General features: G+C 63.8%; 52 protein-coding genes and 1 pseudogene (1 of these 53 running past the window's edge). 42 read left to right on the forward strand and 11 right to left on the reverse strand.

Annotation, left to right across the window (positions count from 1 at the left end; genetic code table 11):
• From ACEU5R_RS13510 to ACEU5R_RS13530, 5 genes and pseudogenes are all read right to left on the reverse strand, one after another.
• A protein-coding gene (locus ACEU5R_RS13510) for an IS3 family transposase (protein ID WP_392410507.1) occupies positions 1–1,155 on the reverse strand; the annotation gives its coding sequence in 2 pieces (ribosomal slippage) (positions 1–900 and positions 900–1,155; 1,156 coding nt annotated over the 2 pieces). This gene is flagged as partial in the annotation.
• A gap of 72 nt (positions 1,156–1,227) precedes the next feature.
• A pseudogene (locus tag ACEU5R_RS13515) lies at positions 1,228–1,680 on the reverse strand (flavodoxin family protein); the annotation flags it as partial.
• Between the two features lie 418 nt (positions 1,681–2,098).
• Complete coding sequence (locus tag ACEU5R_RS13520; protein WP_392410508.1) at positions 2,099–2,623, reverse strand: Rrf2 family transcriptional regulator; 525 nt, start codon at positions 2,621–2,623, stop codon at positions 2,099–2,101.
• 119 nt (positions 2,624–2,742) lie between these two features.
• A complete protein-coding gene (locus ACEU5R_RS13525; protein WP_392410509.1) occupies positions 2,743–3,753 on the reverse strand; it encodes an NAD(P)-dependent alcohol dehydrogenase in 1,011 nt (336 codons plus the stop codon).
• A 110-nt stretch (positions 3,754–3,863) separates the two neighbouring features.
• Positions 3,864–4,763, reverse strand: a complete 900-nt coding sequence (locus ACEU5R_RS13530) for a LysR substrate-binding domain-containing protein (RefSeq protein ID WP_392410510.1) — start codon at positions 4,761–4,763, stop codon at positions 3,864–3,866.
• Between the two features lie 144 nt (positions 4,764–4,907).
• Between ACEU5R_RS13530 and ACEU5R_RS13535 the strand changes: the two genes are divergently transcribed.
• The 9 genes from ACEU5R_RS13535 (at position 4,908) to ACEU5R_RS13575 (ending at position 13,921) form a co-directional block, all read left to right on the forward strand.
• The gene (locus ACEU5R_RS13535; RefSeq protein ID WP_392410511.1) at positions 4,908–5,426 is read left to right on the forward strand and encodes a phenolic acid decarboxylase; all 519 of its coding nucleotides are present in this window, start codon (positions 4,908–4,910) and stop codon (positions 5,424–5,426) included.
• 58 nt (positions 5,427–5,484) lie between these two features.
• Positions 5,485–6,252: an SDR family oxidoreductase gene (locus tag ACEU5R_RS13540; RefSeq protein ID WP_392410512.1), complete on the forward strand. Its 768-nt coding sequence runs from the start codon at positions 5,485–5,487 to the stop codon at positions 6,250–6,252.
• Between the two features lie 118 nt (positions 6,253–6,370).
• On the forward strand, positions 6,371–7,342 hold the full coding sequence (locus ACEU5R_RS13545) for an MBL fold metallo-hydrolase (RefSeq protein ID WP_392410513.1): 972 nt from the start codon (positions 6,371–6,373) through the stop codon (positions 7,340–7,342).
• Positions 7,343–7,393: 51 nt separating this feature from the next.
• The gene (locus tag ACEU5R_RS13550; RefSeq protein WP_392410514.1) at positions 7,394–8,869 is read left to right on the forward strand and encodes a benzaldehyde dehydrogenase; all 1,476 of its coding nucleotides are present in this window, start codon (positions 7,394–7,396) and stop codon (positions 8,867–8,869) included.
• 22 nt (positions 8,870–8,891) lie between these two features.
• On the forward strand, positions 8,892–9,983 hold the full coding sequence (locus ACEU5R_RS13555; RefSeq protein ID WP_392410515.1) for a Zn-dependent alcohol dehydrogenase: 1,092 nt from the start codon (positions 8,892–8,894) through the stop codon (positions 9,981–9,983).
• A 46-nt stretch (positions 9,984–10,029) separates the two neighbouring features.
• Complete coding sequence (locus ACEU5R_RS13560; protein ID WP_392410516.1) at positions 10,030–11,037, forward strand: transporter; 1,008 nt, start codon at positions 10,030–10,032, stop codon at positions 11,035–11,037.
• Between the two features lie 216 nt (positions 11,038–11,253).
• Positions 11,254–11,787: a TetR/AcrR family transcriptional regulator gene (locus ACEU5R_RS13565; RefSeq protein ID WP_392410517.1), complete on the forward strand. Its 534-nt coding sequence runs from the start codon at positions 11,254–11,256 to the stop codon at positions 11,785–11,787.
• Between the two features lie 53 nt (positions 11,788–11,840).
• Complete coding sequence (locus tag ACEU5R_RS13570) at positions 11,841–12,719, forward strand: NAD(P)-dependent oxidoreductase (RefSeq protein WP_392410518.1); 879 nt, start codon at positions 11,841–11,843, stop codon at positions 12,717–12,719.
• Entirely contained in the window at positions 12,716–13,921 is a 1,206-nt protein-coding gene (locus ACEU5R_RS13575) for an MFS transporter (RefSeq protein WP_392410519.1), read from the forward strand. Before ACEU5R_RS13570 ends, ACEU5R_RS13575 begins: the two co-directional genes overlap by 4 nt.
• A gap of 24 nt (positions 13,922–13,945) precedes the next feature.
• Here ACEU5R_RS13575 and ACEU5R_RS13580 read toward each other — a convergent pair whose 3' ends face one another.
• Positions 13,946–14,365, reverse strand: coding sequence for a winged helix-turn-helix transcriptional regulator (locus tag ACEU5R_RS13580; RefSeq protein WP_392410520.1), 420 nt, complete (start codon positions 14,363–14,365; stop codon positions 13,946–13,948).
• A gap of 103 nt (positions 14,366–14,468) precedes the next feature.
• Between ACEU5R_RS13580 and ACEU5R_RS13585 the strand changes: the two genes are divergently transcribed.
• The 3 genes from ACEU5R_RS13585 (at position 14,469) to ACEU5R_RS13595 (ending at position 17,538) form a co-directional block, all read left to right on the forward strand.
• The gene (locus tag ACEU5R_RS13585; RefSeq protein ID WP_392410521.1) at positions 14,469–15,320 is read left to right on the forward strand and encodes an SDR family oxidoreductase; all 852 of its coding nucleotides are present in this window, start codon (positions 14,469–14,471) and stop codon (positions 15,318–15,320) included.
• A gap of 75 nt (positions 15,321–15,395) precedes the next feature.
• Positions 15,396–16,355: an alpha/beta hydrolase gene (locus tag ACEU5R_RS13590; protein ID WP_392410522.1), complete on the forward strand. Its 960-nt coding sequence runs from the start codon at positions 15,396–15,398 to the stop codon at positions 16,353–16,355.
• A 145-nt stretch (positions 16,356–16,500) separates the two neighbouring features.
• The gene (locus ACEU5R_RS13595) at positions 16,501–17,538 is read left to right on the forward strand and encodes an LLM class flavin-dependent oxidoreductase (protein WP_392410523.1); all 1,038 of its coding nucleotides are present in this window, start codon (positions 16,501–16,503) and stop codon (positions 17,536–17,538) included.
• Between the two features lie 151 nt (positions 17,539–17,689).
• Here the strand turns inward: ACEU5R_RS13595 and ACEU5R_RS13600 are convergent, their stop codons facing one another.
• Positions 17,690–18,841, reverse strand: a complete 1,152-nt coding sequence (locus ACEU5R_RS13600) for an MFS transporter (RefSeq protein ID WP_392410524.1) — start codon at positions 18,839–18,841, stop codon at positions 17,690–17,692.
• Between the two features lie 139 nt (positions 18,842–18,980).
• On the opposite strand from ACEU5R_RS13600, the gene ACEU5R_RS13605 reads away from it, so the two are divergent.
• Complete coding sequence (locus tag ACEU5R_RS13605; protein WP_392410525.1) at positions 18,981–19,901, forward strand: LysR family transcriptional regulator; 921 nt, start codon at positions 18,981–18,983, stop codon at positions 19,899–19,901.
• A gap of 149 nt (positions 19,902–20,050) precedes the next feature.
• Here the strand turns inward: ACEU5R_RS13605 and ACEU5R_RS13610 are convergent, their stop codons facing one another.
• Positions 20,051–20,845, reverse strand: a complete 795-nt coding sequence (locus tag ACEU5R_RS13610; protein ID WP_392410526.1) for an AraC family transcriptional regulator — start codon at positions 20,843–20,845, stop codon at positions 20,051–20,053.
• 97 nt (positions 20,846–20,942) lie between these two features.
• Here ACEU5R_RS13610 and ACEU5R_RS13615 point away from each other — a divergent pair, with 97 nt between their 5' ends.
• The gene (locus ACEU5R_RS13615; RefSeq protein WP_392410527.1) at positions 20,943–22,124 is read left to right on the forward strand and encodes a CynX/NimT family MFS transporter; all 1,182 of its coding nucleotides are present in this window, start codon (positions 20,943–20,945) and stop codon (positions 22,122–22,124) included.
• 48 nt (positions 22,125–22,172) lie between these two features.
• Complete coding sequence (locus ACEU5R_RS13620; RefSeq protein WP_392410528.1) at positions 22,173–22,787, forward strand: short chain dehydrogenase; 615 nt, start codon at positions 22,173–22,175, stop codon at positions 22,785–22,787.
• Between the two features lie 126 nt (positions 22,788–22,913).
• Here ACEU5R_RS13620 and ACEU5R_RS13625 read toward each other — a convergent pair whose 3' ends face one another.
• The gene (locus tag ACEU5R_RS13625; RefSeq protein WP_392410529.1) at positions 22,914–23,870 is read right to left on the reverse strand and encodes a LysR family transcriptional regulator; all 957 of its coding nucleotides are present in this window, start codon (positions 23,868–23,870) and stop codon (positions 22,914–22,916) included.
• Between the two features lie 143 nt (positions 23,871–24,013).
• Here ACEU5R_RS13625 and ACEU5R_RS13630 point away from each other — a divergent pair, with 143 nt between their 5' ends.
• From ACEU5R_RS13630 to ACEU5R_RS13720, 19 genes are all read left to right on the forward strand, one after another.
• Positions 24,014–25,210: a muconate/chloromuconate family cycloisomerase gene (locus tag ACEU5R_RS13630; RefSeq protein ID WP_392410530.1), complete on the forward strand. Its 1,197-nt coding sequence runs from the start codon at positions 24,014–24,016 to the stop codon at positions 25,208–25,210.
• A gap of 38 nt (positions 25,211–25,248) precedes the next feature.
• Positions 25,249–26,184, forward strand: coding sequence for a catechol 1,2-dioxygenase (gene catA / locus ACEU5R_RS13635; protein ID WP_392410531.1), 936 nt, complete (start codon positions 25,249–25,251; stop codon positions 26,182–26,184).
• 118 nt (positions 26,185–26,302) lie between these two features.
• Positions 26,303–27,667: a Rieske 2Fe-2S domain-containing protein gene (locus tag ACEU5R_RS13640; RefSeq protein WP_392410532.1), complete on the forward strand. Its 1,365-nt coding sequence runs from the start codon at positions 26,303–26,305 to the stop codon at positions 27,665–27,667.
• The gene (gene benB / locus ACEU5R_RS13645) at positions 27,664–28,164 is read left to right on the forward strand and encodes a benzoate 1,2-dioxygenase small subunit (protein WP_392410533.1); all 501 of its coding nucleotides are present in this window, start codon (positions 27,664–27,666) and stop codon (positions 28,162–28,164) included. The genes ACEU5R_RS13640 and benB overlap by 4 nt, the downstream gene beginning before the upstream one ends.
• A 17-nt stretch (positions 28,165–28,181) precedes the next feature.
• Positions 28,182–29,207 (forward strand): benzoate 1,2-dioxygenase electron transfer component BenC, encoded by a 1,026-nt coding sequence (gene benC, locus ACEU5R_RS13650; RefSeq protein WP_392410534.1) that lies wholly within the window; start codon positions 28,182–28,184, stop codon positions 29,205–29,207.
• Between the two features lie 12 nt (positions 29,208–29,219).
• Complete coding sequence (gene benD, locus ACEU5R_RS13655; protein ID WP_392410535.1) at positions 29,220–29,993, forward strand: benzoate diol dehydrogenase BenD; 774 nt, start codon at positions 29,220–29,222, stop codon at positions 29,991–29,993.
• 58 nt (positions 29,994–30,051) lie between these two features.
• The gene (locus ACEU5R_RS13660; protein WP_392410536.1) at positions 30,052–30,468 is read left to right on the forward strand and encodes a RidA family protein; all 417 of its coding nucleotides are present in this window, start codon (positions 30,052–30,054) and stop codon (positions 30,466–30,468) included.
• A 37-nt stretch (positions 30,469–30,505) separates the two neighbouring features.
• On the forward strand, positions 30,506–31,867 hold the full coding sequence (locus ACEU5R_RS13665) for an MFS transporter (RefSeq protein WP_392410537.1): 1,362 nt from the start codon (positions 30,506–30,508) through the stop codon (positions 31,865–31,867).
• A 23-nt stretch (positions 31,868–31,890) separates the two neighbouring features.
• A complete protein-coding gene (locus ACEU5R_RS13670) occupies positions 31,891–32,586 on the forward strand; it encodes a 3-oxoacid CoA-transferase subunit A (protein WP_392410538.1) in 696 nt (231 codons plus the stop codon).
• An 18-nt stretch (positions 32,587–32,604) separates the two neighbouring features.
• Positions 32,605–33,267 (forward strand): 3-oxoacid CoA-transferase subunit B, encoded by a 663-nt coding sequence (locus ACEU5R_RS13675; protein ID WP_392410539.1) that lies wholly within the window; start codon positions 32,605–32,607, stop codon positions 33,265–33,267.
• Complete coding sequence (pcaF, locus tag ACEU5R_RS13680; RefSeq protein ID WP_392410540.1) at positions 33,267–34,469, forward strand: 3-oxoadipyl-CoA thiolase; 1,203 nt, start codon at positions 33,267–33,269, stop codon at positions 34,467–34,469. The genes ACEU5R_RS13675 and pcaF overlap by 1 nt, the downstream gene beginning before the upstream one ends.
• A gap of 9 nt (positions 34,470–34,478) precedes the next feature.
• A complete protein-coding gene (pcaD, locus tag ACEU5R_RS13685) occupies positions 34,479–35,291 on the forward strand; it encodes a 3-oxoadipate enol-lactonase (protein ID WP_392410541.1) in 813 nt (270 codons plus the stop codon).
• Between the two features lie 33 nt (positions 35,292–35,324).
• Positions 35,325–35,603: a muconolactone Delta-isomerase gene (gene catC, locus ACEU5R_RS13690; RefSeq protein ID WP_392410542.1), complete on the forward strand. Its 279-nt coding sequence runs from the start codon at positions 35,325–35,327 to the stop codon at positions 35,601–35,603.
• 271 nt (positions 35,604–35,874) lie between these two features.
• On the forward strand, positions 35,875–37,341 hold the full coding sequence (locus tag ACEU5R_RS13695; RefSeq protein WP_392410543.1) for a benzaldehyde dehydrogenase: 1,467 nt from the start codon (positions 35,875–35,877) through the stop codon (positions 37,339–37,341).
• A 13-nt stretch (positions 37,342–37,354) separates the two neighbouring features.
• Positions 37,355–38,485 (forward strand): NAD(P)-dependent alcohol dehydrogenase, encoded by a 1,131-nt coding sequence (locus ACEU5R_RS13700; RefSeq protein ID WP_392410544.1) that lies wholly within the window; start codon positions 37,355–37,357, stop codon positions 38,483–38,485.
• 92 nt (positions 38,486–38,577) lie between these two features.
• Positions 38,578–39,924, forward strand: a complete 1,347-nt coding sequence (locus tag ACEU5R_RS13705; protein ID WP_392410572.1) for an MFS transporter — start codon at positions 38,578–38,580, stop codon at positions 39,922–39,924.
• 27 nt (positions 39,925–39,951) lie between these two features.
• Positions 39,952–41,133, forward strand: coding sequence for a benzoate/H(+) symporter BenE family transporter (locus ACEU5R_RS13710; protein WP_392410545.1), 1,182 nt, complete (start codon positions 39,952–39,954; stop codon positions 41,131–41,133).
• The gene (locus ACEU5R_RS13715; RefSeq protein WP_392410546.1) at positions 41,130–42,404 is read left to right on the forward strand and encodes a GTPase; all 1,275 of its coding nucleotides are present in this window, start codon (positions 41,130–41,132) and stop codon (positions 42,402–42,404) included. The genes ACEU5R_RS13710 and ACEU5R_RS13715 overlap by 4 nt, the downstream gene beginning before the upstream one ends.
• On the forward strand, positions 42,401–43,984 hold the full coding sequence (locus ACEU5R_RS13720; RefSeq protein ID WP_392410547.1) for a dynamin family protein: 1,584 nt from the start codon (positions 42,401–42,403) through the stop codon (positions 43,982–43,984). Before ACEU5R_RS13715 ends, ACEU5R_RS13720 begins: the two co-directional genes overlap by 4 nt.
• A 208-nt stretch (positions 43,985–44,192) precedes the next feature.
• On the opposite strand, the gene ACEU5R_RS13725 is transcribed toward ACEU5R_RS13720, so the two are convergent.
• A complete protein-coding gene (locus ACEU5R_RS13725; protein WP_392410548.1) occupies positions 44,193–44,990 on the reverse strand; it encodes a thioesterase family protein in 798 nt (265 codons plus the stop codon).
• Positions 44,991–45,496: 506 nt separating this feature from the next.
• Here ACEU5R_RS13725 and ACEU5R_RS13730 point away from each other — a divergent pair.
• On the forward strand, positions 45,497–48,169 hold the full coding sequence (locus ACEU5R_RS13730) for a LuxR C-terminal-related transcriptional regulator (RefSeq protein ID WP_392410549.1): 2,673 nt from the start codon (positions 45,497–45,499) through the stop codon (positions 48,167–48,169).
• A 15-nt stretch (positions 48,170–48,184) separates the two neighbouring features.
• On the opposite strand, the gene ACEU5R_RS13735 is transcribed toward ACEU5R_RS13730, so the two are convergent.
• Positions 48,185–49,186: an NAD(P)H-dependent flavin oxidoreductase gene (locus ACEU5R_RS13735; RefSeq protein WP_392410550.1), complete on the reverse strand. Its 1,002-nt coding sequence runs from the start codon at positions 49,184–49,186 to the stop codon at positions 48,185–48,187.
• Positions 49,187–49,339: 153 nt separating this feature from the next.
• Between ACEU5R_RS13735 and ACEU5R_RS13740 the strand changes: the two genes are divergently transcribed.
• The 7 genes from ACEU5R_RS13740 to ACEU5R_RS13770 all read left to right on the forward strand — a co-directional run.
• The gene (locus ACEU5R_RS13740) at positions 49,340–50,461 is read left to right on the forward strand and encodes a fatty acid desaturase (RefSeq protein WP_392410551.1); all 1,122 of its coding nucleotides are present in this window, start codon (positions 49,340–49,342) and stop codon (positions 50,459–50,461) included.
• A gap of 32 nt (positions 50,462–50,493) precedes the next feature.
• Positions 50,494–51,567 carry a 2Fe-2S iron-sulfur cluster-binding protein gene (locus ACEU5R_RS13745; protein ID WP_392410552.1) on the forward strand — a complete coding sequence of 358 codons (1,074 nt, stop codon included), beginning with the start codon at positions 50,494–50,496 and terminating at the stop codon, positions 51,565–51,567.
• A gap of 95 nt (positions 51,568–51,662) precedes the next feature.
• The gene (locus ACEU5R_RS13750; RefSeq protein ID WP_392410553.1) at positions 51,663–52,871 is read left to right on the forward strand and encodes an acetyl-CoA C-acetyltransferase; all 1,209 of its coding nucleotides are present in this window, start codon (positions 51,663–51,665) and stop codon (positions 52,869–52,871) included.
• Positions 52,872–52,876: 5 nt separating this feature from the next.
• Positions 52,877–55,054 (forward strand): 3-hydroxyacyl-CoA dehydrogenase NAD-binding domain-containing protein, encoded by a 2,178-nt coding sequence (locus ACEU5R_RS13755; protein WP_392410554.1) that lies wholly within the window; start codon positions 52,877–52,879, stop codon positions 55,052–55,054.
• A gap of 5 nt (positions 55,055–55,059) precedes the next feature.
• A complete protein-coding gene (locus ACEU5R_RS13760) occupies positions 55,060–55,848 on the forward strand; it encodes an enoyl-CoA hydratase/isomerase family protein (RefSeq protein WP_392410555.1) in 789 nt (262 codons plus the stop codon).
• A gap of 33 nt (positions 55,849–55,881) precedes the next feature.
• Positions 55,882–56,691, forward strand: coding sequence for an SDR family NAD(P)-dependent oxidoreductase (locus tag ACEU5R_RS13765; protein WP_392410556.1), 810 nt, complete (start codon positions 55,882–55,884; stop codon positions 56,689–56,691).
• Between the two features lie 7 nt (positions 56,692–56,698).
• A protein-coding gene (locus tag ACEU5R_RS13770; RefSeq protein WP_392410557.1) for an acyl-CoA dehydrogenase family protein crosses the window boundary here: on the forward strand, positions 56,699–57,116 show its 5' portion. The gene runs 710 nt beyond the window's last position; the window shows 418 of its 1,128 coding nt (coding positions 1–418); its start codon is at positions 56,699–56,701; the stop codon falls past the right edge of the window.

Raw genomic sequence — 57,116 nt, forward strand, 5'->3', positions numbered from 1 at the left:
CCCCGCGCCCCCCCCACCACCCCCCCCCCCCCCCCCCCCCCCCCCCCCCCCCCCCCCCCCCCCCCCCCCCCCCCCCCCCCCCCTCGGCGAACTTGGCCGGTGGCATTCGCCCGCAGCTGCTATGCGGGCGGACCTCGTTGTAGTCCTGGCGCCAGAGCGTGATGGCCGACCGGGCCTGCTGCAGCGTCTCGAACCACTGCTCGTTCAGGCACTCGTCCCTGAACTTGCCGTTGAAGCTCTCGATGTAGCCGTTCTGCATGGGGCGTCCCGGCTCGATCAGGATGTGACGGATGCCGTGGGCCTGCGCCCAGCCCATGAAGGCCCGGCTGGTGAACTCCGGACCGTTGTCGGTGCGCACGGCCTGCGGGTAGCCCCTGAACACGGCCGCTTGATCCAGCAGTCGCGTAACGTATTGCCCCGAGATTCCCCAGTCCACCGAGATGCTCACGCACTCGTGGCTGAAGTCATCGGCCACGGTCAAGCACTTGATGCGCCGTCCCGTGCTCAGGCTGTCGCTGACGAAGTCCATGCTCCACACCTCATTGACCGTCGTGGCCAGTTGCAGCGGCACGCGTTCGTTGGCGGGGCGTTTGACCTTCTTGCGCTTGCGCACCGCCAAGTTGGCGGCGCTGTACAGGCGGTAGACGCGCTTGTGGTTCACAGCCGGGAAGTGCGGGCGCAGCATGTCGTGGATGCGCCGATAGCCGAAGCGCCGGCGTGCATGCGCGATCTCGACGATCTTGCTGCTGAGCTCTTGGGTCATGGCATCGGTCTCGGGTGGGTGGCGGTAGCTGTCGCGGGAGAGCCCCACAAGCCTGCAGGCGCGCCGCTCGCTCAGATCGCATTGCTCGATCATGGTGGCGATGGCCGCGCGCTTGGCCTGTGGGGCTAGCGCTTTACCCCGAAGGCCGTATTCAGCGCGTGGATGTCCAGATGGGCCTCTGCCAACAGCTTCTTGAGCTTGTTGTTCTCGGCCTCGAGTTCACGCAGCCGCCGGGCGTCGGGCACGTCCATCCCACCGTACTTGGCACGCCATTTGTAGAAGGTCGCGTCGCTGAAGCCGCCTTTGCGGCACAGATCCTTGATCGGCAAACCGGCCTCGGCCTGCTTGATGAAACCGATGATCTGCTCCTCGGTAAATCTGCTCTTTCTCATGTCCGTCATTCTCCAAGTTGACGGACTTCGCTGCCATTACGCTGGTACGGCTGGGAGGGGGCAGGTCAAGATGCCGAGACGGTTCAAGTCCTGCTCGGAGCCCGTGCTTGAATTGTTGGCCGGCGGCAGGCCAAGGCTGACCCAGTGCATGCCTTGCTGCGCTGCGAAGAGCGCAATCTGGACCAGCGTGGCGAGCTTGTCGCCCGAGCGGGAGGCCGAGTTGCTGAAGCCCGCGGCCACCTTGTCCTTCCACTTGAAGCCTGCCGCAAACACCTTCTGCGACGTTGCATCCAGGAAGGCTTTGAACTGAGCCGAAGGGCCGCCCATGTAAGTCGGGGCGCCGAAGATGATGGCGTCGGCGCGTTCGAGGTCTTCCCACGGTGCGTTTGCGCCATCGACATGTACCAACAGCGCATCGACGCCAGCCACCGCGCCAGCGCCCGCCGCGACCGCTTCGGCTTGTTTGGCGGTGTGCCCATACCCGCTGTGATAGACGACGGCCACTTGAATCCTGATATCACTCATTGACGTACTCCTGGGGTGTTAAAGAATTAATGTACCATACATAGATACACTAAGGCGCGCAATGTTCAGCATGAGGATCAGGATCGCGTCTTCGGAATGGTCTGTTGCGCGCTGTGCGTCGTGCGCCGTTGATGACGCGCTGCTTGGTGCGCCGTTGATGACGCGCTGCTTGGTTGGCCTGCGCGCGGACTTCGAAGCGCGATGAACGGGCTCGCCGATGAAGCAAGACGATGTGGTTGCTATCAGGCCGGAGCGCGATACCTCGCCCGGCTGATTCGAGTGTCAGGCCATCAAGGTGTGGAGCGGAAAGGGTTGCATCGACAAGCCGTGCAGCACCGGAGGTTGGCGTTCGGCTCGCAAACCTACCGCCTACCTGGCAGCAGGTGTGGCGACGGGCGCCGCCTTTGGATGGACGGCTTCAGATCGGCCCGGTAGCGCCGTCAAGGCCCGGGGGAACGAAGGCAAATCCGGCATGTGCCTCGACCTTCTTTACGACGTCCGCCAGCGTCGTTTTCGACAGGAGCTTCTCCATCGCCTTGGTGAACTCGTCGAACTGCTCTTCCAATACCGGGATGATGTAGCGGCCGACGTAGCATGACGGATCAGGTTTGGATCGGTGCAGCGCGAAGTACTGTGGCTCTTCCACGGCCTTGTAGATGTCCAGCAACGTGATCTTGCTGGCCGGCTTGGCCAGCAGGGCACCGCCGCCTTGCCCCATCTGGCCGCGCGTCAAGCCGGCATCGGACAGTGCGCCGAGAATGCGGCGCACAGTGGTGGGGTTGGTATTGACGCTGCGGGCCAAGTCCTCGGAACGAACGACCTGCCCCTGGTGCAGGGCGATGCCAGAGAGGATGTGAATGGCGACAGCAAAGCGCGTAGACGTCGGCAATGGGTTTCCGGTAACCAGATATCGTGGTAACCCGAAATTGTAGCCGGAGTGCATACACATGTAAATCCGATCCGGTTTACACCTGAGGGTGATCTGGAACTGAAGCCTGGGCAGCTAACGCCGGAGCATCCGCGTCGCGCCCAGCACATCCAATGCGTCTCGGCGTGGTTCTGTTATCCAATCGTCACGCCAACCTTGCCGAAATGCTTGCCGTCCTTTTGAAACGAAAAAGCATCGCTCAGTTCGGTCAGATCAAAAGAGCGATCGATGACCGGGTGAATGCCACCGGCATCGATCGCGCGGACCAGGTCGATCTGATGGCGGCGACTGCCGACGATCAGCCCCTGCAGGCGAATCTGCTTTGCCATCAATGCGGCGGTGGGAACGGGGCCAGCGGCGCCTGTGAGCACGCCGATCAGGGCAATGTGGCCGCCAACCTTCGCCGCCCCAATGGATTGGGCGAGTGTGCCCGCGCCGCCGACCTCGACGACGTGATCAACCCCGCGTCCGTTGGTGATCTCCAGCACGGTTTTCGACCACTCGGGGACCTGGCGGTAATTGATCGTGTGGTCGGCGCCCAGCTCCCGGGCCTTGCCGAGCTTTTCATCGGATGAGGAAGTGAGGATCACGGTCGCGCCCATCGATTTCGCCAATTGCAAGGCGAAGATCGATACGCCACCTGTGCCGAGCAGAAGCACGGTGTCGCCTGCCTTGAGATGACCATCGACAACCAGCGCACGCCATGCCGTGACGCCCGCAGTGGTCAGTGTCGCGGCCTGGGCATGGCTATAGCCGCGCGGAGCATGGGTGAACGAGCTGGCGGGGGCCACCACGCATTCCCTCGCATAGCCATCGATGCCATCACCCGGCGTCGTGGAGAAATCTGCCACCAGGGGCACACCATCCAGCCATCCGGGGAAGAATGTCGAAACGACGGAGTCGCCTGGTGCGAACTCGGTGACGCCGGGCCCCACCGCTTCGACGACACCGGCGCCATCCGACAAGGGGATACGGCCATCGGCCGTGCGCATGTGACCGAGAACCACGGCGAGGTCATGGAAGTTCAGTGAACTGGCCTTGACCTTCACCCGCACTTCGCCCGGCCCGGGAGCACCGGGGTCTGGCAGGTCTACTGCCTCAAGGCGTTCAAGGCCTGCGGGCTGGTTCAGTCGGATTGCTTTCATGGCGACTACCTCTCAAGGGATGTGTTGGAAAAAACTGGGTGGATGACCGCGGCAGCGACATCGTTGTGAAATGCTAGGCCTGGCGGTGCAGCTTCGCTGAAATCTTGCGTCTACGGCTTCTCATGCGCTGACCTTGCCGGCTCGCCGAACGCCTTGACGAAAGCCATTAGCGCGGGTGATTGGTTTCCAGGGTGCCAGGCCATTGCCAGTTCCAGCGTGGGGCTGGCTTCGGCAAGCTCCACCGCGACGACGCCTTGCGGGAGCATCGCGATATACGATTCAGGCAGCAGGCACACCGCACCGGCCGAGCGGATGAGCGACATCGCCATCAGCACATTCTCGGCCTCGTAGGCCCACTTGAGAGACAGGCCCAGGCTTCGAAGCAGTGCCTGCACTGCGTCGACAAGAACGGGCGCGAATTCGTACGGAATGCCAATGAAAGGCTCGTGACGCAGTTGTCCGAGCTTCACGGTGCGCCGACTGGCGAACTTGTGCCCTTTGGGTAGAGCCACAACGAGCTTCTCCTGGCGAACAGTGCGCAAGTGCAGTCCCTTACTCTGCGCCGATGGACGGATGAAGGCCAGATCGACTTTGCGCTCAATGACTTCATCGATCAGCTCGGGTGAGGATCGGCTTTGCAATGTCAGTTCGATCTTGGGAGACGTGATGTGCAGCGTGTTGATGACGCTCACCAGCTTGCCAAGTTCAACGCCCTGCAGCACTCCCACGGTCAGGTGGAATTGCTGGGCCCCTGCGGCTCGCCGTGCTGTGTCGATGGCCCGCTCAGCCTGAGCGAGCACCAGGCGAGCCTCATTCAGGAAGACTGTGCCTGCCTCGGTGAGTTTGACGCTTCGGGTGGATCGCTCGAAAAGCGCAACCTGAAGGAAATCTTCAAGGTCGCGAATCTGCCGGCTCAGGGAGGGTTGCGCAGTGTGAAGACGCTCCGCCGCACGGGTGAAGGTTCCGGCCTCGACGATCGCTATGAAATAGCGCAGGTGACGCAGTTCCAAGGTCTTAGTCCTCCACTTTATTAAGACTTCAAAAGCATGGATTAAGAGAAAGCAAGTCTTTCTCATCTCACTTTCAGAAGACTAACATGCGAATGATTTCTATGTCGCAACCTACTGATTTCAAGGCGTACAAGGCGAAAGATCATGACTGAGAATTTTGAATCCACCAAACCCGAGCAACTCAAGAACTTCGTGGGTAAGCACTTCATTTATACCTACGACAACGGTTGGCAGTACGAGATGTACATCAAGAATGATCGCACGATCGACTACCGCATCCACAGCGGCATGGTGGGTGGGCGTTGGGTGCGCGACCAGTTGGTGCACTTGGTGCGGCTGTCCGACGACATCTGCAAGGTCTCCTGGGACGAGCCGACCGGGACGACGGTGAGCGTTGCCGTCAACTTTGCCGAGCGCTTTGTCCACGGCGTGATCTTCTTCCCGCAGTGGATCGCGCGCGAACCTGAGAAGACCGTTTGCTTCCAGAACGACCACCTGGACCAAATCAAGCAATACCGCGACAACGGGCCGACCTACCCGAAACTGGTCATCGACGAGTTCGCCACCTTGACCTTCGTCGAGGATGCCGGTGTGGATGACGAGACGGTGGTGGCCTGCGGCCCGGCCGAACTTCCTGAAGGGTACGCCTCGCGGCGCAACTGACCACGGCCTGCCATCACGCTGCCTGTTACTCCAACCGTCATTGCAGGGGCCTACGGATATGACAAATAAGAATCTTCTGGACTACTCCGGCAAGATCGTGCTGATTACCGGCGCGTCCACAGGGATCGGGCGAGCCACCGCGCTGGCGTTCGCCGAGCAAGGTGCAACGCTGGTGCTGGGCGACGTTGATCAGCGTGCAGCCGAGACCGCGCAGCTTGTCGCTGACGCGGGTGGCAGCGCCACGTTCATCGAAACCGACGTGTCCAAGGCGGCATCTGTCGAGGCGCTCGTCGCTGCCACTGTGGCCAAGCATGGGCGACTCGATGTCGCTTTCAACAATGCGGGGCTCCTGCCGCCGACCAAGCCCCTGGCCGAGCAGAGCGAGCAGGACTTCGACCGCATCCTTGGCGTCGATCTGAAAGGCGTCTTCCTATGCCTCAAGTACGAGATCCCGGCCATGCTCGCCAGTGGCGGCGGCGCTATCGTCAATACCGCCTCGGTGGCGGGTGTCGTAGCCGATCCGGGAATGGCGCCGTATGTAGCGGCCAAGCACGGTGTCATCGGACTGACCCGGGCGGCGGCGCTGGACTATGCCGCCCAGGGAATAAGAGTGAATGCCCTGGCCCCTGGTTTGGTTGCGACGCCAATGACCAAGCGCTGGCTCGATGATCCGCAGTTCAAGCGCAACCTGATGGCCAACAGCCCGATCGGTCGCCCCGCAGAGCCCGAAGAACTCGCAGGCATGGTGCTCTTCCTGTGCTCGCCCGCGGCGAGCTTCGCCACCGGCCAGGTGTACCTGGTCGATGGTGGACAGACTGCCCATTGAGCGCAAGACGTGCAATTCGGGCCAGTGGTCCGCGATAACGGGCAGGACTATCTGCCCGCTCTTTCGCTTCGAACCACCTGTTCTCAATTCTCTGCTGATCTATTGAAGGACGTGATCGATGTCCAAGAAAAACTGGCTACGTAGTCTCGCATTCTGCGCTCTGATTCTCCCATTGGCCGCAGGCGCGCAATCCTTGAGCCTGCCCACTGCCGTTACAGTGCAGGCGCCTGAGAATGCGCCACTTCACGTGAGGGTGTTCAACGGCGGCGATGCCAATATGGGCTTCGGCGTCAACTCTGCCATCGTCTATGGCAAGCATGACGCGGTCCTGATCGATTCGCAGTTCACGCTCTCGAATGCCCATCGACTGGTGGCAGAGATTCTCGAAACCGGCCGTGACCTGAAATTCATCTACATCAGCCACATGCACCCCGATCATTTCATGGGTCTGTCGGCAGTTCATGAGGCTTTCCCCAAGGCCCAGGTGGTGGCGTTGCCTGAGGTCGCGGCGATGGTCAACAAGGCCTATCCGTTCAAGATCGGCTATTGGACCCAGCAGATCCTGCACCAGAACGGCAGCGCGACAGCGGTGAATGTTCAGGGCCTGTCCGAGCCGTTTATTGAACTCGAAGGTCAACGGCTCGAAGTGCTTGGGCCGACCCGCGGTGATTCCGATCTGGCGACGGGCGTCTGGATACCTTCGATCAAGACCCTGGTCGCGGCCGACATCGTGTTTTCCCATGCGCATGTCTGGATCGCGGATGCGAAGACACCGCCCATGCGCAAGGCGTGGCTTGATGAGCTGGACAAGCTGCAGGCCCTGGGCCCTGAAGTCGTCGTTCCCGGCCACGCGATCTCGGCCGCCGATGTTTCCCCTGACGCAATCGCCTTCACCCGTGAATACATCAAGGCATTCCAGGACGCGATGTACAAGGCTCACGACAGCCAGGAAATCATCGATGCGATGAACCGCCAGTACCCGGGCCTCGCCACGCAGATTTGCCTCGAATACAGCGCCCGCATCATGAAGGACCACTACAAGTGGCCCGGAGAATGGCCGCCGGAACTGCGGCAGATCCAGGCTTACTGACGGTTGAGCCTGACAACGGGCTCCCCCAAAAACAGAAATTGGAGTGACACCATGAAACAAGACTCGTCCTACCGCCTGACCGACAGCTCGCATTGGAGCGGGAAAATATTCAACGGCGATTGGGTGCCCGCGCGCGGCGGCGTCCTGAAGGTGGCGGAGCCGGCCAGCGGCGTACTTCTCTACGAGGTGGGCCAGGCCAATGCCGAAGACGCGGTTGCTGCCATCGAGCAAGCCAGCAAGGCGCAAAAGGCCTGGGCCTCGATGGCACCCCGAGATCGGGCGGCGGTCCTGCGTCGCGCCGGGCAGATTCTGGAGGAGGAGGCGGAGCAGGCCGCGCTGCTGGTTGCCCGTGAAACGGGAGGCATCGAGGCCAAGGGGCGTCATGAGATCAACGAGGCGATCGTCCTGTTTTATCAAGCCGCCGCCATGCCCCTGCAGGCGCAGGGCCAAGTGCTGCCAAGCAAGACCGGCCGGCTCAGCTTCGCCCGCCGCCGCCCCCTGGGCGTGGTCGGCGTGATCTCTCCGTTCAACTTCCCCCTTGTCCTTGGGCTGCGCTCGGTGGCGCCCGCACTGGCTGTCGGTAACGCCGTGGTGCTCAAGCCCGATCCGCGCACGCCTTTCGCCGGCGGCATCGTTGTCGCGGCGGCCCTGGAGCGAGCCGGCCTGCCCAAGGGCGTGCTGCATGTGCTTCCCGGCTTTGCCGAACCCGGACAGACGCTGGTGGAGCACCCGGGGGTGCAGATGATCGCCTTCACCGGCTCTACGGCTGCCGGACGCAAGATCGGTGAAATCGCCGGCAAGCACCTTAAGAAGGTGTCGCTGGAGCTGGGAGGAAAGAATCCGCTCATCGTGCTCGACGACGCGGATCTCGACAAAGCCGCCTCGGCCGTCGCATTCGGCGCCTATTTCCACCAGGGTCAAATCTGCATGGCCACAGGGCGTGTGCTGGTGCAGCGCTCGATCGCCGAGTCGTTCACCCAGCGCCTGGTAGCAAAGGCTCGCGCGCTGAAGGCCGGCAATCCGGCGAAGGAGGCCGTGGCGCTGGGCCCCATCATCGACCAACGCCAGATCAAGAACGTCATCGATATTGTCGATGCCTCCGTGGCGGCAGGTGCCAAACTGGAAGCAGGCGGAACGTATGAAGGGTTGTTTTACGCCCCCACGGTCCTCTCCAATGTCCAACCGGGCATGCGTGCCTACGACGAAGAGGTGTTCGGTCCGGTCATCAACATCATCACCTTCGGCAGTGACGACGAGGCCGTCGAAATAGCCAATGCCACCGAGTACGGTCTGTCTGCAGGCGTGCTGTCCGGTTCGACAGGCCGTGCGATAGCACTGGCCCAGCAACTCGACGCCGGCATGGTGCACATCAATGACCAGACTGTTGGCGATGAGGTGGTCAATCCGTTCGGTGGCACCGGCGCATCCGGCAACGGCACGAGCGTGGGCGGACCTGCGGACTGGGAGGAGTACACCCACTGGCAGTGGCTGACGATCGACAACGACGTCCCGGCTTATCCGTTCTGATCGTGTCTCTGGGAGAAAACACATGAAAGCTGCAGTGATCAAACACGTCGGAGACAAGTTCGAGATCGAGACCGTACAAATTGCCAAGCCGGAAGGCCGGGAGGTGCTGGTCGAGGTGAAGGCTTCGGGCTTGTGCCACACCGACCTTCATTTCGCCAGTCATGAATTCGGTGTCCCCATGCCTGCAGTGTTCGGACATGAGGTCGCGGGCGTGGTGGTCGAGGTCGGACCGCAGGTACGCGAATTTGCCGTGGGCGACCATGTCGTCGCCTGCCTCATCCAGTACTGTGGGCATTGCGAATCCTGCCTGGCCGGCCGTACGTATCAGTGCAAGCATCCTGAAGAGACCATGCGCTCCGCTGATCAGTCATCGCGCCTGACGCTTGAAGGCCAGCCTTTGACATCGGTGTTCGGCACGGCTGGATTCGCCGAGAAGACCCTGGTCCACGAAAACCAACTGGCCAAAGTGCCCGACAGCATCCCGTTCCCACAGGCCTGCGTGCTGGGTTGCGGGACGGTGACCGGGGCCGGCGCCGCCATCAATACCGCAGCGGTCAAGCCGGGGGACACGGTGGCGGTGATCGGTATTGGTGGGGTGGGCTTGAATGTGATTTCCGGAGCGAAACTTGCTGGCGCGACACGCATCATTGCGATCGACGTGCAACCCGGAAAATTCGATCTGGCCAAGAAGTTCGGCGCTACGGACGTGATCGATTCGTCGACTGTCGATCCTGTGGAGCAAGTGGTTGCCTTGACCCAAGGTGGCGTCGATCACGCCTTTGAAGTCGTGGGGCTCAAGCAGACCTCGGAACAAGCGCTGCGCATGACCCGCGTGGGTGGTGGCGCGTATCTGATCGGTGTGCACAAGCCTAACTCCCGGATCGAGATCTCGGTGATGGAAGAGTTCATCGCTTCGCAGCGACGCATCCAGGGTGTTTTGATGGGGTCTTCCAATATCAAGCACGACATCCCGATGTATGCCGAGCTGTATCTGCAAGGCAAGCTGAATCTGGATGACCTGATCTCGCAAGAGATCAATATTTCGGAAATCAACGAGGCGTACGAAGAACTCAAGCACGGCAAGATCGCGCGCAGCGTCATCACGTCGTTCTGATTTCTCCCGGCGTTCGGTCGCTCCGTCCTGTTCAGGAGAATCTGCCGTGCAATCCGCGTTCGTCGTTGCAGCCCCATCGCCACGCCGCCATCGTGTCGCGTTCGCCCTCTTGCTTGGGCTCGCCGCCATGCCGGCGTGGGCGGCGAACGTGCCGCAAACCGTCCAACTGACTTCCGGCCTCAACACCGGCGGCACGAGCTTTCTGGATGGATTCACCCGCACTACGCCCGGCTGGGCGCTCGTCCAATATTTGGATTATTCCGACTTAGATGCCATCAAGGATGCCGACGGCCATGACAGTCCGGCGTTTCGCAAGCCGCGTATTCAGACCACCTCTTTGCTGAATCAGATTGTCTATGTGACTCCCTACAAGCCGTTCGGTGGAGTACTGGGTTTCAATACCATCATCCCGGTCATAAACATGAACTCGTCGTTCGGTAACAACAGCCCGGCGACGCTGAGCGACAACGGTCTGGGCCTGGGCGACGTTACCTTCGGCCCCTACATCCAGATGTTGCCCGTGATGAGGGATGGCCGTCCGGTGTTTTCGCAACGCTTCGAATTCGACGTGATCGTCCCGGTTGGCAAGTTCGATCGTGACCGTGACTTGAATCAGGGGGCTGGATACTGGTCGACGATTGCAAACTGGGCGTTCACCGTACTGCCCACCCGAAACTGGGAAATCAGTGCGCGGCTCAACTACATCTATAACTTCCGCGCCGACAAGGCGGCCAACGTGCCAGAACTGGAGGGTTTCGATTTCCGCAACGGCAAAGCCGGCGACGCCGCCTGGATCAATTTCGCCAGTTCGGTGGCAGTGGCGCCGAACTTCCGCGTGGGCATCAACGGCTACTATCTCCAGCAATTGCACGACAACCGAACCAATGGGCAGCGTGTGGCGAATACACGTCAGAAGAAGCTCTATCTGGGGCCCGGTGTCTCCTGGACTCTGGACCCGCGCAACTTCGTCAACGTGAACCTGTATCTGCCCGTGAAGGTGGAGAATGCCGCCGCAGGCAACGTTGTCAATCTGTTCTACGTCCACCAGTTTTGATTGGTGAATGGCTTCGATTTTATGTGCACCTGTGCGTCTCGCCGGTGCGCGTAACGTCCTGCGCCAAGTGGCTGATAGGTGCTATATTGGAAATCGATTGATTCCGAATTGAACGACTGCTACAGCATGCCAATTTCCAGACGTTCCCAGCCCACCGCTGCTCGCAGCAGAGGGCGCCCACGCGAATTCAGCGTCGATCAGGCGCTGGATCGAGCCGTGCACGTGTTCAGCGAACACGGTTACCACGGCGCCTCCATCAGCGACCTGACCCGAGCCATGCGTCTTGCCCAGGGTAGCCTCTACAAGGCGTTTAAGGACAAGCAGTCGCTCTTCCTGGCCGCATTCGATCGCTACCGCAGCAGGCGCACCGAGAAGATGCGTCTGGCCATGGGCGATGGCGGCACTGGCTTGGAACGCTTGCGCGGCTTGCTGGCGTTCTATGTCGAGTCTTCCCATGGCGCGGTAGGCCGGCGGGGCTGCCTAGTCGTGGGCAGCGCGGTCGAGCTGTCGGCGTTCGACAAGACCGTGGCCGGTCACATCGCAGCGGCACTGGCGCGCAATGAAGCCATGGTGGCTGACCTCGTTCGCCAGGGGCAGGGGGACGGATCGATCCCCGCTCGTATTGATCCTGTGGCGGCAGCGCGAATGCTGCTCTGTCTGACGCAAGGCATGCGGGTTGTTGGCAAGACCGGCCGCAGTCGTGAGGAGATGCAGGCAGTGGTCGATGTCGCGTTAGGGGCATTGAGCTAATTTTTTTGTCGATTTAGGAAATGATCGTTTCCATTAAATTAAGGAGTATGCATATGAAAATCGCCTTCCTTGGCCTCGGTACGATGGGATTGCCGATGGCTTCCAATTTGCTCAAGGCCGGGTATACGGTGCGCGGCTGGAACCGCTCGCCGCAGCCCGCATCGAGGCTGGTCGCCCTCGGCGGACTGCAAGCGGCCACCCCTACTGAGGCCGCAACTGATGCCGACGTGTTGATATCGATGCTGGCCGATGACGCAGCCACGCGCGCGGCCGTGCTGGACGGAGGGGGCCTGGCGGCGCTCAGGTCGGGCGCGATACACGTCAACATGGCCACGGTGTCGGTCGCGCTGGCTGTCGAACTGGCGGATCTGCACCGCGCGCGTGGCGTGGGCTATGTCGCTGCACCTGTGCTCGGACGAGGGAACGTCGCCGAGGCTGGGCAGCTCAACATCCTGGCCGCGGGCGAGGCGCGGACGCTGGCGCGCGTGCAGCCGCTGTTCGACGTGCTTGGCCAGAAGACCTGGAGTCTGGGCGATAAACCCGAACAGGCCAATGCAGCCAAGCTGGCCGCAAACTTCATGATTGCCACTGCCATCGGAGCTATGAGCGAAGCCGTTGCCCTTGTGCGCGGCCACGGCATCGACAAGGGGGAGTTCCTGGACCTGGTCACGTCCACGATGTTCTCCTCGCCCGTCTACAAGGGTTACGGGCAAGCCATTGCCGCTGACCGCTTCGAGCCGGCGGGTTTCAAGCTGGCGCTGGGCCTGAAGGACGTGAAGCTGGCGATGGCGGCGGCCGAACAGGTGAATGTGCCGCTGCATCTGGCCAGCGTGCTGCGCGACGCCCATATCGAAAGCTTGGCGCACGATGAAGGCCATCTGGACTGGGCTGCCCTGTCGCGCACCAGCGTTCGCCGCGCTGGGCAATCATGAGTGGCGCCCTGGCTGGCGCGCCAGCGCGACTGCCGTTGGTGCTGGCCACAGCCTGCGGCCTGACTGCGGCCAATCTCTACTACGTACAGCCCCTGGCAGGCCCCATCAGCGCCTCCCTAGGCCTCAGCCCGCAGGTAGCGGGGCTGACCGTCACCCTGACCCAGCTCGGCTACGGGCTGGGGCTGCTGTTCCTCGTGCCGCTGGGCGACCGCCTTGAGAATCGCCGCTTGATCCTTGCGCTGCTGGGGCTGGCGGCCGTGGCGCTCCTGGCCGCCGGCCTGGCGCGGCATGCCACCTTGTTTCTGTTGGCGACGCTCGGCATCGGCCTGGGTACGGTTGCGGTGCAGGTTCTCGTGCCTTACGCCGCACACATGGCGCCTGCAGCGACGAGGGGCCGAGTGGTTGGCAACGTGATGAGTGGGCTGATGCTGGGCATCATGCTGGCCCGTCCTGTCGCAGGCTTCGTCACCCAGCTATCGACGTGGCCGGTCGTGTTTCTGTTGTCGGCTGCGCTGATGGTTGGCTTGATTGCAGTATTGGCCCGAGTGTTGCCGCCGCGCCAGCCGGAGAGCGAACTGGCGTACGGCGCCTTGCTGGCCTCGATGGGGCGACTGGTGGTCGATACGCCTGTGCTACGTCGGCGCGCGCTTTACCATGCTGCGTTGTTCGCTGCCTTCAGCGCGTTCTGGACGACAGTGCCATTGCTGTTGGCAAGCCCGGTCTTCGGGCTGTCGCAGGGCGGCATTGGCCTGTTCGCGTTGGCGGGTGCTGCCGGTGCGGTTGCCACGCCCCTTGCCGGGCGCATCGCCGACCGGGGCCACGGCTATCTGGCCACCGCGCTGGCGATAGGGCTTGTGCTGCTGGCGTTCGCGCTGACCGATCTCGCACAGACGGGCTCGCACGCGGCGCTCGGGCTACTCGTCGTGGCCGCCATCCTCCTGGATTTCGGCGTCGCGGCCAACCTGACCTTGGGACAGCGCGCGATTTATGCGCTGGGTGCGCAAGTGCGATCCCGGCTCAACGGCCTGTACATGGCTACCTTCTTCTTGGGCGGCGCAGTCGGCTCGGCGTTGGGCGCCTCGGTCTATGCCCGCGGCGGATGGATGTGGACGTCTGTCCTGGGGATGGCTCTGCCGACGATGGCTTTGATGTACTGGCTGACGGAACAGCGATGTGCTCAGCAAGGCAATACCCTGGCCTGAATGCTTGTCCGACCGTGGCTGGTGCTATTGCGGGGCGATCGCTTCGCGATGGCTCAACACCTCGCCGTAATGAGCTTCCACCCAATCCGCCAGCTCGCGCACTCGTGCTGCCGCCTCTTTGCCCAGCGGCGTCAGGGCATATTCCACGTGCGGCGGCACGACCTCGTAAGCGTGGCGTTCGACCATGCCGTCGCCTTCCAGGAGTTGAAGTGTTTGCGCGAGCATTCGCTCGCTCACGCCGCCGATCTTGCGGCGCAATTGGCTGAATCGCTGAGTGCCAGCCAGCAGTGCGATCAGGACCAGAACTCCCCAGCGGCTGGTCAAGTGGTTCAGGATTTCGCGGGAAGGGCATAGCGGCGTCAGCACGTCGCCACGCCTGAGCTTTTCCGACAATGGCGTAGCCGGGGGCGTGTCCCTTGGCTTCGATCGTGAGGCGACGGTCATACACTTACCTTTTTGTTCGTACTTACGAAAAGTAATTTTAACTTTTATAGTTGCTCATGGCCATATTTTCTTCAACCCCCTCATTCATCAAGGAGTGACACCCATGAGCATCGCCATCACTGGAGCCGCCGGCCAACTGGGCCACCTCGTCATCGAACATCTCAAGCAGAAGGTTCCTGCAAACAACCTCCTTGCCCTGGTGCGCAAGCCGGAGCAGACCGAAGTGCTGGGCGTCGCCGCCAAGGCGATCGACTACACCAAGCCGGAAACACTGGATGCCGCGCTTCCTGGCGTAGAGACCCTGCTGCTGATCTCTTCCAGCGAGGTCGGCCAGCGTGTCGCTCAGCACGCCAACGTCATCGCGGCGGCGAAGAAAGCTGGCGTCAAGCGGATCGTCTATACCAGCGTGCTGCACGCCGACACGTCCGTGTTGCCGCTGGCGGATGAACACCGCGCGACCGAGGCCGATCTCAAAGCCTCCGGGCTGGCTTACACCCTGCTGCGCAACGGCTGGTACACCGAAAACTACACCGGCTTCGTCGGTGCGGCGCTGGCCAATGGCGCGCTGTTTGGCAGCGCGGGGGAAGGCCGCATCTCGTCGGCCACGCGCGAGGATCTTGCCGAAGCGGCGGTAGCGGTGCTGAGCAGCGATGGCCATGACAATGCCACCTACGAGCTGGCCGGTGATACGGCTTGGACGCTCCCGGAACTGGCCGCTGAAATCTCGAAGCAGACCGGCAAGGACATCCCCTATCGCAACCTCCCGGAAGCTGACTATGCCGCTGCCCTTGAAGGTGCCGGCTTGCCGAAAGGACTTGCCGCAGCCCTGGCGTCGTATGACATCAGCGCCTCCCAGGGAGCGCTCTATGGTACCGAGCGGACCCTTTCCGAACTCATTGGCCGGCCGACCACGCCGCTGGCCGTCAGCGTCGAACGGGCGCTGAAGGCGCTGTGACCTCGTAACCTTTCAGAAAAGTGGCGCCTCTCGGGACGCCATCTTTCCAGATGCAGTGAAAAGGAGTTGACCGACATGCAAGCACAACCTTTCGATCCGGCCCGTTTGGCACCTGAGGTGCTTCGGGTGATGGAAGCGATGGCCGCGAACAATGCGCCGCCGCTCGAATCGCTGCCGATTCCGCAGATGCGCGAGGCATACCGGCAGATCAGCGCGAACCTTGGTGGCGAGCCCCTGGCGGTAGGCGGCGTGCGCGAAGCGCAGGCCGAAGGGCCCGCAGGGCCGATTCCGTTGCGGTTGTACCTGCCGGATCACGACGATGCCATCCACGCAGCGACGATCTATTTGCATGGCGGCGGCTGGTCCATCGGCGACATCGACACCCACGACAAGGTCTGCCGCCGGCTGGTTCATACCAGTGGCCATGCGGTCGTCTCGGTCGGCTACCGGCTGGCACCGGAACACCCCGCGCCGGCAGGTCCCGACGATGTGGTGGCCGCTGTGCGCTGGCTCTTCCGACATGCCGGCGAACTGGGCCTCGATCCACAGCGATTGGCCGTCGCAGGCGACAGTGCCGGCGGCAGCCTCTCCGCGGTCGCGACCCAGCAGTTGCGCGGCGAGGTGCCGTTGCGTGCCCAGGTGCTGTTCTATCCCGCCACCGACCTGTCACCGGCCGCTGATGGGTTCTCGTCCCGGTTCGAGAATGGCAACGTGCCGCCGCTGACGCTGGCCGCGATGCATGCCTTGTCCGATCCTTTCGTGCAGGACTTTGACACCACCGATCCGCGGCTGTCGCCGCTGAGGGCGTCGGATTTTCACGGGCTTCCCCCGGCCTTGATCTTCGCCGGCGAGTGCGACGTGCTGCGCGATGACGGGCGGCACTACCGAGACGCATTGCAGAAGGCCGGTGTCGAGGTGGACTATGTCGAGGTGCCGGGCATGGTGCACGGCTTCATCGAGATGGCGGGCGTGCTGCCTGCCGCCGTGCAGGCATTCGAGCGGGCAGGCACATTCCTGCGCAAGCGTCTTGGCTAAGGTACAGGCACGCTTTAGACAGATGCCCGAGCAAATGCGGAGCGGACCTGCCAGATCGAAGCTGGGACGGTTCCGCGACGCCATATAGAGGCCACGGCGGCGTTGGAGAGGCGCCGCTGTGGGCAGACACTCCCGGAGCAAACAAGTGAAGAAAATCGGATTTCTGTCCTTCGGTCATTGGCAAAATGCGAGAGGATCGCAGACGCTGACCGCCCAGGATGCCTTGTTGCAGACTATCGACCTGGCTGTTGCAGCCGAGGAGATTGGCATCGATGGAGCCTATGTGCGCGTCCATCACTTTGCCCAACAACTGGCTTCGCCGTTTCCACTGCTTTCGGCCATTGCGGCTCGAACAAAGCGGATTGAATTCGGGACGGGTGTTATCGACATGCGTTACGAGAACCCGCTCTACCTGGCAGAGGAAGCGGCTGTAACCGACTTGATCTCGAATCGGCGTCTCCAACTTGGGATCAGTCGAGGATCGCCCGAACCTGCACTGAGAGGCTGGGAAGCGTTTGGCTATTCATCGAGTGACGATCCGCGTAGCGCCGAGATGGCCCGCAGCAAGACCGATGTGTTTCTCCATGCTGTCAGCGGGGCCGATGTCGTCGACGCAAACCCGGAGATGACGGGTAACCCGGGAAGGCTCTCCATTCAGCCTCAGTCGCCAACCCTTACGCAGCGCATCTGGTGGGGCGCGGGGACTCGCCAAACAGCAGTCTGGGCGGCACAGAAGGGCATGAACCTGATGAGTTCCACCCTGTTGACGGAAGATACGGGGCTGTCCTTCAGCGAGCTGCAGGCCGAACAGATCAGGCTTTATCGCCAGGCGTTCGCGGAGGCCGGCTGGGGCCGACAACCGAGGGTGTCGGTATCGCGGTCGGTATTGCCCATCTTGGACGACGTCGACCGGCAGTATTTTGGAGCAGGTGGCGGGCGCAACAGCCAAGACCAGGTCGGCTACATCGATGGCTTTCTCAGCCGTTTCGGAAAAACCTATGTCGGTGAGCCTGACGCCATTGCGCGTGAACTCGCGCAGGACGAAGCGGTTGCGATGGCCGACACCCTACTGCTGACCGTACCCAACCAACTTGGTGTGCAGTACAACGCCAAACTGCTCAGAACCATCGCTGAGCACATTGCGCCGGCGATTGGTTGGCGGCGTGCTGGCGGGACGGCCTAAACTACCAAGCCGCAGGGCAACGTATCCTCCCGTACCGTTTTGGCGGACGCTCCTGGTGACGGGAAGATGTCCGCTGCAGGACATCGCCTTGCCAATAGATGTCGCTCGGGCCAGAGCATGCTGGCATTGCCTCCCGGTGTTGCCGGGAGGTTCACCGCCGACCTGGACTGCGGCGAGAGAGGACGACCAAGAGAAGGCTTGCAGCGTTGGCGATCGCTCCGGCGCCCGCGACCCAGGGGTATCCAGCACCCGCATCGATCACGGCTCCGCCGACCAGTGCGCCGAACGCATTACCGAGGTTGAATGCGCCGATATTGACTGCCGATGACAGATTAGGCGCGTCGGATGCTTGCGTCACGATGCGAGTTTGCAGCGGAGGCAGCGTTGCAAACCAGATAACTCCCCAGATGAAAAGGGTGACGCCTGCCGCGATCGGTGAGCGCATGGTGTAGGCAAATACTGCCAGGATGACCGCAGCGAAAAAAAGGATGACGGCAAGGCTACGATCGACCTGCTCGTCACGAATACGTCCACCCAGCCATCCGCCAAGCGTAAATCCGAGCCCAAGTAGAACCAGGAGCGGGCCAATGGCCTTCGATTGAATTCCGCCGGCGTGTTCGAGGATCGGCGCGATATAGGTCATGACCGTGAACATTCCGCCGGAACTGAGTACCGTGACCAGCAGGGCAAGCAGGACAGCCGGGCGGCGCAGAACCGTCAATTCATGAACTATCTTTGCTGCGCCGTCGCGAGGCTGCTTCGGTAAGGCAGCCCCTAACAGCGCGATGGCCACCAGCCCGATAAAACTGGTGAGCCAGAACGTGGATCGCCATCCGGAGACTTGACCGAACCAGGTCTGAAATGGCACGCCGACGACATTGGCCAAGGCGAGGCCACCAAACATCGTGGCAATCGCGGATGCTTGCTTCCCGGGTGGCACCAGTCGGCCTGCCACCACGGCGCCCACACCGAGGAACGGGCCCTGGATCAGCGCGGTAATGACCCTGGCCGACAGCAGCATTTCATAGGTCGAGGACACGGCGGCAAGAATATTGCCGACCACGAAGATGCCCATCATGCCGAGCAGAAATGCCTTTCGAGGCACACGCGATCCACTGAGGGTGAGAACTGGGGCACCAACAAAAACACCAATCGCGTAGGCACTGATGAGGAAGCCTGCGACGGGAATCGAGATATGCAAATCACTTGCGATCTCGGACAGCAGCCCCATCGGGGCAAATTCAGTGGTTCCAATTCCAAAGGCGCAAAGGGCGAGCGCCAACAGTGCCAAGCGATGGCTCATTCGATCATTCCTAGGCGGAGGCGCATCAACCTCACGCTTGTGGGAAGGGGCGCTGTTCGTGGGAAGCAGCAATGTTGGAACATTTCCAGTCATTCCGAAAGGTGTACTATGGAACAACATTTGTGGCGGATTGGAATAAATGACGCTACGCAATCTTGATGATCTTGTCGTCTTTTTGAAGGTGATCGACTGCCAGAGTTTTTCGGCTTCTGCACGAGCGCTGGATCTCGCGCCAGCAACAGTCTCCAAGCAGATTGCTCGCCTGGAAAAGGCGTTGGGCGCAAGCCTCTTTGAGCGCAATACCCGTCGGCTGAAGATTACGGAAGAAGGTCTGGCCGTTGCCCAGCGATCCCGACAGGCGCTCTCCTTGCTCGATGAAGCATGCGACATCGCGCGCCAGGGCTCAGACGATATCCGGGGTCTGTTGCGGATTACCGCGCCTGTGCCATTTGGCGGCCGCTACGTTGCGCCGGCTATCGCGGCCTTTCGGGAGCGGTATCCGCATGTCAATTTCGAGCTTCAGCTCAGCGACCATGTCGTGGACCTTTACAGTGAGGACATCGACCTGGCCATTCGCTGGGGCCGGCTCACAGATTCGCGGTTAGTCGCTCGGCGATTGGCGACCAGCCGACGCATTCTGGTGGCTTCCGCCCAGTACCTGCGCCGCCACGGATCGCCCGAGCACCCCAAGGAGCTTGCTGGTCATCCGTGTTTGCTTTTCGCCTACCCCGGCGTTCGTCAGAACCGCTGGTCTCTCCTGAAGCGCGCAAGCCGGGGGCGACCTGTTGAGGTGGAGGTCTCGGGCCCTCTCAGCAGTGACAACGGTGAAGCGCTGCGCTCCTGGTGCCTTGCCGGTCTAGGCATCTCCCTGCGCGAGAGTTGGGATGTCGCGGAGGATTTGCGTGCTGGGCATCTGGTTCGGGTGCTGCCAGACTGGGAAGAGTCAGGTTCGCCGATCAGTGCAGTTCACGCTCGGCGGGAGCCATCCCCCCGGCGTCTTTCCGCTTTCATCGACTTTATCGCGGACACATGGCGCACTGGTCCGTGGGATGAAATCTGATGATGGGTTTGTGCCGGCCAGGTTCATGCCGCCGACCGTTGCAGAAGGGAAAAATGCGCTCGCATTGGATAGGCCCCGCTCAATTCCGCGGCCGCAGAAAATCCAATCCGCAGCAGCGTGGCAGGCGACCTATGACAATGTGAGGGCTCCTAGCGCAGTGCAGCAAAATACTGCGCCGGAGGCTGCCCCAGCGCTTTTTTGAACATGGTGATGAAGGCCGTCACCGAGTCATAGCCGAGATTGCCCGCGACTTGCTGCACCGTTGCGCCCGCCGCGAGCTGCCGCAAGGCAACCATGAGGTGCAATTGCTGACGCCAACGGCCAAAGGTCAGCCCGGTTTCCCGCTGCACCAGTCTTGCCAGCGACCGCTCGCTCATCGCCAGCACGTGCCCCCATTCGGTGAGCGTGCGCCTGTCAGCCGGGTCGCTCGCCAGCGTGTCGGCGATGCGACGAATTTTCGGGTGGCTGGAGACGGGGAGATGCAGTTGCTCTACGGGTGCCAACGCCAACTGTTCGAGCAGCACCGCCGCCACGCGCGCGGTAGGGCCTTGGCGGGCATAGCCTGGGCCCTGGCCGGCCATGTACTGGACCAACTCGCGCACCATCGGATTGATCGCCAGTGTGCAGCACCTGTCCGGCATGGGTGCCGCACCTGGCTCCACAAACAGGAAGCAAATGCGTGCGTTATCCGTGACGCGATTACTGTGAGGCATGCCGCTGGGAATCCACACGCCATGCTGCGGCGGCACCATCCACATCGCACCTGGCACCTCGCACATCACGCCGCCGTGCAGCGCCATCACCAATTGCCCCTTGCGGTGCTGATGCACGGGCTGCTCCATGTCGTTTTGCTCGACCTCAACGCGCAGCGCCAGTGCCGGCCGGTCATCGACATCCGGGTCGAAGTGGCAAAGCGATTGGGTTAACGTGCTCCCGATTGTCATGATTTAGAGACTAATTGGCTTTCTTTCTATATTAGTTCAAGAAGAACGTCCGTAAAGTTCTGGGTATCTGCTCACGAACACTGCAATGGCAGTCGCTATGGAAACCTTGACAGAACGACGAACGATCACCCGAGCAGCCTTGCTGTTGGGCATCCTTCTGATTGCCGCCAATCTCCGCGCTCCCTTTACTGGTGTGCCGCCACTGCTTGGTTCGATCCAAGCGGACTTTGGTCTGAGCACCACGGCGGTCGGCGCATTGACTACCTTGCCATTGCTGGCCTTTGCGCTGGTTTCCCCCTTCAGTGCGCTGTTCGGGCGTGAATATGGGCTGGAGCGGGTCCTGTTCGGCGCACTCGCCACCATCGCATTGGGCATTGCGCTGCGTTCGATCGGGGCACTTTGGAGCTTGTATGTCGGCACGGGCATCATCGGCATGGGCATCGCTGTCGGCAATGTGCTGCTGCCCAGTCTGATCAAGCGTGACTTTCCCAACAGCGTGGCCAGCCTGACGGGCGCCTACGCTTTGTCGATGGGCGTGGCGGCGGCGCTCGGCTCAGCGGCGGTCGTTCCGTTGGCCCATGCCATGGGGTGGCGGAGCGCGCTCGCTGCGTTTCTGGTACTGCCCGTGGCGGCGCTGGCCGTATGGGCGGCGCAACTGGGGACTCGGACCAAGCCCGCTTCGGGCACGGCAGGCCCGCCCCACGGTGGCCGGGTATGGCGCTCGGCCCTGTCCTGGCAGGTCACGCTGTTTCTCGGCCTGAACTCGACGATCTACTACATCGCCATCGGTTGGTTGCCTGCGATCCTGCTGGACGCTGGCCTGTCCGCTGAGCGTGCAGGCTCCCTGCACGGCGTGCTGCAACTGGCGACCGCCGTGCCGGGACTGGTGCTCGGCCCGATCCTGAGCCGAATGCGGGACCAGCGCCTGCCGGCGGCCGTGGTGGCCGGCTTCTCGGTCGTTGCGCTCGTCGGCTTGATGACGATGCCGCAGGCCGCACTGGCCTGGTCCGTGCTCTTCGGCCTTGGGACGGGAGCGGGAATCATCCTCGGACTGACCTTCATCGGCCTGCGCACCCGCAACGCGCACCAGGCCGCCGCGCTGTCGGGTATGTCGCAGTGCGTCGGGTATCTGCTGGCGGCAGTGGGACCGATGGCGATGGGGGCACTGCACGACGCGCTGGATGGCTGGCGCGTGCCACTGGGCCTGTGTGCCTGCCTGGCACTCCTGGCGGTGGTCATGGGACTGCTGGCAGGCAGAAACCGCCACATCGGTGAGTGAACTCGGACCCCCCTTTCAACCCTTGCAACAATCTCCAGGAGCTACACCATGAAAATCATCCTCGTCGGTGCCAGCGGCACCATCGGTCAAGCGGTCGATGCCGAGCTTGGCCAGCGCCATGAAATCATCCGTGTCGGGCGCAGCAGTGGCGATGTACGCGCCGACATCAGCGATCCCGAATCGATCAAACGCCTCTATGCGCAGGTCGGCCCCTTCGATGCGCTGGTCAGCGCCACCGGCAGCGTGCATTTCGGGCCGCTCGAATCCTTCACGGCCGAACAGTTCGAGGTCGGGCTGCGCGACAAGCTGATGGGCCAGGTAAATCTCGTGATGCTCGGCCTGCAGCAGATCCGTGATGGCGGATCCTTCACGCTCACCAGCGGGCTGCTCAACGAGTCGCCCATCCGCCAGGGGGTATCCGCTGCGCTGGTCAATGGCGGAGTGGACGGCTTCGTGCGCGGCGCGGCAATCGAGTTGCCACGCGGCGTTCGCATCAATGCGGTCAGTCCGACCGTGATTGAGGAAGCATTGCCCGGCTACGCACCGTTCTTTCGTGGCGTGAAGGCGGTGCCTGCCAGTGAGGCGGCCCTGGGCTACGCCCGGAGCGTGGAAGGCGCGCAAACCGGACAGGTGTACCGCATTGGTTGGTCGCGCGATACCTGAGCCAGGGTCAAGCGCAAGGACGCCATCTTCGTTGTGGATGGCGGCGCTGCGGCAAGCGCCTTGTATCCCTGGTCGGCAGCTCGCCGTCAGTGCCGACCGAAGGCCCGCACCCTCGGCGGCGGGCGATCAACGTCCGTGGGAGGTGGGTTTCGGCAAATCGGCTTTCGGAAAGATGTTGTGCTCTACGTCCAGCCAAGCCGGCTTTTCCGCATACATGTCGGCTACCACTTGCTTGACGGCGTCGATGTACCAGCCGTTGTCGTTGATCCGGTGGGTCAGAATGATCGGCGAGGTGGCCCGCGTGTCGTCGATCAGGCGGTAGTGCAGGTCGTTGCGCAGTCGTGCCGAGGCGGGAATGAGACAGATCCCCGACTCAGCAGCGACCAGACCCAGCGCGGTCTGGATCTCGCGCACTTCGTGAACTTCGGACGGGCGGATGGCCTGGTCGTTGAGCAGGCTCAGAATGTGGTCGGCAAAGCTCGGGCGCGGCTCCTTGGGATACACGATGAGCTTTTGCCCCTCCAGGGCCTTGAGGGTGAATTGCTCGTCGCCTTCAGTCAGTGGCGACCCCGGCGGAAGCGCCAGGACCAACCGCTCTTCGCGCAGGACGATGCGTTCCACCGACGAGTCGTTACTGCGAATGCGCCCGAAACCCACGTCGATGCGCCCCGACTTCAGCGCGGCGAACTGCTGCATCGAAGTCAGTTCCACAAGCTGTATGTCCACGTCGGGATAGTGCTGCCGCAGTTTGCGCACCAGCATGGGCAGACCGCCGTACAGGGTGGAGGCGACAAATCCGATGGACAAGGTTTGGCGCTGATTGAGGCCGATCTGCCGGGTGGTGTTCTTGAGCTGGTCGAGGCGGTTGATGATTTGCAGCGCTTGTTCGTAGAAACTGCGTCCAGCCTCGGTCAGGCGCAGCGGTCGGCTGTTGCGCAGCAGGAGCTGCACGCCCAGCTCCTCTTCGAGCAGTTGAATCTGCCGGCTCAGCGGGGGCTGGGCGATGTGGAGCTGTTCGGAGGCGCGTGTGAAGTTGCGCGTGTTGGCTACGGCGACGAAGTATCTGAGCTGGCGGACATCCATAAGGGAAAACCATATATAGGCGTGGATAGGGATTTATAAGTCATTGATTTATATGAACTCGATTAGAAATTATACCTTCTAGGTATCGAATTAGACAAATTTAGTGTTGGACGGAACGCATGGCCTGGCGTCCAATCGGGGCCATGGAAAACACACAACGCTTTCAAGTTTGCGCAGCTCCCGCGCTCATCGAGCGGGTGGAGACCTTCTTACTGGATCTGCCTACGATCCGTCCCCATCAGTTGTCCATGGCGACGATGAACGGCCAGACCCTGATGCTCGTTCGTCTCTACTGTTCGGACGGCACCGTGGGGGTGGGCGAAGGGACGACGATCGGCGGGCTGGCCTATGGCGCCGAATCGCCCGAGGGCATGAAGCTGGCCGTCGATACCTATTTCGCGCCTCTGCTGATCGGCGCGGATGCCAGCCACGTGCCCGCCATCATGGCCAAGCTCAACAAGGCCATCCACGACAACCGCTTCGCCAAGTGCGCGGTGGAGACAGCGCTGTTCGACGCGCTGGGACAGCGCACGGGTCTGCCGGTGTCCCAACTGCTGGGCGGCCGGGTACGCGACAGCCTGCCGGTGGCCTGGACGCTGGCTTCGGGCGATACGGCCAAGGACATCGACGAAGCCGAGCGCATGCTGGCGCAACGCCGCCACAACATCTTCAAGCTCAAGATCGGCCGCCGTGCCGTGGATGCCGATGTGGCTCACGTCGCCGCCATCAAGAAAGCGCTGGGCAATCGCGGCGCCGTTCGGGTGGACGTGAACATGGCCTGGAGCGAACTCGAAGCCCAGCGCGGCTTGGCCGGGCTGGTCGACGCGGGATGCGAGCTGGTCGAACAGCCCGTGGGCTCTGCCGACGCGCTGGCGCGCCTGAAAGGCCGCTTTGCGATTGCCGTGATGGCCGATGAATCGCTGACCGGCCCGACCTCGGCATTCGCCTTGGCGCGCGTCGCCGGTGCCGACGTATTCGCGGTCAAGACCGAACAGTCCGGCGGCCTGCGGGCAGCTCAGCAGGTGGCGGCGATTGCCGACGCGGCCGGCATCGAACTCTATGGCGGAACCATGCTGGAGGGTGCGATCGGCACGATCGCCTCGGCGCATGCCTTCGCCACCTTCCGCGATCTGCAATGGGGCACCGAACTGTTCGGCCCCTTGCTGCTGACCGAAGAAATCCTTGCCCAACCCCTGCAGTACAGGGACTTCCAGCTCGCCGTGCCAACGGGGCCGGGCCTGGGCATCGCACTGGACGAAGACCGCGTCCAGTTCTTCCGCCGCGACAGGAAGCTGGGCGCCGCTGTGGCGGCAGCCCAGCCCGCCGCGACCTTCAATTGACCCACGTTTTAACCCACGATCCGAAGAAGGAGACAGCGATGAGCGTCCAAATTTTCAATACTCCCGAGGTGCAGGACTTCCTGCGATTGGCCAGTGGCCTGGACCAGAGCGGTGGCAATCCGCGCGTCAAGCAGATCGTCCACCGCATCCTGTCCGATCTCTACAAGACCATCGAAGATCTGGAGGTCACCTCTGACGAGTACTGGGCGGGCATTGCCTATCTGAACCGGCTCGGCGCCAGCGGCGAGGCGGGCCTGCTCTCGCCCGGCCTGGGCTTCGACCGCTACCTGGACATGCGCATGGATGCCGAGGACGCCACCCTCGGGATCTCGGACGCCACGCCGCGCACCATCGAGGGCCCTCTGTACGTGGCCGGCGCTCCTGTCGAGCACGGCTATGCGCGGCTGGACGATGGCAGCGACAAGGAAGGCCATACGCTGATCATGCACGGCACGGTTCGTGGCGCGGATGGCCAGCCGCTGCCCGGCGCGCAGGTCGAGGTGTGGCACGCCAATACCAAGGGCTTCTACTCCCACTATGACCCCACGGGCGAGCAAAAGCCGTTCAACATGCGTCGCACCATCATCACCGACGCCCAGGGCCGCTACAAGTTCCAGAGCATCGTGCCCAAGGGTTATGGCTGTCCGCCCGACGGCCCCACGCAAGGCCTGCTCAACGAGCTGGGACGCCACGGCAACCGCCCCGCTCACATCCACTTCTTCGTTACTGCCGATGGCCACCGCAAGCTGACGACGCAGATCAACATCGACGGCGACCCGCTGGTCTTCGACGACTTCGCCTATGCCACCCGCGAAGGGCTCGTGCCCCCGCTGGTCGAGCACACCGACCAGGCCAGCATTCAGGCCGAAGGGCTCAATGGTCCTTTCGCCGAGATCGTCTTCGACATCTCGCTGACCGCCCTGGTCAACGGCGTTGACAACCAAGTCGTCAACCGCCCCCGCCTGGCGGCCTGATCGGCCCGCCTGACCGCCGTGGCGCTGCGTGCGCCATGGTCGGGTGGTCGATTTCTCTCTCCCCTACAGAACCGCGACGTGGATCGCGGGGGATGGCTGCACACCAAGGAGACCCATCATGAACACCGCCGTATGCGCAGACAAGTATCAAGACGTCGATAAGCTGCTCGAAGACGCGCTGCAGGACGACAAGGAAAAAGGCATTTTCAGGTGCCGTCGAGACATCTTCACCAATCCTGAGCTGTTCGAGCTGGAGATGAAGCACATCTTCGAGGCGAACTGGGTGTACCTGGCGCACGAGAGCCAGATCCCCAACGTCAACGACTACTACACCACCTCGATCGGCCGCCAGCCCATCATCATCACCCGCGACAAGGCGGGCCAGCTCCACGCCGTCATCAACGCCTGCGCGCATAAGGGCGCCATGCTGTGCCGTCGCAAGCACGGCAACAAAGGCAGCTTCACCTGCCCGTTCCACGGCTGGACGTTCGGCAACAGCGGCAAGCTGCTCAAGGTCAAGGACGAGAAGACCACCGAATACCCGGTGGCTTTCAACAAAGACGGCTCGCACGACCTCACCAAGGTGGCGCGTTTCGAGAGCTACCGGGGCTTCCTGTTCGGCAGCCTCAATGCCGACGTGCAGCCGCTGGAAGACTACCTGGGCGAAACCCGCGTCATCATCGACCAGATCGTGGACCAGGCAGCCGATGGCCTGGAAGTGCTGCGCGGCAACTCCAGCTACATCTACGACGGCAACTGGAAGATGCAGATGGAAAACGGCTGCGACGGATACCACGTCAGCACCGTCCACTGGAACTACGCGGCCACCATGGGCCGCCGCGCCGAAGGCGGCGTCAAGGCCACTGACGCCAACAACTGGAGCAAGGCCAAGGCGGGCGTCTACGGTTTCGAGAATGGCCACATCCTGCTGTGGACTAACACGCTCAACCCCGAGGTGCGCCCGATCTGGAACCAGCGCGAGCAGCTCGCCGAGCGTGTGGGCCAACAGCGCGCCGACTTCATCGTCGGCCAGACGCGAAACCTGTGCCTGTACCCCAACGTGTTCCTGATGGACCAGTTCGGCACGCAGATCCGCGTCGTGCGCCCCCTGAGCGTGAATCAGACAGAGGTCAGCATCTTCTGCTTCGGCCCCAAGGGCGAAAGCGCCGAAGACCGCACGATTCGCATCCGCCAGTACGAGGACTTCTTCAACGTCTCGGGCATGGGCACGGCCGACGACCTGGAGGAGTTCCGCGCCTGCCAGGCCGGTTATGCCGGGTCGGCCGTGCGCTGGAACGACCTGAGCCGCGGTGCACCGCTGTGGATCGAAGGGCCTGACGAGAACGCCAGGAAGATGGGTATGAAGCCATTGCTCAGTGGCGAACGCAGCGAGGACGAGGGCTTGTTCATCTGCCAGCACCACTACTGGGCGCAAGAGATGCGCAAAGCCGTGCAGCAAGAGCGCGAAGGAGCACAGCCATGAGCACGGGAAACCAAGCCGACTACGGCGCGATCTGCGCCTTCCTCTACCGCGAGGCACGCCACCTGGACGAGCGTGAGTGGGAGCCCTGGCTGGAGCTGTACGCCCCCGATGCCGAGTACTGGATGCCGGCCTGGGACGACGACGACCAGTTGACCGAGGACCCGCAAAGCCAGATCTCGCTGATCTACTACCCCAACCGAAACGGGTTGGAAGACCGGATCTTCCGTATCAAGACCGAGCGCTCCAGCGCCTCCATGCCCGAGCCGCGCACCAACCACATGCTCACCAATGTGGAGGTGCTGGACGAGCGCGACGACGCCGTGGACGTCCGCTACAACTTTCACACCCTCAGCCATCGCTACAAGCTCACCGATCACTTCTTCGGCACGATTTACGTGACGCTGCGCAAGGTGGAGAGGGGCTTTCTGATCGCTCGCAAAAAGATCGTTCTCAAGAACGACTACATCCGCCAGGTGATCGACATCTATCACATCTGACGGGCAAGGAGACCACGATGAGCAGCTATCGAATAGCCCTGAACTTCGAGGACGGTGTCACCCGTTTCGTGGACTGCGGCGCCAATGAAAAAGTGCTGGATGCCGCATTCCGCAACCGCATCAATCTGCCCATGGACTGTTCCGACGGCGTGTGCGGCACCTGCAAATGCCGCGCCGAAAGCGGTACCTACGACCTGGGCGATGACTACATCGAGGACGCGCTGACCGAGGACGAGGCCGCCGAGGGGCTGGTGCTGACCTGCCAGATGGTGCCCAAGTCGGACTGCGTGATTGCGGTGCCCGTGCCGTCCACCGCGTGCAAGACCGGCACGGCCCAGTTCAGCGGAACAGTCGCGGCCATCGCGCCGTTCAGCGACGCAGCCTACGAACTCGCGCTTGACGTGCAGGAGGATGCGCCCGCGTTCCTGCCGGGGCAGTACGTCAACATCAACGTGCCGGGCAGCGGGCAGCATCGCTCGTATTCGTTCAGCTCTGCGCCAGGCGCGCGCCGCATGACGTTTCTGATCAAGCACGTGCCCGGCGGCCTGATGAGCGGCTGGCTGGCGGGCGCGGCATCCGGTGAGCCCGGCGGCGCGCTGGAGATGACCGGCCCGCTGGGCAGCTTCTACCTGCGCGCCGTGACGCGCCCGTTGCTGTTCCTCGCGGGCGGCACGGGACTGGCGCCTTTCCTCGCAATGCTGGAGGTGCTGGCCAACCAAGACGCGACGCAGCCCGTGCACATGATCTATGGCGTGACGCGCGACCAGGATCTGGTGCTGGTGGAGCGGTTGCAGGAGTATGCCCAGCGCGTTCCCGGCTTCACGTTCACCACCTGCGTGGCAGACCCCGCGACGTCGCACGAACGCCAGGGCTACGTCACCAACCACATGCCTGCGCAAGCGCTGCATGGCGGCAACATCGATGTGTACCTGTGCGGCCCGCCGCCCATGGTGGAGGCCGTGCAAAAGCACTTCAAGGCCGAAGGCATCACACCCGCGAACTTCCACTACGAGAAGTTCACCCCCAACCAGCCAGCGGCTTGAACGGAGCGCATCATGACAAAACGCTTTGAAGGCAAGGTCGTGATCGTGACCGGCGCGGCCCAGGGTATCGGCCGCGGCGTGGCGCTGCGCGCCGCGGCCGAAGGCGGCCGGGTTCTGTTCGTCGATCGCGCCGAATTCGTCACCGAAGTGGCGGCCGAGGCACCGGGCGGCAACACCGCGGGGCTCATTGCCGATCTCGAAACCTACGAAGGCGCCCGATCGGTCATGGCCTTTGCCGCAGAGAAATTCGGCGGCATCGACATCCTGATCAATGGCGTGGGCGGTGCCATCCGCATGCGTCCGTATGCCGAGTTCGAGCCCGAGCAGATCGACGCCGAGATCCGCCGATCGCTGATGCCCACCCTCTACGCCTGCCACGCCGTGCTGCCGCACCTGTTGGCGCGCGGTGGCGGAACCATCGTCAACGTCTCGTCCAACGCCACGCGCGGCATCCGCCGCGTGCCGTATTCGGCGGCCAAGGGTGGCGTCAATGCGCTGACGCAATCTCTGGCGATGGAGTACGCGCCGTACAACATCCGCGTGGTGGCCACCGCGCCAGGCGGCACCAACGCGCCGCCACGGCGCGTGCCGCGCAACGCGGCCGGCGACAGCCAGCAGGAACAGACGTGGATGCGCGAGGCGGTCCAGCAGGTGACCGAATCGAACTTCTTCAAGCGCTACGGCAGCCTGGACGATCAGGTCGGGCCGATCCTGTTCATGGCCTCGGACGAGGCTGCCTACATCACGGGCACGGTACTGCCAGTGGCCGGGGGCGACAACGGCTGACCGCCTGCTCACGCACACAGAACACATACAGGCGCAGCCACGCCGACAAGGAGACTTCATGAATGACCGCCAAGCCATCGTTCCTCCCGGAATGGAATCGGTGTACGAAAAGATCGGCTATGCGCCGGCGCTGAAGGTCGGCCGGACGATCTACGTCTCCGGCCAGATCGGGCGCGATGCGTCCATGAAGCTGGTCGAGGGCCGCGAAGCGCAGATCACGCAGGCATTCGAGAACCTGCGGCTGGTGCTGGAGGCGGCAGGCGCGTCGCTGGCCGACGTGGTCGACCTCACGAGCTACCACACCGACCTGCGCGACCAGCCTTTGTTCATGCAGGTACGCGATCGCTACTTCACCACCCACCCCAAGCCCGCATGGACCGCCATCGGCGCGCACATGCTCTGCGGGACGCCCGGCTACATCGTGGAGATCAAGGCGGTGGCTGTGCTGCGAGATCCGGCAGAGCAAAACGGCTGAGACATTCGCCCCTCATGGCAACAACAAGGAGAGAGACATGACAACGCTGGAAGTCAATCAGATCATCGACAACGCGCGGTTCACCCGATTCCACTGGATGGTGATGTGCCTATGCGGCCTGCTGCTGATTTTTGACGGCTATGACCTGTTCATCTATGGCGCGGTGTTGCCCGTGCTGATGAAGGAATGGGGGCTGACGCCGGTGCAGGCCGGCGCACTGGGCAGCTACGCGCTGTTCGGCATGATGTTCGGCGCCTTCGTGTTCGGCCCGCTGGCCGACCGGATCGGGCGCAAGAAGGGAGTGGCGCTCAGCTTCGTGCTGTTCAGCGTCGCCACGTTCCTGAGCGGCTTTGCGACCACGCCGACCGAGTTCGGCATCTATCGCTTCATCGCAGGCCTGGGCTGCGGCGGCCTGATGCCCAATGCCGTGGCACTGATGAATGAATACGCGCCCAAACGCGCCCGCAGTACCCTGGTCGCCATCATGTTCAGCGGCTATTCGCTCGGTGGCGTGCTGTGCGCGGGCCTGGGCATCTACATGCTGCCGCGCTATGGCTGGCAGTCCATGTTCTTCGCCGCGGCCGTGCCCTTGGTGCTGCTACCCGTCATCGTGTGGAAACTGCCTGAATCCGTAGGCTTCCTGCTGCGCAAGGGGCAGGACGCCAAGGCGCGCGAAATGCTGGGCAAGGTGGCACCGGGCGTTGCGCTGCCTGCCGGTGCGCAACTGGTGATGGCCGACGCCAAGGGCGCCGGCGTGCCGATGTTCGATCTGTTCAAGCAGGGCCGCACGGTCGGCACCCTCATGATCTGGGTGTCGTTCTTCTGCTGCCTGCTGATGGTGTACGCGCTGGGCTCGTGGCTGCCCAAGCTGATGGCCAATGCGGGATACAGCCTGGGGTCGAGCCTGTCGTTCCTGCTGATGCTGAACTGCGGCGGTGTGGTGGGCGCCATTCTGGGCGGCTGGCTCGGTGACCGTTTCAGCCTGCCCAAGGTGGTGGTCGCTTTCTTCGCGCTGGGCACGGTGTCCATCGCGCTGCTCGGTTTCAACAGCCCGATGCCCGTGCTGTACCTGCTGATCGCCATCGCAGGCGCCACCACCATCGGCACCCAAATTCTGCTGTACGCCAACACGGCGCAGTTCTATCCGCTGTCCATGCGCTCGACAGGACTGGGCTGGGCATCCGGTGTCGGCCGCACGGGGGCCATCGTCGGCCCGCTGCTGGGAGGCTCGCTGATGGCCGCGGCCTTGCCGCTGAAGATGAACTTCCTGGTGTTTGCTGTGCCAGGCTTGGTGGCGGCGCTCGCCATCGGCGTTTTCATTCTCTGGTACGGCCGCAACCCGGCAAGTGCCCATGCAACAGCCCCGGCTCCACATCCTGCCGCTTCCGGCACGGTGTGAGGAAAAGAAGAAAGAGGAAACCCATGATTGATAAGCGTATTCGCAGCGTGGCCCAGGCGCTGCACGACGTGCAGGACGGCGCCACGGTTTTGGTGGGCGGGTTTGGCACTGCCGGCATTCCGGGCGAACTGATCGACGGCTTGATCGAGCAAGGCGCCAAAGACCTGACCATCGTCAACAACAACGCCGGCAATGGAGACCATGGCCTGGCGGCGCTGCTCAAGACGGGGCGAGTACGCAAGATCATCTGCAGCTTCCCGCGTCAGGCCGATTCATGGGTCTTCGACGAGCTGTACCGCGCCGGCAAGATCGAACTGGAGCTGGTGCCGCAGGGCAACCTGGCCGAGCGCCTGAGGGCGGCCGGGGCCGGCATCGGCGGTTTCTTCTGCCCGACCGGCTACGGCACCGAGCTGGCCAAGGGCAAGGAGACCCGTCAGATCAATGGGCGCTGGTATGTCTTCGAGCAGCCCATCCACGGTGACGTGGCCTTGATCAAGGCCGAGCGCGGCGACCGCTGGGGCAACCTGACGTACCGCAAGGCCGCGCGGAACTTCGGTCCCGTGATGGCCACTGCCGCACGAACCACCATCGCCAGCGTCTTCGAGCTGGCGGAGCTGGGTCAACTGGACCCCGAGACCATCATCACGCCCGGCATCCACGTGCAGCGCGTGGTGCAGGTGCCGCGCGTGAAGACCGAAGCCGGTGGCTTCAAGGCCTGACCCAGAAAGGACCATGGCATGACGACGAACTATCAACGACGTACCAAGGACGAGTTGGCGCAGCGGATCGCGCAGGACATTCACGATGGCGCCTATGTGAATCTGGGCATCGGCATGCCCACGCTGGTGGCCAACCATCTGCCCGAAGGCGTGGAAGTGGTGCTGCACAGCGAGAACGGCATCCTCGGCATGGGGCCGGCGCCTGAAGCCGGTCACGAGGACTACGACCTCATCAACGCGGGCAAGCAGCCGGTCACGCTGCTGCCCGGTGGCGCATTCTTCCATCACTCGGACAGCTTTGCGATGATGCGCGGCGGTCACCTGGACATCTGCGTGCTGGGCGCGTTCCAGGTTTCCGCCACGGGCGATCTGGCGAACTGGAGCACGGGCGAATCCGGGTCCATCCCCGCCGTGGGCGGCGCGATGGATCTGGCCATCGGTGCCAAGCAGACCTGGGTCATGATGGATCTGCTGACCAAGAAGGGCGAAAGCAAGCTGGTGCGGCAGTGCAGCTACCCGCTCACCGGGCTGGCCTGCGTCAAGCGCGTCTATACGGACCTCGCGACCTTTGCCTGCACGGCGGATGGCCTGCAACTGATCGACGCCGTGCCCGGGCTCAGCCGGGAGGCACTGGAAGGCATCGTCGGACTGCCGATCGCGGCCGCGAAGGGGGCTGCGTGATGTCCCCGGTATTCATCTGCGACGCCATCCGCACACCGTTCGGCCGCTATGGCGGAAGCCTGTCTTCCATTCGCCCCGATGACCTGGGGGCCTTGGTGCTACGGGCGCTGGTGCAGCGCAATCCCGGGGCAGACTGGGGTTCCGTGGATGACGTGATCTTCGGCTGCGCCAACCAGGCGGGCGAAGACAACCGCAACGTGGCGCGCATGGCGGCCCTGCTGGCAGGCCTGCCGCTGGAGGTGCCCGGCTCCACCATCAACCGACTGTGCGGCTCCGGGCTGGACGCCATTGGCACCGCGGCTCGGGCCATCAAGTCAGGCGAGACGGGCCTGATGATCGCCGGTGGCGTTGAAAGCATGAGCCGCGCACCGTTCGTCGTGCCCAAGGCCGAATCCGCGTTTTCCCGCGCCAACTCGATCCAGGACACCACCATCGGGTGGCGCTTCATCAACCCGGTGATGAAGGCCTTGCATGGCGTGGACTCCATGCCGGAGACCGCGGAAAACGTCGCGGTGGACTTCGCGATTTCCCGTGAGGATCAGGATCTCTTCGCCCTGCGCAGCCAGGCCAAGGCCGCCGCGGCGCAGAAGGCAGGCTTCTTCGCTGCCGAAATCGTTCCGGTCGCCGTGCCTCAGCGCAAGGGCGACGCGCTGCAGGTCGCCGTGGACGAGCATCCGCGCGAGACCACGCTGGAGGCGCTGGCGAAGCTCAAGCCGGTGGTCAGGCCCGATGGCTCGGTCACGGCCGGCAACGCCAGTGGCGTCAATGACGGCGCCTGTGCCCTGCTGCTGGCCAGCGAATCGCAGGCCGTCCACCAACACCTGACCCCGAAGGCCCGTGTGGTCGGCATGGCGACCGCAGGGGTTCCCCCTCGCGTCATGGGCATCGGCCCCGCGCCTGCCACGCGCAAGGTGCTGGAGCAGACCGGCTTGCGGCTTGAGCAGATGGACGTGATCGAGCTGAACGAGGCATTTGCGTCCCAGGGCCTGGCCGTGCTGCGCCAATTAGGCCTGCCCGACGACGATCCGCGGGTCAATCCCAACGGCGGTGCGATTGCACTGGGGCATCCGCTGGGTGCCAGCGGCGCGCGCCTGGTCACGACGGCCATCAACCAACTGCACCGCAGCAGCGGCCGTTATGCGCTGTGCACCATGTGCATCGGCGTGGGCCAGGGTATTGCCCTGGTCATCGAGCGTGTTTGAGGAAAGACCGTGAGCAATAAAGCCTTTCAGTTGAAGACTCCCCGCGGCGAATTCAGGGTAGCCGTCGACGGCGATGAAGCCGCCCCGGCGCTGATTCTGAGCAATTCCCTCGGTACGACGTTGGAGATGTGGAAGCCGCAGGTCGCGGCGTTCTCCGCTGGCTACCGTCTGATCCGATACGACACCCGCGGCCACGGCGGCAGCCCGGTCACGGCCGGCCCTTACAGCTTCGATGAGCTGGGCCAGGACGTGCTGGCCGTGCTGGATGCGCTGGGCATCGAGCGGGCCGCGTTCTGCGGCATATCGATGGGCGGCCATACCGGACTGTGGCTGGGCATTCATGCCGGCCCGCGCCTGAGCGCCATCGCGGTCTGCAACAGCGCCGCGAAGATCGGCGCCGAAGCGGCCTGGCGCGAGCGTGCTTCCATGGTGCGCAGCGGCGGCACAGTTGGCATGCGGACTCTGGCCGATTCCGCACCGGGCCGCTGGTTCACCGACGGCTTCATCCAGGCTCAGCCCGCGACCGTGCAGCGCGCGCAGGAGGGGATCGCCGGCATCGATCCCGAAGGTTATGCGGCGTGCTGCGAGGCGTTGGCGACGTCGGACCTGCGGGCCGATATCGACCACATTGCCGTGCCCACGCTGCTGCTGGCAGGCGCCTCCGATCCGGTGACGACGGTGGCCGACGCCCAGGCCATGCAAGCCAGCATTCCAGGTGCGCGCGTGGCGGTGGTGCAGGCCTCCCACCTCTCGAATCTGGAAGCGCCTCAGGCGTTCAACCTGGCGGTGCTGGATTTCATCTCCGGCACCGCAGTGGCCTGATTCCACGAGTACTTCATACAGAAAGGAAATCCCATGCTTTATCTGGTTCACATGATCGTCGACATCCCGTCCACCGTGCCGGCCGAAGAAGCCGCTCGCATCAAGGCCGAGGAAAAGGCTTACTCGCAAGAGCTGCAGCGCTCTGGCAAGTGGCCCCACCTGTGGCGCGTGGTGGGCGAGTACGCCAACTACAGCGTCTTCGATGTGCAGAGCAACGACGAACTGCACGATACGCTTAGCAAGCTGCCGCTGTTCCCGTTCATGAAGATTTCGGTGACGCCGCTGGCCAAGCACCCGTCCTCCATCAAGTGAAGTGGACGCGGGATGTTTCTGAACCGGCGAACGCTTGCATTGCTAGCTGTGGACCTAGCGTTGCCGGATGTGGTGATGGTTGCTGCATCATGAGTAGTCCATGGGCTGCACCGTGGAGTGACTCGCAGCGAATCTGCAACAGGAGATAGTCCACGGGTCCAGCTCATCAAGGATCGGGGCATTCACATGAATTAAATCCCTGTTGCATCCCGAGAGATCATCAAAACCCTACTGGTCGCGCACCCGAGCGCTCGATTGAAAGGAGATAACCGTGAGTCAGTCCCAGACATTCCTGCCTACCGAACTCTGGAGTGGCCGCCTTTTTGATGGCCGGTGGCGCGAAGGTGCCACCACAGCCTCCGTGCTGGAGCCCGCCACCGGCGCCGAGTTGGGCCGCGTTGCGCTGGCCGACCCGGCGCTGATCGCCAGCCAGGCCGCCGAGGCCGCGCAGGCGCAGAGGACCTGGGCGGCACTGCCCTACGATGAACGAGCTCAGGTTCTTCGCAAGGCGGCACGGCTTGCCGAAGAGCACGCGGACGAGATCGCCGGCTGGGTGGTGCGCGAGAGCGGTTCCATTCAGATGAAGGCCGGCTTTGAAGTCGCCGTGACGATCAAGGCGCTGCACGAGGCCTCGGGCCTGCCCTCGCGCAGCGCCGGTGAGGTTTTGCCCTCCGAGCCGGGGCGGTTGAGCCTGGCGCGTCGCCGGCCGCTCGGGGTGGTGGGCGTGATTCCACCGTTCAATTTCCCGCTGTACCTGGCCATGCGCGCGGTGGCGCCCGCGCTGGCGCTGGGCAATGCCGTCGTCCTCAAGCCCGACCCCCGCACGGCCGTGTGTGGCGGTATGGTAATCGCGCGCCTGTTCGAACTCGCCGGGTTGCCCGCTGGGGTGCTGCAGGTGCTGCCGGGCGATGGCGCGGCCGGTGCGGCGATGACCAGCGACCCGAGCATTGCCATGATCCAGTTCACCGGCTCAACCGCCGCCGGGCGCAAGGTCGGCGAGGCAGCCAGTCGCCACCTCAAGAAGGTCTCGCTGGAACTGGGCGGCAAGAACTCGCTGATCGTGCTCGACGACGCCGATTTGGACCTGGCCATCGCCAATACCGCCTGGGGCGTCTATCTACATCAAGGGCAGATCTGCATGTCCGCCGGGCGCGTGCTGGTGCAGCGCGGCATCTACGAGAGCTTCGTGCAGAAGCTCATCGCCAAGGCCGGCAGCCTTAAGGTGGGCGACCCCGTCCAGGGCGACGTGCACATCGGTCCGCTGATCAATGCCGTCCAGCGCGACAACGCCCTGCGCATCATCGATGCGGCCACCAAGGCGGGCGCCGTGGTGGAAACCGGCGGCACGCATGAAGGGCTGTTCCTCGCACCGACGGTGCTCAGCGGCGTGACGCCGGACAACCCCGCCTTCCACGAGGAGATTTTCGGCCCCGTCGCGGTGGTGATCCCGTTCGACAGCGACGAGGACGCAATCCGGCTGGCCAACGACACCGAGTATGGGCTGTCGATGGCAGTGCTTTCGCGCGACGTCGGACGCGCGCTCAAGCTGGGTGAATCCTTGCGCACCGGCTTGCTGCACATCAACGACCAGACCGTCAACGACGAGGTGGTCAATCCGTTCGGCGGCGTCGGCGCCTCGGGCAACGGCAGCAGCATCGGCGGCGCGGCCAACTGGGAGGAGTTCACCCAGTGGCAGTGGCTCACGGTCAAGGGACAGGCACCCGCCTACCCGTTTTGAGGAGGAAGACACCATGAATGCAAAGACAGAATTGCGCAGCATCACGGCGGCCGTGGTGCGTGCCCCGCAGCAGCCTTTCACCATCGAGCCGGCACGCATCCGTGCTCCGCGGAAAGACGAGGTGCTGGTGCGGGTGGTGGCCACCGGCCTGTGCCACACCGACCTGATCGTGCGCGATCAGTACTATCCGGTGCCCCTTCCCGCAGTGCTGGGCCACGAGGGCGCGGGTGTCGTCGAGGAGGTTGGCCCCAACGTCAAGAACCTGAAGGTCGGCGACCATGTCGTGCTGACCTATGGTGCCTGCGGCCATTGCAACCCGTGCGCCAGTGGCCACGAAGCCTATTGCAAGGACTTCTACCCGCTCAACTTCGGCGGCTGCGATGCCCACGGCCATACAGCGCTGCAGGCCCTTGACGGAGAGCCGCTACACGATCAATTTTTCGCCCAATCCTCGTTCGCCACGTACGCATTGGCGAGCGAAAACAATGCGATCCAGGTTCCGGCCGATGCGCCACTGGAACTGCTTGGTCCCTTGGGCTGCGGCATCCAGACCGGCGCGGGCGCCGTGATCAATTCGCTCAAGGTGCGCGCGGGCAGCAGCTTCGCCGCCTATGGCGCCGGGGCGGTCGGCCTGAGCGCGGTCATGGCGGCGCGCGTGGCCGGTGCGACCACCATCATCGCGATCGACGTCGTGGCGTCACGGCTGGAACTGGCAAAGGAACTGGGCGCCACCCACACGGTGAACAGCAAAGAGGAGGATGTGGTCGAGGCCGTGCGCGAGATCACCAATGGGGGCGCCGATTTCGCGCTCGAATCCACCGGGCGGCCGGAAGTGCTCGAAGCCGGCATCGATGCGCTGGGCGGGCTGGGAACCATGGGCATCGTCGGCGCGCCCAAACTGGGCACCCGGGCCAGTTTCGACATCAACAGCCTGCTGCTGGGCGGTCGCAGCATCCGCGGCATCGTCGAGGGCGACAGCGTTCCCCAGGTCTTCATCCCGCAACTGGTCAAGCTGTACCAGCAGGGCCGCTTCCCATTCGACCGTCTGGTGAAGTTCTATCCGCTGGAGCAGATCAACCAGGCCGCTGAAGACAGCACCAAGGGCATCACGCTCAAGCCCATTCTGCGCATCGCCGACGCCTGACCGGGCACCCAACGCCGGTGTATCGGCTTATTTCATTTGCACAGGCATGGCGGCGGCCAGGTACTCCCGCGCCGCGCGCCATGGACACATCGATGAGTTCTGATTCTCAATGGTCGATTCCAACATTGATCGACAACGAACGGCTGGGTGCATTCCAGTGGCGCGTATTGATTCTTTGCTTCGCCATCGCCTTGTTCGATGGCTTTGACACGCAGGCCATCGCGTTCACCGGCCCCGCCATTCTCTCGGCCTTCGGTCTGCCAGTCGGCTCACTGGCCCCGATCCTCACGGCCGGGATCGTCGGCATGACGATCGGGGCGATGACGCTGGGCATGGTCGGGGACCGCATCGGCCGGAGGCCGACCATCATGCTGAGCCTGGCGATCTTCGGCGTAGCGACGTTGGCGACGGCTTGGGCCGCCGACACCCAGCAAATCCTGGCGCTGCGTTTCATCGCAGGCCTGGGCATGGGCGGATGCACGCCGGTATTGCTGGCGCTGGCGGCCGAATACGGGCCCGCCCGGCTGCGGGGCGCGATCATGACCGGCGTGCTGCTGGGCTTGCCTGCCGGTGCGATGCTGGGCGGCTTGCTGGCTGCGCGCATGCTGCCCCTGATCGGATGGGAAGGAATTTTCATCGTTGGCGGTGCCGTGCCGCTCGCGATGCTGCTGTTGATCGCATTTGCGCTGCCTGAATCGTTGTACTACCGGGCCACGCGAGGAGACGCCCAGGGGCAGCGCTACATCGCCAAGGTGCTGTCCAAGATCGTGACCCGCTCTTTGCCACCCGAAGCGCACTTCACGGTGCCGGAGTCCGCTGTCGCGCGCGCGAGCGTCCGTGCCCTGTTCGCCGATGGCAATGCGGGCAAGACCGTTGCCATCTGGGCCGTCTACCTGTTGAACTGGGTGGCGTGGTTCATGCTGCTGTCGTGGCTTCCCACCGTGCTCAAGGCAGCAGGTTTGCCCGCAGAGGACGCGCCGCTGGGAACGGTGATCGTCAACGCGGTGTTCATCATCTGCGCGATACCGCTGTCGTTGCTGTTGCCGCGTGTCGATACGCGCCGCCTGTTGGCCGCGATGTTCGCGGTCGGCATCGTCGTGGCGCTCGGATTGGGCTTTGCCGGCCAGAACTGGACGCTGGTGTTCGTGCTGGCGGGTGCGGCGGGCTTCGGCGTCGGTGGGCAGCAGATTGCCCTGAACTACCTCATCGTGGGCGCCTATCCCACTGCGTTGCGTGCGACGGCCACCGGGTGGTCCATCGGCATGGGGCGTGCGGGCGCCATCGTGGGCTCCGCCATCGGCGGCAGCTTCCTGGCCTGGGGCGGTCCGCAGGGCTTTTTCATCGCTTTGGCCGTGCCCTTGATCGTTGCCGGGCTTGCCGTCCTGAGCCTCAAGCTCAAACCAGCAGAGGGAGGAGCCCGGCCTTTGGCGTCTCACTGAGCGCCTGTTCTCGGTCGGCAACCATTCATGGAGTTCAAACATGGTTCTCTCACTGCCTGGGTAGCCGGATTTCTGGCGGTTCTGATTTCCTACGCGGGGCCGCTGGTCATCTTCATCCAGGCGGCACAAGCGGGTCACATCTCGAATGCGGAACTGACGTCCTGGATCTGGGCCATCTCGATCGGAGCGGGCGTCAGTGGCCTGCTGTTGAGCTGGTGGCTCAAGCTGCCTGTCATCACGGCGTGGTCCGCTCCCGGAACTGCCTTGCTGCTCAGCCTGTTTCCCGAAATCTCGATGCCGGAAGTGGTGGGCGCCTATCTCACGGCCGCGGCCATCGTCATCGCGATTGGCGTCACGGGGTACTTCGAGAAGATCGTTGCGTTCATCCCCAAGGGCATCGCGGCGGGGATGATGGCAGGCATCCTGTTCCAGTTCGGCGTGCAAGCCTTTCGCGCTAGCGTGGACATGCCTGTTGTCGTCTTCGCCATGCTGGCGGCGTACCTGATCAGCAAGCGGCTGTGGCCACGCTACGCCATCGTCATCGTGGCACTGACCGGCTTTGCCGTCGCATTCGCCATGGGCACGACCCATCTGCAGGCGCTCGGACTGGAGCTGGCAAGGCCGGTATTCGTTGTCCCGCAATTCAATGTCGGTGTGTTCCTGAGCTTCACCGTGCCGCTGGTGCTGGTCAGCCTGACCGGACAGTACCTGCCAGGCATGGCCGTGTTGCAGCTTGCTGGCTATCGCGTGCCGTCCCGCGCCGTGGTGGCGGGTACGGGCCTGGCATCGCTGCTGACGGCGTGCTTTGGCGGCATCACCATCGTCCTGGCAGCCATTACCGCCGCGCTGTGCACTGGCAGGGACGCGCACGCGGACCCCGGCAAACGGTATATCGCGGGCATTGCCAACGGGGTGTTCTACCTCGCCGGCGGTGCCTTCGCGGGGACGATCGTGCAGGTGTTCACCGCATTCCCGTCGGCGCTGATCGCAGCATTGGCTGGCTTGGCGCTGATCGGAGCGATCGTCTCCAACATCCGCATTCTCGTGAGCGAGGATGCCTATGTGGAGCCATCGGTCATCACGTTTTTGGCGACAGCGTCGGGAATGACGCTGTTCGGCCTGGGTGCGGCTTTCTGGGGCGTGGTGTTCGGCATGGCCTCGTATTGGCTGTTTGCTCAGCCACAGGGAGCGAAAAGGAAAGAACAATGACGAAGGTAGCAACGATGGATACGGAGACTTTTGACCTTGTCGAGCGTGATGTGCTGGGAGTTCTTCCCGCACGATCACAGGACTTGGCGCGTTTGCGCGTGCTGGTCCAGCAACAACCGCAGCCCACGGTAACGGTGATGGGCAAGTACAACCACGGCAAAAGCCGTTTGCTCAACGAACTCCTGGGCAGCGATACCTTTGCCGTGGCGGACAAGCGCGAGACTGTGGCGTTGGCCGAGCACGTCCAGCCGGACGTGCGCTGGTTGGATGCGCCAGGCTTGGATGCCGATGTCGGATTGGCCGATGACGGTCATGCGTACCACGCCGCCTGGCTTCAGGCCGACATTCGCCTGTTCGTCCATGCGGCCAAGGAAGGCGAACTCGACGCGGCGGAACGCACGCTGCTGCACACCCTCGGCGCGGACCAGCAGCGCACGCGCCGACGCACGCTGTTCGTGCTGACCCAGGTGGATCAGATGGCCGACGACGCGCATCTGGACAAGGTTGTGACCGCCATCCACGCGCAGGCACCAGAACTGCCGCTGCACCAGGTTTCCTCCACACGCCACCGTCAAGGCTTGGAGGGGAGCAAGAAGCTGCTGATCGAGAAAAGCGGGATTCCTGCTCTTCAGGTGGTGCTGCGTGAGGCAATCGCCAAAGTGCCAGCGGCACGGGTGCACGAGACAGCATTGCTTCTCGGTGAAATCCGGGGCGAGTTGCAGTCGGCGAAGTCCGATGCGCAGTCGCGCCTGCAATCGCTGCAAGACACCCAGCGCCTGCAGCGTCAAGCGTTCGAGCAAGGATTGATCGAGGTGCTCGACAAGGTGCAGATCGACCTGCAGCCCGTGTTGGAGGTCAGCGGCCCTGACCAGGCGCTGGTGCCTGACTCCTTCAAGAACGCATTCAAGCTCACAGCCGGTAAGCAGGAGCGTGCGCGCATCCAGATCGCCTATTCACGCGCCTGCATTGCCATCAATGCCCACTTGGTCAAGCACGGTGTGGTGGGGCTGCCGCAGGCACAGCAGACCTCGGTCACCAGCCTGGACACGGTCATGGTCGCGGTGATGGGCGTATCGGTCAAATACCGCGAGGATCTGCGAAAAATCTTCTGCGAACCGGAGGGGCGCGACAGATTGGGCCGCGATTTCGCCCGCTATTTCGAGTTGTCGGACGATCGGCAGGCATTGGCATCTCAGATCGCCCAGTGCGAGGCGGAACGTGTTGCTGCCGATAAGGCGCTGCAAGCGTTGGCCACGCTGGAGGCAGCATGAGTTCCGTCGAGCGGCAATTCATGGATGCAGCGGATGCGTTCGGCATCGGCGAGCGAAATCTGCAACCTGTTTTGCAACAGATGCATGATTGGCTTTCCGGGCTGGTGCAAGCCTTGCACGATAGTTCACTGAAGCAGGATGGCCTGCAACCCGACAGCGCTCTGGCGCGCCAGGTGCAAGCCATCAACGCGAATGTGATGGCGGGCGAGCGCCGTTGGGCCGACCAATGGGAGAGGCTGCGGCCCGCTCAGGCGCTGGCGCAGACGTTCGACGAAAAGGCCATGCTCCTGGTCTTCGGCAAGTTCAACGCCGGCAAGAGTTCGCTATGCAATTTCCTGGCCGAGCGATTTCAGCGGCAGGGACGCAGCGTGCAGTACTTCCATCTGGAGGCCGGGAAGATCGTGGAGACCGGGCAGCGCTTTCGTGAGGGAGCCGTTGAGACCACGGCGCGGCTTCAGGGCGTGTGCCTGGGGGAGAAGCTGGTGCTGCTGGATACCCCCGGCCTGCACTCCGGCACCGATAAAAATGTGGCGCTGACGCAGCGCTTTCTGGACAGCGCCGATGGCGTTCTGTGGTTGTCCAGTTCGACATCGCCTGGTCAGGTGCAGGAACTCGACGAGTTGGCGCGCGAATTGCGGCGCAGCAAACCCCTGTTGCCCGTCGTGACCCGCAGCGACTTCATCGAGGAGGATGAAGTCGATGGTGCCATCGTCAAGTGTCTGCGCAACAAGACGGGGCCCAACCGTGCATTGCAAGAAGCGGATGTGTACGAGCGGGCGAAGGAGAAGCTGTTGTCCCTGGGAGTGGCACCGCAACTGCTGAGCGCCCCGCTGTCCGTGTCGGTGCATGTGGCACGCGCGCAGGGGGAAACGGATGCAGCCATGGCCGACGCAGGCTTTGAGCGGCTCTATGGTGCGCTGCTGGACATCACCGGGCCCGCGCTTGCCTACCAACAGCGCAAGCCGGCTGAGGTGCTGCTGCACCATCTACAGGAGCATGTGCTGGGCGAACTGAATGCCGAGACCGTGCCGGCCCTGGAAGACCTGAGGCAGGCGCTGACGACAGAGGATGCAGAGCTTGCACGGCGCCAGGCGCGCATGGTGCAGTCGGCCTGGCGTGAGGTCATTCCCGAGGTACCTGCATTGCTGGAACGCCACGCCAGCATTGGCGAGATTCAGAAAGTATGCGATGAGGTGACCGCGCGACTTGAAGCCGCGTTTGCGCGGCAGGTCAATGAGCAGCTCGCCGGCTACGTGCTTTCCGTCCCAACGCCCCCAAGCATTACGCCCGCTGAATGCATCGACCGCGAATCTTTTTCCGTTGTAGACCATATCTTCGTAGCAGGCAAGCAAGAGGAGGAAGCCCAGCAGATAGCCGCCGAGAAGGCTTTGGATCACGAGGTGCTGTACAACGCGCTGGAGCGCGCGGTTCGTACCCGATTGTTGGATATGGCCGTGAGCGCCATTAAAGCGTGTAGCGCGACATTGAGCAACCTCGAAACGAATGCCAGACGTATGCAAGCGTTATTGGAACTCAGCGGCCAGCAACTGCACGTGATTGAACAGGCACTGCGTATTTAGGCGGTCGATCCTTAGTTTCCTGAATCCTGATCATTACTGTTTTCATATCCTCCTAGACTTCGCCTGGACCGCGGCGAATCCTTTCGGTCTATCCATGCTGCCCAATGCGCTGGACTGCGCGTGGTGCTGCGGGCGGCGGTGTTGAACTTGGTCGCGAAGGTCTGCGAGGTATAGACCGCGTTCCACCACGCGGAGGTAAGCAGGCGGACTACGGATAGACCGCGATGGTCTGCCGTGCTCGGAGCACGGGGCTGCCGTCCTCGGACCACATGGACATGTCCTGGCTGCTGTACCCGGCTCCGGTATGCTCGGCCACGGAACGGGCTAGGTGCCATCCCGCGCCGCGGAAGGTCTCGCACAGGATGTCGACGTGCCAAGTCATGCTGCTGACGCGGATCAGGGCCGACTCCGTCAGCATCGTAGCCGGTGGCAGGGCATCGGCCAGCGCGATGATGCTGCTAGCGGTGTCGGCCGCATCCGCCGACCGATGGCGCAGCCATAGCGAGAGGTCCGGCCGCTGCGCGCCCGATGCGAGCTGGGCGCCTTGAGCCAGACGTGCCTCAAACTGGCGGGTGAAATGGGGCACCTCGGGCCGGTTGAAGTATGCAGGGCAGTCAACGGGGGCCGGAACCTCGCGCGCATGCTCGGGAATGGATGAATACGTGCTGGCGGTGTCGCGATGGGCGCCGAAGCAGAGCAAGGCGGTTAGCACGATCCTGTCATCCGAGCTGCACAGCACCTGGACGAAATCGCTGGATCGGCCCGATGCGAGCGGTTGTACGCAACTCTCGACCGATTCACCGGCGACGCCGGTGAAGGCGAATTGTGCGGAGCGCAATGGATGCGGCGACACGCCAGCGGCTTCGGCGCTGCGCACGGCAATCGCGGCGGTCAAGCCCCCGTAGAGGGTGCGGCCCTGACGCCATCCCTCGCCAGGGTTGACGCGGCCGCGGCCGTCGGCATTGGGCAACAGGGCACACATCAGGTCGTCAAAGTCAAATGTCATGGAGGGGCTAGTCGGCGTCGCGTCGGGTGAAGGATCGGAAAGGGTGGGAAGAACGACCCCCAGCCTACCGCGCTGCAGCATCCAGGGCCTGAACTAAAGTATGGGTGTCCATACGATGGTTTGGGGTCTAATGCGAATCTGGGATCGACGAGCCGAGCCAGACAGCCGACGGTCTGCATCCAGCCAATGACAGCCCCAGGCTGCACGTGGAGACTGTGATGAGCAAATTACAATTACAAGAGTTACGCATACACGCCTATCCTGACCTACCGATGGTCGCCGGCCCGACTGGGGCGCCCGATAGGCGGCCAAGCCTGCCTGCGGCCATGGGCCCGGGCACGGTTCAGCCTTCGGCTCCCTGGAAGGAGACGCGGTCACTAGCGGCGGATTCACGCTCAAGAAATTGGGCCGACGGGTCTTTCGACCAGGGCCTCCAATCGCAGCCTCCGCTCTTTTCGTTCCGTATCGTGCCGACAGCTGTCTCACGTGCACTGCAGACGGATCGCGTGCCGCCCGCCAAGCTCACCGCCGTCGTGGCGCCAATAGGGTACGGCAAGACCGTGCTGCTCAGCACGCTCTACCAGGATCGCGCGCGGTGGGATCAGGCCTCCTGGTGGTTCTGCCTTGACGAGCGCGATATCACCTTGGATCGGCTGCTCGATGGCCTGCAGGCGAAATTCGAAATGCCGGAAGGAGGCAGGCGCAGACCCGCGTCGGAGGCGACGGCCGCCATGCACCAGGGGGGCGAGCCCGACAGCGAGCGCATTCGCAGAGTAATCGACCGGCTGCAGGCGTGGCGGTCGCCCCTGATGTTGTTCATCGACAACCTCAACTATTGTCACGATCCTGCGGTGGGCGACTTGCTGGAACAGCTCGTTTTCCACACACCGCCGTGGATCTGGGTGGTGTGTTCGAGTACCGGGGCGCTCCCCATCGATCTGGTTCGCTGCAAGCTGGAAGGACAACTGACCCAGTACGGCACGGCGGATTTGAGTTTCGACGACGAGGCGGTGCGGGATGTCCTCGGTTCCGAGGTGTGCCAACGGCTGAGGCCCGAATCGCTCCAGGCGATCATGCGTCGTACCGAAGGCTGGCCCGCCGCCGTCAGGCTCATGCAGATTCTGCTGTCGTCCTCCCGTGATCCCGAGAAGACGCTGGCCGACTTCTCCAGCCTGGATCAGGACATCGCCACGCTGCTCAATACGCAGGTCCTCAACGAGTTCGATCCTGCGCTGAGAAGCTTCCTGCTTGCGCTGTCCCTGCTTCGCGACTTCGACGTCGCACTGGCCACGGAAGCGACCGGGGACGCACAGGCGGAAGGCCATCTGCGCTACCTGTGGACGCACAACGTGTTCCTCATTCCCGTCGATGGGGAGCAGCGCTATCGACTGCACAATCTCTTCCGCGAGTTCCTGCGTGCGCAGGCGGCCCGCGAGATGTCCGAGGATCACCGCAAGGCCGTGCTGGAGCGAGCCGCCCTGTGTTGCGAGCGCGAGGTGAGATGTGCGGACGCCATCGACTATGCGCTGTCTGCTGGCTCCAACCGAATAGCCGCGGAGATCCTGGAGCGCACCGCGCCGGTCTTCGTGCGGGACCTAGGCTATTTGCGCCGCTACCTGGACTGGATTAGCCAACTGCACGCCGTTGGCGAACACGGCGGCTGGGAGGCCGACTACTGGTACGTGTGGGCGCTGGTTTTTCGGCGGCGCTACGGACAGGCCCGTGAAGAAGTGGACCGCCTGGCCGAGCGCGTGGATCAGGCCAGGGACGCCGAACAGGGGCATACCAGGAAAGTCGCCCTGGTCGCGCGGCGGATCGAGATCATCCGCATCGCCTTGGCCGTCTATACGGATCGACTTCAAGAGGCCTATCAGCGCGCCGATCAATGGCTGAAGATGAGCGACCTGGAAGGTGGCGCGTTTGCCGACTCCCCATTCGACATCGCTACGGTCGCGAGTGGGGCTGCAATCGCCAGCGTCAGCGTTTGCCACCTAACGGAAGCCAGGCGAATGGTACGGGCGGCCTCGGCCAGCATCGGACAATCGGACAGTGCCTACGGGCACGGCTGGGTCGCCGCGGTTAACGCATTGGTTCTGCTGCGGGAAGGCGACTATTTGTCTGCTTACGGTGGCCTGGTCGATGCAATGTCAAGTGCGAAGCGTGAGTTGGGCGACCACGCCGCCATCGTCGGAAGCATGGCATTGCTAGCGGCGCGGGCCGCGGTTGAGATGGATCTGCGCGATGAGGCGCGTGATTTGTTGAGCCGTGGTGCGCATCAAATTACCACCCACGGGATTCTGGATACAGCGGCCCATGGCCTGGACGCCGCCGTAAAACTGTGGCCAGGCCAGGACACCGAGTCGCTGTCGCTAGCCTCGCTGCGTCGTATCGCGGCCGCCTATCCACCTCGCCTGAGCCTGATGCTGTCGTGTTTCATCGCGCGCCGGTACATCCAGCTCGGAAGGCTGGAGGAGGCGCGGCAGGAAGCCTGTGCGCTCGGCATTGATATCGAGTTCGACGCTGAGCTCTGCGCGAAGGCGCAGGCCGAGCATGGCGCCGCGTTTCGCGATCTGGTCCAGGCCACGCAACTCGAACTGCTTGTCGCCGCAGGAAGGCTCAAGACAGCCAGCAAGGCGATCAATGAAGAATCGGTGCGTGCACGCGCCGAAGGGCGAACAGAACGCTTGGTCGAGTTGGCTCTTGACGAGGCCTTCCTGAGCCAATGCACGACCCACAATACCGCGCCGGCCGCCAGGTACCTGACGCGCGCCATCTCCCTGGCATCGCGTCGCAGGCATCTGCGCCCGTTCCGAGACCGGCGCGACCTGATCGCGGGGCTGGTCAACAACACACGACTGAAGGACTGGCCCTTCGTGTCGGAGGAGGAGCGTCGCTTCTTCATCGAGATCTGCTCCGGGCTGAAAGTCGGCAATCCGATCCTGGACCAGATGCAGGAGCTGGACGGAGCGCATAGCCTGGGCGAGACGCCGACCACGCGCGAACTCGAACTCTTAGCCCTGATCGAGGCTGGGCTGTCCAACCAGGAAATTGCGGATCGTCTGACGCTGTCGGTGGCGACGGTGAAGTGGCACCTCTACAACCTTTACGCCAAGCTCGGTGTCAAGAATCGCGCCTCGGCGTTGGCGCGGGCGCGATCCTTGAATCTGTTGCAATGGTGACGGTGGCCGACCGGGCTACTGGTCTTTCAAGCCAAGGCGAGAAAGACGAGCGTGCCAGGGATCGGGATTGGCGTGTTGCTGGAGGCGCTGGATGGCCGCCTCGAACTCGGTTTCCATGCGGGCGATCAAGGTCGCAGTTGGCGGCGCGTCCTTGATCGCGCCGACCCCCTGGCCTGCCGACCAGATGTCCTTCCACGCCTTGCTCTTGTGATCCAGCTCCGTGGCGACGTCGATCTCGCCATGCGGCTCCAGGTCCGCCAGGTCGATGCCGTTGTCGTGCAGGCTTGGTTTCAGGAAGTTGGCCGGGACGCCGGAAATCTTGGGCGTATAGATCACGTCCTTCGCGCTCGCCTGCTGCACCATCTGCTTGTAGGCTGCACTGGCCAGGCTTTCCCGTGTCGCGATGAAGCGCGTTCCCGCACCAGCCAGGTCGGCGCCGGCGGCAATCGCAGCGGCGATATGACCACCGGTGCTGACCGCCCCTGCCAGCACGATCAGCTTGTCGGTGAGCTGGCGTAGTTCCGAGACGAAGGCGAAGGGGTTGAGGGTGCCGCCGTGGCCGCCGGCACCGGCCGAGACCGCGATCAGGCCATCCACGCCGGCTTCCAGCGCCTTCTCGGCATGGCGCACACTGATCACATCATGCAGCACCACACCGCCCTGGTCCTGGATCTTCAGCACCACGTCCCGCACTGCACCGAGCGAGGTGATGACTACCGGCACCCGATAGCGCAAGGTCAATTCCAGGTCGGCCTCCAGCCGGCGATTGCTGCCGTGCACGATGAGATTGACCGCGAAAGGCGCCACCTGCGAATTGCCCGGCAACGGGCCCTCGCGCAATCCCTCGGTGATGGTCTTCAGCCACTGCTCATAGCCTTGGGAGGTACGTTCGTTCAGTGCCGGAAACGAGCCGATCACGCCATTGCGTGATGCAGCAATTACGAGTTCGGGTCCAGACACCAGGAACATTGGCGAAACGATGAGGGGCAGTCGCAGCTGCGAAAGGTCGAGTGGCATGTAAATCTCCAGCGTGAGCGTGGCTTGTCGGTTTCCAGACTGTAGTGCCGTGCAGCATGGTCCAACCCAAACTAACGGTTGGGCCTCGGTCTCCTGAAAACGCAGATGATTTCCCCAAGCCGGCGTTGACTGGCGAATCTGCTGGAGACTGCCATGTTCGATTACCTGAAATACAGCTTGAATCCGCTCCTGCTCCTCGTATCGGGCTACGGACTCTGGGCCGGCGGCAACTACGTCTGGCTGGGAACCGGCGTGCTGTTTGGCATCCTGTTCTTCGACGCGTTCCTCAAGCCAGACCACTCGCTTCGGGATACGCGCTATCCCTGGCTCTACGACACCATTGTCTGCGTCCAGCTGACGCTGGCCTTCGGCCTCATCCTGCTCTATGCGCGACTGGTCGGGACCGGGCATTTCAGCACCACGTCCCAGCACGTCGGCGCCTTCGTGACCATGCTGTTCTCGCAGTTCGTGCTGGCGACACCTGCGTTGCACGAGCTGTTCCATCGCGAGAATTCCTTCCTGCGCTGGTTCGGCCGGATGGGCATGGTAATGATCTTCGACCCCTGGCGGGAGATCACCCACGTCGTGACCCATCACGTGCATACGGTGACGCCGACCGATCCCGACTACGCGCGCCGCGGCGACGACCTGTATGGCCATCTTTTTCGTACATTCCGTGGCCAGATCGTCGAGTCCTACCACCTGGAGAAGCAGATGTGGACCAAGCGCGACCGGCAATGGTGGGACCCGCGCAACGCCTGGGTCTGGCGGGCCGGCCTGCTGGTGGCCTTCGTCGCGGTGCTGTGGGCCATCGGCGGCTGGCAGGGTGCATTGGCGAGCGTGGCGGTGTGCCTGCTTGGGCCACGCACCTTCCTGGAGATCTTCAACTATTGCCAGCACTACGGACTGGTCACCGGCAAGCCGGGGCGCTTCGAGAATCACCAGACCTGGAATCACCTGACGCCCTTCGTGCGCATCCTGGCGCTGGAAATCACCAACCACGCCGGGCATCACCAGGACGGCTACAAGCCCTTCTACGAGCTGGTGCCGGACCGTGACGGCCCCAAGCAGCCGCAGTTCCTGATCTGCTTGCTGCTGTCCTTCGTGCCGCCGCTGTGGTTCGGGATGGTCCGGCCGCTGCTGCACGACTGGGACCGCCGCTACGCCAGCCCGCAGGAGCGCGAGATTGCCGAGGCGGAAAACATCCGCGCGGGCTGGGAAGACCTGAATGAAGACCCGGGTACGGCGCACCGTCGCTATGCGGCGGTGATCTGAACAAGCCACGCCCCTTCGTCAGGAGACTTCGCATGTCCAACCAAACCGTGGCGGCGCCAGCCGGCGCCGCCGTCAGCGCGCGGCGCTGCCAGATCACGCTCAGCAACGGCCAGGACGGCTTCGGCGTCGATCGCGGCGACTTGCTGCTGCTGTCAGCGCTGGAACAAGGCATCAACTATCCGCACAGCTGCCGGGTCGGCACCTGCGGACGCTGCAAGACCAGGCTGGTATCCGGCAGGATCAGTCCGCTGGTGGATTTCGCGCTTTCGCCTTTGACCAACGAGGAACTGCGCGACGGCTACATCCTGGCCTGCCAGGCCAAGGTGCGCAGCGACCTGACTGTCGACGTGGAACTGATCGAGCACGAGGTCGTGTTGCCGCAGTCCATCCCCGGCACCATCTCCGGCTGGAAACGCCTGCCCGGAGACGTCGTCGACCTGAGGATCGAGCTGGAACGACCACTGGTCTTCGAGGCGGGCCAGTATGCCGCGCTGGCAGTCTCCGGCTCGTTCGTGCGTCGCTCCTTCTCGTTCTACGACCCGCCTCCCGGCCCCGACGGCACGCAGGAGGTCGGTTTCCTGATCAAGTGCCTGCCGGGCGGCCGCTTCTCCGAATGGCTGGCCGCTCAGGATCGGCGCGGCGTGCGGATCTGGGTGGAGTCGCCGTTCGGGCAAATGGGCCTGGACGACATGCCGCGCGATGCCCTGTGCGTCGCCGGTGGCACCGGGATCGCGCCGATCCTGTCGATCGCCGAAGACCGGCTCAGGCGCTATCCGGACCACCGCGTGACTATCGTATTCGGGGTGCGCACGGGGTCTGACCTGTTCGCCATGGACAAGCTGGAATGGCTTCGCGACGTCGCGGGCCCAGGCCGGGTGCGGATCATCCCGGTGCTGTCCCACGAACCGGCCGACAGCCCCTGGGCCGGTCATCGCGGACTGGTGACCGAACCGCTCGGAGAAGCTCTCGCAGTGGACTATCGCCAGCTCAGCGCATTCGTGTGCGGCGCCCTGCCGATGGTGGTGGCGGTGGAAAAGCGGCTGCTCGCGCTGGGCGTGGACGCCACGCGCATCCATGCGGACAAGTTCGAGCCTTCCGGCAGCTGACGCGCCGCGGCCAGTCGCCCGATGAAACAACGCACCTATCCCTCAATTCACGGCTGCCGCAAGGCGGCCTCTTGCGACCAGAAGATGGAAGACCGATGACGACAGCCTATCTCTACGATCATGTCCGTACGCCGCGCGGCCGCGGCAAACCCGACGGCGCGCTGCACGAAGCCACCGCCGTGCACTTGGCGCAGACGGTCCTGGCCAGCCTGCGCGACCGAAACGCACTCGACACCAGCCGGGTGGACGACGTGATCTTCGGCGTCGTCAGCCCGGTGGGTGAGCAGGGGCAGTGTCTGCCACGGGTGGCGGCGCTGGCGGCCGGCTATGCCCAGGAAACTGCCGGCGTGCAGATCAACCGCTTCTGCGGCTCAGGCCTGGAGGCGGTTAACCTGGCCAGCGGCAAGATCGCCGCGGGTTCGGCCGATTTCGTCGTGGCCGGCGGCTGCGAATCAATGTCGCGCGTGCCCATCCTCTCCGACGGCGGCGCCTGGAGCGTCGATCCGCTGATCGCGGCGCTGACGCACTTCATCCCACAGGGGATCAGTGCCGACCTGATGGCGAGCAAGTGGCACTACAGCCGCGAAGCGCTCGACCGGTTCGCGGTGCGCAGCCACCAGCGGGCCGCGCGTGCCTGGAAGGAAGGACGCTTCAGCCGTTCCGTTATCCCGGTATACGACGTGCTGGGAGGATTGCTGCTGGACCATGACGAAGTCATCCGGCCGGACAGCAGCACTCAATCGCTGGGCGGGCTCAAGCCGTCCTTCGCCGACCTGGGAGCCAAGGGCGGCTTCGACGCGCTGGCTGTGGCGCGTTACCCGGAGGTCGAGCGGATCGACCACCGACACCATGCCGGCAATTCGTCGGCGATCGTCGATGGCGCCTGCGCCGTGCTGCTGGGCAGCCGGGAGGCAGGCGACGCCGCGGGGCTGAAGCCGCGTGCACGCATCCGCGCCTTCGCCGAGATCGGCTCGGAACCCACCATCATGCTGACCGCCCCGTCCTTCGCCGCCGAGAAGGCGCTCAAGCGGGCAGGCATGAAACCCGGCGACATCGACCTGTACGAGATCAACGAAGCCTTCGCCGCCGTGCCCCTGCGCTTCATCGATGCGCTGGGCATCGATCCGGAGAAGGTCAACGTCAACGGCGGCGCGATCGCGATGGGTCATCCGCTGGGCGCCACCGGCGCCATGATCCTGGGCACCGCGCTGGACGAACTGGAGCGCACCGGCGGCAGCACGGCGCTGGCGACCCTGTGCATCGGCGCCGGCATGGGCGTCGCCACCATCATCGAACGGGTGTGACCGCCATGACCACCGACACCTTTGGCCAGGATTTGCAGAACCTCACCATGATCAAGACCGAGATTTCCGACCGTATCGCCGTACTGACCATCGACATGCCCGGGCGCAGCATGAACGTGCTGACGCCGGCTTTCGCCCAGCAACTGCGCCAGGCCTTCGACGCTGTCGTGGCGGACGCGGGTGTGGATGGGATCGTCATCACCAGCGGCAAATCCAGCTTCATCGCCGGCGCGGATCTGGCGCAGATGGCGGGCTTCGCCGATCTCGACGAAAACGCGGCGCTGGAGGGGATCGCCGTCTACGGCAACCTGTTCCGCCTCATCGAGACGGCTGGCAAGCCGGTCGTGGGCGCCGCGCCGGGCCTGGCGCTGGGGGGTGGCCTGGAGCTGCTGCTGGCCACCCATTACCGCGTCGCGGTACCGACTGCCCGCTTCGGGCTGCCGGAAGTCAAGCTCGGGCTGCTGCCCGGCGCCGGGGGCACCCAGCGCCTGCCGCGGCTGGCCGGCATCGCTACCAGTCTGCCACTGCTGACCCAGGGCCGTGACCTGGACGCGCAGGCGGCGCTGAAGGCCGGCCTGCTTCACGAGGTGGTGGATCCAGGCAAACTGCTCGACGCCGCGCGTGCCGCGCTAGCCGCCGGCAAGGTCGATCCGGTGGCGCCCTGGGACAAGAAAGGCTACCGCTTGCCGGGAGGCGACGCCTACACGCCGTCGAACGCGGCGGCGCTGGCCGCCGCCAACGCCAGCGTGCAGGCCGCCTCGCGCGGCAATTACCCGGCGCCGCTGACCATCCTGCGCACGGTCTACGAGGGCAGCAAGTTGCCGATCGACAAGGCCTTGCGGCTGGAGCAGAAGCTGTTCGTCACGCTGGTGCGCGGACGTCCCGCGCAGAACCTGATTCGTACGATGTTCTTCGCCAGGCAGGCCGCCGACAAGCTGGCACGGCGGCCGGCGGAGGTTGCACCGAGCAAGGTTGGCAAACTGGGCATCCTGGGCTCGGGCTTCATGGGCGCGGGGATCGCCCAGGTGTCGGCGCTGGCGGGGATCGACGTCGTGCTGCTCGACCGCACGCAGGAGATCGCCCAGGCCAGCCGCGACGGGATCGCCAAGGCCCTGCAGGGCGAAGTGGACAAGGGGCGCCTGGCCGCCGAGGTGCGCGAACAGGCGCTGCAGCGCATCGTCGCTGCCGGTGACTATGCGCAATTCGCCGGCTGCGATCTGGTGATCGAGGCGGTGGTCGAGGACGAGCAGATCAAGGCCCAGGTGATCAAGGCGGCCGAGGCCGCGATGGGCGAGAAAGCGATCTTCGCCAGCAATACCTCGGCACTGCCCATCGACGACCTGGCCAGGTACAGCATACGTCCGGCGAACTTCATCGGCCTGCACTACTTTTCGCCGGTGCCGCGGATGGCGCTGGTCGAGGTAATCGTCGGCAAGGCCACCACGGATGAGACCCTGGCGCGCGCCTTGGACTACATCCGCCAGATCCGCAAGACCCCTATTGTGGTGCGTGATGGCTACGGCTTCTACACCACCCGCTGCGTGGACGCCTACATACGCGAGGGCATCCGCCTGGTCGCTGATGGCGCCGATCCGGTCAGGGTGGAGAACGCCGGCGTGGCGCTCGGCATGCCGGTCGGGCCGCTGGCGCTGGCCGACGAGGTCGGCGTGGACGTGTTGCACCACATCGCCCACTTCTTCCGCGGCCGCGAACAGGGCGACTGGGCCGACGACCGCCACCAGCGCGTGAACGCGATCATTGACGCGCTGGTTGAGGCCAAGCGCTTCGGCCGCAAGAAGGGGGCGGGCTTCTACGCCTATCCGGCCGGCGAGCCCAAGCACCTGGAACTCGCGCACATCTCGGGCCTGGCCAAGCCGCTGCCGGAAACGGCGCAGCCGTCGCAGGAGGCGATCCGCGAGCGGCTTCTGTACGCGCAGCTGCTGGAGGCCGCGCGCTGCTGGGCCGACGGCGTGGCCGAGGATGCCAGTGAGATCGATCTGGGCGCGATTCTCGGCTGGGCCTTTCCTTCCTATCTGGGTGGGCCGGCCTCGGCGATCGACGACATCGGCAGCGCCCGTGTCGTGGAGCGGCTGCAGCAACTGGCCGGTGAACTAGGACCGCGGTTCACGCCGCCGGCCAAGCTGGTCGAGGCGGCGGCTAGCGGCCTGCGCTTTCACGGGTGATCGCGATGGCCCTGGTCGAACTGGAAGTGGACGCATCCACCGGCATCGCGAAGGTGGTCCTCAATCGTCCCGAGGTGCTCAATGCCATTGACGTGCCGATGGCACGGGCGATCCGCGACGCGATCGTACCGCTGGGACAGCGCGACGACGTGCGCTGCATCGTGCTGGCGGGCGCCGGCAAGGCGTTCGTCGCCGGGGGCGATGTTGCGCGCTTCGCCGACGACTTCGAGACGGCGACCGAAGTGATCGACCAACTGCTCGATGCCCTGCACCCGGCAATTGAGACGCTGGCCAACCACGACGCGCCGGTGCTGGCCAGCGTGCGCGGCGCGGTGGCCGGCGCGGGCTTGAGCCTGCTGGCCGGCTGCGACCTGGTGGTCGCCACCGAGGACAGCCGGTTCCTGATGGCCTACGACCGGGTCGGGGCGCCGCCGGACTGCGGCGGCACCTGGTTCCTGCCGCGCAAGATCGGCGTACGCAATGCCGCCGAGCTGATGCTGCTGGGCCAGGCGTGGGACGCCGCCCGCGCGCTGCAGGCGGGACTGGTCAACAAGGTCGTCGCGCCGTCGCAACTGGACGAGGAGACGAACGCCTGGGCCACCCGGCTGGCGCAGCGGCCCACCCGCGCGCTCGGCGCCTACAAGCGGCTGGTGGCGCAAGCCGCGCACACGCCGCTGAATGCCCATCTGGAGGCCGAGCGCGACGCGTTCAAGCGGGCCACACGCAGCGCGGATTTCAGAGAAGGCGTGACGGCCTTTCTGCAACGGCGCGAACCGGTGTTTACCGGTCGCTGAGTTTCCTTCAATCCCTCTACAGGTAGTTGAGCCATGAGCGTACTGAAACTGAAAGACAAGGTCGTGCTGGTGACCGGCGCCGCTGGCGGCTTCGGCCGCTGCACCAGCGTGCTGCTGGCCCAGGCCGGGGCACGGGTGGTCGCCACCGATCTCGATGGCGAGGGCGCGGCGCAGACCGCCCGTCTGTGCACGGAACACGGCAGCCAGGCCTGGAGCTTCGCGCATGACGTCACCTCCGAACAGGACTGGCAGCGCGTCGTCGCGCAGGTCGGCGAGCAGGCCGACGGCCGCCTGGACGGCCTGGTCAACAACGCCGGGCGCATGCTGACCAAGCCGTTCCTGCGCACCAGCGTAGCGGAGCTGCGCACCCTGCACGCGATCAACGTGGAGAGCATCTGGATCGGCACGCAGACTGCCTATCCGTTGCTGGAAGCCGCGGCCAGGGCCAGCGGTGGTGCCTCGGTGGTGAATATCTCCTCGGTGTTCGGTCAGGTCGCGGCGGTGGCCCAGTCCGCCTATTCGGCGACCAAGGGCGCGATCACCGTGCTGACCAAGTCGGTGGCGGCCGAGTTCGCCCGCACCGGCAGCAACGTCCGCGTCAATTCGGTGCATCCCGGTCCGGGCAATACCCCGTTGCTGGCCAATGGCCTGAAGGAACTGCTGCAGGAAGGTCTGACCGGCTCTGCTGAGGAGGCGGCGGCCTTCGTGCGCGGACTGATGCCCAACGGCCGCTTGACCGAGCCCGAAGACGTCGCCGGTACGGTGTTGTTCCTGGTCTCGGATCTTTCCCGCAACGTCACCGGCGCCGAGTTCGACGTCGATGGCGGCTACACCGCGGTGTGAGCAAGTCATGGAAGAACAGCACGCGATGATCTACGAGACGGTGCGGCGCTTCTCGCGTGAAGTGCTGGCACCGGGCGCCGCTCGGCGAGAACACGAGAAAGCGATCGAACCCGAGGTCATCCAGGGACTGGCCGAACTCGGCCTGCTCGGCATGACTGTCTCACCCGACTACGACGGCGCCGGCGCCGACTACGTCGGCTATGCGCTGGCGCTGATGGCCGTGGCCGAGGGCGACGGTGCGGTGTCGACGATGATGAGCGTCCACAACGCGCCCTTCTGCGCCATCCTGGAACGCTATGGCTCGCCAGCGCAGAAAGAAGATGTCCTCAAGCCGGCTGCGCGCGGCGAGTTCATCGGCGCCTTCGCCCTGACCGAGAGCCACGCCGGTTCGGATGCCGCGGCGATCCGCACGCGTGCGCGGCGCG

Source organism: Achromobacter sp. 413638 (assembly GCF_043119405.1).
Taxonomy (GTDB): Bacteria; Pseudomonadota; Gammaproteobacteria; order Burkholderiales; family Burkholderiaceae_B; genus Achromobacter.

Excerpts from the sequence above, each read along its gene's own strand:
- ACEU5R_RS13520 (WP_392410508.1), bottom strand. The coding sequence starts at position 2,623 with ATGCACTCCGGCTACAATTTCGGGTTACCACGATATCTGGTTACCGGA.
- ACEU5R_RS13525 (WP_392410509.1), bottom strand. The coding sequence starts at position 3,753 with ATGAAAGCAATCCGACTGAACCAGCCCGCAGGCCTTGAACGCCTTGAG.
- ACEU5R_RS13535 (WP_392410511.1), top strand. The coding sequence starts at position 4,908 with ATGACTGAGAATTTTGAATCCACCAAACCCGAGCAACTCAAGAACTTC.
- ACEU5R_RS13540 (WP_392410512.1), top strand. The coding sequence starts at position 5,485 with ATGACAAATAAGAATCTTCTGGACTACTCCGGCAAGATCGTGCTGATT.
- ACEU5R_RS13545 (WP_392410513.1), top strand. The coding sequence starts at position 6,371 with ATGTCCAAGAAAAACTGGCTACGTAGTCTCGCATTCTGCGCTCTGATT.
- ACEU5R_RS13550 (WP_392410514.1), top strand. The coding sequence starts at position 7,394 with ATGAAACAAGACTCGTCCTACCGCCTGACCGACAGCTCGCATTGGAGC.
- ACEU5R_RS13555 (WP_392410515.1), top strand. The coding sequence starts at position 8,892 with ATGAAAGCTGCAGTGATCAAACACGTCGGAGACAAGTTCGAGATCGAG.
- ACEU5R_RS13570 (WP_392410518.1), top strand. The coding sequence starts at position 11,841 with ATGAAAATCGCCTTCCTTGGCCTCGGTACGATGGGATTGCCGATGGCT.
- ACEU5R_RS13575 (WP_392410519.1), top strand. The coding sequence starts at position 12,716 with ATGAGTGGCGCCCTGGCTGGCGCGCCAGCGCGACTGCCGTTGGTGCTG.
- ACEU5R_RS13580 (WP_392410520.1), bottom strand. The coding sequence starts at position 14,365 with ATGACCGTCGCCTCACGATCGAAGCCAAGGGACACGCCCCCGGCTACG.
- ACEU5R_RS13585 (WP_392410521.1), top strand. The coding sequence starts at position 14,469 with ATGAGCATCGCCATCACTGGAGCCGCCGGCCAACTGGGCCACCTCGTC.
- ACEU5R_RS13590 (WP_392410522.1), top strand. The coding sequence starts at position 15,396 with ATGCAAGCACAACCTTTCGATCCGGCCCGTTTGGCACCTGAGGTGCTT.
- ACEU5R_RS13600 (WP_392410524.1), bottom strand. The coding sequence starts at position 18,841 with ATGAGCCATCGCTTGGCACTGTTGGCGCTCGCCCTTTGCGCCTTTGGA.
- ACEU5R_RS13605 (WP_392410525.1), top strand. The coding sequence starts at position 18,981 with ATGACGCTACGCAATCTTGATGATCTTGTCGTCTTTTTGAAGGTGATC.
- ACEU5R_RS13610 (WP_392410526.1), bottom strand. The coding sequence starts at position 20,845 with ATGACAATCGGGAGCACGTTAACCCAATCGCTTTGCCACTTCGACCCG.
- ACEU5R_RS13615 (WP_392410527.1), top strand. The coding sequence starts at position 20,943 with ATGGAAACCTTGACAGAACGACGAACGATCACCCGAGCAGCCTTGCTG.
- ACEU5R_RS13620 (WP_392410528.1), top strand. The coding sequence starts at position 22,173 with ATGAAAATCATCCTCGTCGGTGCCAGCGGCACCATCGGTCAAGCGGTC.
- ACEU5R_RS13625 (WP_392410529.1), bottom strand. The coding sequence starts at position 23,870 with ATGGATGTCCGCCAGCTCAGATACTTCGTCGCCGTAGCCAACACGCGC.
- ACEU5R_RS13630 (WP_392410530.1), top strand. The coding sequence starts at position 24,014 with ATGGAAAACACACAACGCTTTCAAGTTTGCGCAGCTCCCGCGCTCATC.
- catA (WP_392410531.1), top strand. The coding sequence starts at position 25,249 with ATGAGCGTCCAAATTTTCAATACTCCCGAGGTGCAGGACTTCCTGCGA.
- ACEU5R_RS13640 (WP_392410532.1), top strand. The coding sequence starts at position 26,303 with ATGAACACCGCCGTATGCGCAGACAAGTATCAAGACGTCGATAAGCTG.
- benB (WP_392410533.1), top strand. The coding sequence starts at position 27,664 with ATGAGCACGGGAAACCAAGCCGACTACGGCGCGATCTGCGCCTTCCTC.
- benC (WP_392410534.1), top strand. The coding sequence starts at position 28,182 with ATGAGCAGCTATCGAATAGCCCTGAACTTCGAGGACGGTGTCACCCGT.
- benD (WP_392410535.1), top strand. The coding sequence starts at position 29,220 with ATGACAAAACGCTTTGAAGGCAAGGTCGTGATCGTGACCGGCGCGGCC.
- ACEU5R_RS13660 (WP_392410536.1), top strand. The coding sequence starts at position 30,052 with ATGAATGACCGCCAAGCCATCGTTCCTCCCGGAATGGAATCGGTGTAC.
- ACEU5R_RS13665 (WP_392410537.1), top strand. The coding sequence starts at position 30,506 with ATGACAACGCTGGAAGTCAATCAGATCATCGACAACGCGCGGTTCACC.
- ACEU5R_RS13670 (WP_392410538.1), top strand. The coding sequence starts at position 31,891 with ATGATTGATAAGCGTATTCGCAGCGTGGCCCAGGCGCTGCACGACGTG.
- ACEU5R_RS13675 (WP_392410539.1), top strand. The coding sequence starts at position 32,605 with ATGACGACGAACTATCAACGACGTACCAAGGACGAGTTGGCGCAGCGG.
- pcaF (WP_392410540.1), top strand. The coding sequence starts at position 33,267 with ATGTCCCCGGTATTCATCTGCGACGCCATCCGCACACCGTTCGGCCGC.
- catC (WP_392410542.1), top strand. The coding sequence starts at position 35,325 with ATGCTTTATCTGGTTCACATGATCGTCGACATCCCGTCCACCGTGCCG.
- ACEU5R_RS13700 (WP_392410544.1), top strand. The coding sequence starts at position 37,355 with ATGAATGCAAAGACAGAATTGCGCAGCATCACGGCGGCCGTGGTGCGT.
- ACEU5R_RS13705 (WP_392410572.1), top strand. The coding sequence starts at position 38,578 with ATGAGTTCTGATTCTCAATGGTCGATTCCAACATTGATCGACAACGAA.
- ACEU5R_RS13710 (WP_392410545.1), top strand. The coding sequence starts at position 39,952 with ATGGAGTTCAAACATGGTTCTCTCACTGCCTGGGTAGCCGGATTTCTG.
- ACEU5R_RS13715 (WP_392410546.1), top strand. The coding sequence starts at position 41,130 with ATGACGAAGGTAGCAACGATGGATACGGAGACTTTTGACCTTGTCGAG.
- ACEU5R_RS13720 (WP_392410547.1), top strand. The coding sequence starts at position 42,401 with ATGAGTTCCGTCGAGCGGCAATTCATGGATGCAGCGGATGCGTTCGGC.
- ACEU5R_RS13725 (WP_392410548.1), bottom strand. The coding sequence starts at position 44,990 with ATGACATTTGACTTTGACGACCTGATGTGTGCCCTGTTGCCCAATGCC.
- ACEU5R_RS13735 (WP_392410550.1), bottom strand. The coding sequence starts at position 49,186 with ATGCCACTCGACCTTTCGCAGCTGCGACTGCCCCTCATCGTTTCGCCA.
- ACEU5R_RS13740 (WP_392410551.1), top strand. The coding sequence starts at position 49,340 with ATGTTCGATTACCTGAAATACAGCTTGAATCCGCTCCTGCTCCTCGTA.
- ACEU5R_RS13745 (WP_392410552.1), top strand. The coding sequence starts at position 50,494 with ATGTCCAACCAAACCGTGGCGGCGCCAGCCGGCGCCGCCGTCAGCGCG.
- ACEU5R_RS13750 (WP_392410553.1), top strand. The coding sequence starts at position 51,663 with ATGACGACAGCCTATCTCTACGATCATGTCCGTACGCCGCGCGGCCGC.
- ACEU5R_RS13755 (WP_392410554.1), top strand. The coding sequence starts at position 52,877 with ATGACCACCGACACCTTTGGCCAGGATTTGCAGAACCTCACCATGATC.
- ACEU5R_RS13760 (WP_392410555.1), top strand. The coding sequence starts at position 55,060 with ATGGCCCTGGTCGAACTGGAAGTGGACGCATCCACCGGCATCGCGAAG.
- ACEU5R_RS13765 (WP_392410556.1), top strand. The coding sequence starts at position 55,882 with ATGAGCGTACTGAAACTGAAAGACAAGGTCGTGCTGGTGACCGGCGCC.